Origin of the sequence: Microbacterium sp. MYb72 (genome assembly GCF_002979415.1) — a bacterium.
In the GTDB taxonomy this organism is placed as follows: Bacteria; Actinomycetota; Actinomycetes; order Actinomycetales; family Microbacteriaceae; genus Microbacterium; species Microbacterium natoriense.
Map to the genome: position 1 here is coordinate 1 of NZ_PCOT01000025.1, position 56,947 is coordinate 56,947.

Below are 56,947 nucleotides of genomic sequence, written 5' to 3' on the forward strand. Positions count from 1 at the left end.
CCAGTGCGGGGTGGGGTTGGTGGGGATCGAGTACGGGTCGCCGTAGACCGACCAGTTCAGCGGCGTGTTGAGGTTGAGGTTGCCGGCGTTGAGCCAGACGCGCTGCGCGTTCTCGATGCGGCTGACGTCCTCGTGCGCCTCCTCCTTCTTCATCTCGACCACGCGCGCGTCGAGGAAGGCCTTGAGGTAGGCGGTCTCGGTGCCGCCGGCGGCCGGCGTCTTCGCCTTCTTCTTCGCCTGGGTGCGCACGTCCTCGAGCCCGGAGTAACCGTGCACGACGGCGGCGTCGTAGTACGCGAACTGCCCGAGCGGACCGACGCCGTCGGCGATCGCGAGGTCGACGGCGGGGTCGAAGTACTGCACGGTGACCTCGTCGCGCTGCGCCTGCTGGAACGCGGGCACCGCACCCTCGGCGCGCCAGTCGGCCATGTACGCCTCGCCGAGCGGCGCCGTGTTGTCGGTGCCGTCGACCTGCTCCAACTCGTCGATCCACTTCGCGAGGCGGTTGTTCGGGTACTTCTGGGTGTAGTTCTGCACGAGCACGAGCATGTCGTGGGTGCCGGACGTGAAGCCCACGATGCCGGCGGTGAGGCCGCGGCCGTCGGGGTAGGGCTCGATGTAGCTGTACTGGTCGTACCAGTTCAGCGAGGAGTTCTCAGCCGAGGTGATGATCTCCTGGGCGATCTCCCGCTTCACGGGATCGCGCAGGGTGATGGTCGTCGTCGCCTGGGCCGAGGTGGCGATCAGGCCGGTGAGCGGTAGTGCGACTGCGGCTGCCAGCAGGGCCAGCAGGGGTCGACGGTGACGCATTGTTCCTCCGGTGGGGTGGGGGGTAGAACATTTAGGAAACGTTCTTTACGAAGAGTTATACCCGAGGAACCCGCCCGGAGCAATGGGTCGAGGCGAGAAGGCGCGACGCGTCAGGACGCCGGCGCCGCCCAGCGCGCCGGCGTCGGCAGCGCGTGATAGTCGAGGTCGATGCCCCGGTCCGAGACGGATGCCGTGCAGTACAGCAGCGACTGCGTCGGATACCCGTGGGGCCGGTTGTCGCGGATGATGGCCCTGTCGTCTTCGGGGGAGAGGCGGGCGGATGCCGCCAGCATCCCCACCCACTCCGCTCGCCAGTCGGCGCTCGCGGAGGTCGGTCCGAGAGAGCGGAACTCCGGCAGCCACGCCGCGATGCGCGGCGTCTCTTCGTCATCGAGATCGTCGTGCGCGATCATGTGCGTGCCGGGCTCGATGGGCGTCTCCCGCAGTGTCGCGCCGTCCCAGCTGAGCACGCGGGCGCCCTCCGGACGGACCTCCAGGAGGTTGAAGCCGTGCATCCTCTCGGGGGCGACGGGCGAACGCCCCATGACCGACTCCAGGGCGAGCGACCCCCGAGACAGCGCCTGATCCGCCGGCAGATCGAGCACGTCGGCACGGTTCAGCAGCACCGCGAGACGGCGCTCCGCCGGATTCGCGGCGAGCCAGGCCCCTCCGGCGCGGCGGTCGCGGATGCCGATCACGCCAGGATGGCTCTCCGGCCACCAGGCGCCGGGCTCGTCCCAGTCGCGCTGCGGGTCTTCATCGCGCACAGCGAGCAGACGGACGGATGCCGCGTCTGCCGCATCGACGATGACGGTGCACATCAGTGATCCCCTCCGGAGAGCTGATCGAGCACGTGGTCGAGCACGCCGTCGAGCACGGCGAGACCGTCGCGGACGCCCCCCGAGGACCCGGGCAGGTTCATCACGAGGCATCCGCCGGCGATGCCAGCCACGGCCCTGCTGAGCACGGCGGTCGGCGTCACGGCGGCACCGCGGCGCCGGACCTCCTCGACGATGCCCGGCAGCTCCGCATCGAGCAGAGCGCGGGTCGCCTCCGGAGTGCGGTCGTCGGGCGAGATCCCCGTGCCGCCGGTCGTGAGCAGGACGGACGGATGCTGCGACAGCAGCGCTGCGAGGGCATCGGCGACCCCGGCATCCGCCGTCACCTCGACCCGCACGTCGAAGCCGCGATCACGCAGCCACTGCGCGATCACCGGGCCGGTGCGGTCGTCGTACACGCCGCTCGCGGCCCTGGTCGACACCACGAGCACGTGAGCCGTGCGGGTCACGGGCGCGACCAGTCGCCGCTCTTGCCGCCCGACTTCGCGAGCACGAGCACGTCGGTGATGACGGCGTGCTTGTCGACGGCCTTGATCATGTCGTATAGCGTCAGCGCCGACACGCTCGCCGCCGTGAGGGCCTCCATCTCGACCCCGGTGACGCCGTTCGTCACGGCGGTCGCGACGATGCGCACTCGATCGCCCTGGGGCTCCAGGTCGACCGACAGCTTCGTCAGCGGCAGCGGATGGCACAGCGGGATCAGCGTCGACGTCTGCTTGGCGCCCATGATGCCGGCGAGCCGCGCCGTGCCCAGCGCCTCGCCCTTGGGCAGCGAGCCGTCGGCGATCATCGCCACGACCTCCGGCGTCGTCACGAGCACGGCCTGCGCGGACGCCTCTCGGCGGGTCACCTGCTTCTCGGTGACGTCGACCATGTGCGCCGACCCGTCCGCTCGCAGGTGCGAGAGCTCACTCATCGATCCTCCAGACCTCGACCTCGGCGCCGGCGGGAAGCGCGGCGATGCCCGTCGGCACATGAACCAGAACCGTGGCGCGCGCGTAGTCGTGCAGCAGATGCGACCCCGGCGCCCCCACCGCGACACTGCCGTCGTCGCGCAGCATCCCTCGGCGGATCTGGTGCTTGCCCTGCGGGGACTCGATCGCGTGCGCGAGCGGCAGCCACGACACCTCGCGCCGTTCGCGCAGGCCCGCAGCCCGCCGCAGCAGCGGGCGCAGGAACATCTCGAAGGACAGCAGCGCCGACACCGGGTTGCCGGGGAACGCGATGACCGGAAGATCCGGGAGCCCCTCGCGTCGGAGGAGGCCCGCGCCTTGCGGCCCGCCCGGCTGCATGGCGACGTGCCCGAAGCTCACGCCGCGGGGTTCGAGGGCGTCGCGCACGACCTCGAAGGCGCCGGCGCTCACGCCGCCGGTCGTGACAAGCAGGTCGGCCTCGGGGTGCGCGGCGACGACCGCCAGCAGGGCGGACGCGTCGTCGGGGGCCGCCGCACAGGTGACCTCGGCGCCGACATCGATGAGGGATGCCGCGAGCGAGGCCGTGTTCGCGTCGTGGATCTGACCGGAGTCGAGAGGTTCGCCCGGGGCGCGCAGCTCGTGCCCCGTCGAGACCAGGAGCACCTTGGGGCGCGGACGCACCGGTGCGGACGTGAGCCCGACCGCGGCGAGAGCGGCGAGCTGCGCGGGGCCGAGGCGCGTGCCTGCGGCGAGCAGCGACTGCCCCGCGGTGACATCGCTGCCGACCTCGCGCACGAACGCTCCCGGCGTCGCGGGGGCCGAGAACGCCACCCCGTCGCTCGGATCGCCCTGCGCGCCGCCGATGCCGAGGAAGCGCGGGGGATCCACCGCCTCGATCTGCACGACCGCATCGGCGCCCTCGGGGATGGCGGCTCCCGTCATGACCGGGGTCGCCGTGCCGGGCTCGTGCACGCCCGCGGCATCGCCCGCCGCGCGCACGCGTCCGATCGGGAGCCGCACCGGCCGCGCCTCGGTCGCCGCGGCGAGGTCGGCGGAGCGCACGGCGTAGCCGTCCATCTGCGAGTTGGTGAACGGAGGAACCGGGATCGGGCTGGCGATGTCGGCGGCCAGCACGCGGCCCCTGGCCGGACCTGCGGGAGCGAGCGGCACGGTCTCGGCGTGCGCCGGATCGGCGAGCGCGGAGAGGACGGGAGAGAGCAGAGCGGCGACGGCGGCGGCGTGCTCGTCGAGGGTCACGGCCATCGCGTCACCCGCCCGCGAACGGGGGGAGGATGTCGACGCGCTCGCCGGCGGGCAGCGCCGGGTCGCGGCGCACGACGCCGTCGACGAGGAACGACCCGCTCTTCAACACGCGCGACATGGGGTCGCCGTAGCGGCCGATGAGCGCATCGCGAAGCGCCCCGAGGGTGTGGTCGGCTCCGAGGTCGAGCTCTTCCGCCTCGCGCCCCGCGGCCTCGGCGGCCGCGGCGAAGTACCGCAGCATCACGATCGCCATGCCGCTCATCCTATGACGAGCGGCCGACACCGGGCCCGCCGCCCCGACCTGCGCCGGACGTAGACTGGCGCGCATGACTCCTGGGCTCATCGAACCGGGGCCGGCGCTGGAGCCCGACCGCATCACCCGGTACAGCCGTCAGCTCATGCTGCCCGGCTTCGGCGAGACGGCGCAGCGACGGCTTGCCGCATCCCGCGTCCTGGTGATCGGCGCGGGCGGTTTGGGGAGTGCCCTCGTCCCCGCGCTCGCCGGAGCCGGCGTCGGCACGATCGGCATCGTCGACGACGACCTCGTGGAGCTCTCCAACCTGCACCGCCAACTCAGCCACGGCGTGGCCGACATCGGTCGGGCGAAGGTCGACTCGCTGGCCGAGACCGTGCGGGCGATCGACCCCGCCTGCACCGTGCACCGGCACCGCGAGCGGGCGGTGGCGGCGAACCTCCCCGGACTCCTCGCCGACTACGACCTGCTCGTCGACGGGAGCGACAACTTCGCCACCCGCTACCTCGCGAACGACACCGCGGAGCTCGCGGGTAAGCCCCTGGTGTGGGGGTCGATCCTGCGCTTCCACGGTCAGGTGGGCATCGCGTGGAAGGGGCACGGCCCGACGTTCCGCGATCTGTTCCCCGCGCCGCCCCCGGCCGACGAGGCGCTCTCGTGCGAGCTCGGCGGAGTGCTGCCCAGCCTGTGCACGGCCATCGGATCGCTCATGGCGACCGAGGTCGTCAAGCTGATCACCGGCGTCGGAGAGCCGCTGCTCGGCCGCGTGCTGTTCTACGACGCGCTCACCGCCCGCACCCGGGAGATCGCCTACGCGGTCGACGAGACGCGCGAGGAGCTCACGGGGCTCGACGACTACGAGGTCCTGTGCGGCACGGCGCCCGACCCCGGCGCCTCGATCTCCGCGGCCGAGCTCCTGCGCAGGCGGCGGGCGGGGGAGCGGATGCTGCTGCTCGACGTCCGCGAGGCCGAGGAGGCCGCGCTGCGTCGGATCCCCGGAGGGAGCCTCCTCCCGGTCGGACGGATCGACGCGGGGGAGGGCCCGGAGACCGCCCTGCCCGTCGTGGTCTACTGCGAGAAGGATCCGCGCTCCCGCCGGGCCGCCGCGGCGCTGCGCGAACGCGGATTCGACGCGGTCCACGTCGTGGGCGGCATCCGCTCGTACGTCGAGATCGGCGGAGAGGTCGTCGGCGACGCCGACCGCCAGACAGACACGTCCGCCGCGCGCGGAGAAGGAGTTCCCGCATGACCTTCGCCCTGATCACCGACGAGCCGATCGACGAGGCGACCGTCCGCGGCGCCGTGGGCGGAGACGCCGACGGCGCGGTCGTGATGTTCTGCGGCGTGGTGCGCGACCATGACGGCGGACGGGCGGTGCGCGCGCTGGACTATCGGGCGCACCCCGACGCCGAGCGGTTCCTGCGCGAGATCGTCGAGCGCACGGCAGCCGAGACCGGGATGAGGGTGGCGGCGGCGCACCGCATCGGCGATCTGCACATCGGAGACATCGCGCTGTTCGCGGCGGCATCCGCCGGCCACAGGGCCGCCGCGTTCGAGGCGTGCGAGCGCCTGGTCGAGGAGATCAAGCGCGGCGTGCCCATCTGGAAGCGCCAGCACTACGACGACGGCGTCTCCGAGTGGGTCGGCCTCTGACTGCCGGCGGTTCCCCGTGGTCGTTCGATATGGATCAGAAATGCGGCTGCGCGACGGCGCGGGGAGGCGTTTCTGATCCACGCTGCGCGCCCGCCGCGCTCAGCCGCCGATGTAGCTCATCTCGATGCGCTGGCGTGCGGCGCGCAGCTCGGGGGTGAGGTCGGCGCGGATCTCGGAGTAGCGGTCGTCGCGCGCGGCCCAGATGCCCGCCATCGCCGCGGACAGCTCGTGGTCCGACGCGCCGCCGCGGAGCAGTGCGCGCAGGTCGTGCCCCTCGGTCGCGAACAGGCAGGTGAAGAGCCGTCCCTCGGTCGAGATCCGCGCGCGGTTGCAGGTGCCGCAGAACGTGTTGGTGACGGAGGAGATGATCCCGATCTCACCCGAGCCGTCGGCGTATCGCCAGCGCTTCGCGGTCTCGCCCGTGGCCCTGGCCCCCACCGGCTCGAGCGGGAACAGCGCGCCGATGCGCTCCACGATCTCGGCCGCCGAGACCACCTCGTCCAGCTCCCAGCCGTTCGAGGTCCCGACATCCATGTACTCGATGAACCGCAGCGTGTACGGGGTGTCCTTGAAGCGGGCGGCCATCGCCTCGATCTCGCCGTCGTTGAGCCCTCGCTTGACGACCATGTTGATCTTGATGGGGCCGATGCCCGCCGCCCGCGCGGCCTCGATGCCCTCCAGCACCCGTGACACGGGGAAGCGGACGTCGTTCATGCGCTGGAACAGCTCGTCGTCGAGGGTGTCGACCGAGACGGTGAGCCGGTCGAGCCCCGCGTCCTTGAGCGCCTGCGCCTTCACGGCGAGGGCGGAGCCGTTCGTGGTCAGCGCGATCTCGACCCTGTCGCCGTCCGGCGTCCGCAGCGCCGAGAGGCGGGAGATGAGATCCTCGATGCCGCGGCGCAGCAGGGGCTCACCGCCGGTCAGCCGCAGCTTGCGGACGCCGTGGTCGACGGCGATCCGCGAGAGGCGTTCGATCTCGTCGAAGCTCAGCAGCTCGTCGCGGTCGAGGAAGGCGTAGTCCCGCCCGAACACGGCACGCGGCATGCAGTACACGCAGCGGAAGTTGCAGCGATCGGTCACCGAGATGCGCAGATCGCGCAGCGGACGATCACGGGCGTCGAGGAGGCCGACGGAGGGCAGGCGCAGCGCTCCGGCGGTGCCTGCACCGGTTCCGTGAGACGGCGTGATCCTCATCGTCCACCCTTTCGAGTGGCTACGGTAGCACCGGATGCCGGGAGTGCCTCTCCCGCCCCCGGTCGTTCCGGTGGCGTTCCCCGCCGCCCGAACGGCGGGGCGGAGACGGATGCTCAGGCGGGAGCATCCGCGTCGCGCCGCAGGGAGACATCGGCGGCATCGACGCGGAAAGCGAGGGCCGCACCGGGGCGGATGCCGAGGGCCGCGGCGGTCCCTGACGGGCAGTCCACCGCCAGCTCCGGATGCTCGGCGGTGAACAGGCGCACGCCGCCGGCGACGGCCTCCATGACCGCGACCGTCCCGTGCCAGGAGTTCTCTCCCGGGGGCGGGGCCGTGCCGGCATCCGCCGAGATCCGCACCGACGAGGGGGCGAACACCGCCGATCCCGCCTCGCCGACCGCGAGGGCGTCGCCGTGGCCGATGAGGCGGAGGCCGCTCTCGGCCTGCAGGGCGTTCCCGGTCGCGCCGGATCCCGCGACGAGGTTCACCCCGGCGATGGCCGCGGCGAAGCGCGAACGCGGATGACCGAGCACCTCGGCGGTCGGCCCGTGCTGCACGACGCGCCCGTCGTCGATCACGACGGTGCGCGAGGCCAGCATCACCGCGTCGAGCGGATCGTGCGTCACGATCACGATCGGGATGCCGAGGCGGTCGCGCAACTGCGTGACCAGTCGGCGGGCCTGCGTACCCGTCTCGGCGTCGAGGGAGGCGAAGGGCTCGTCGAGCAGCAGCGCGAGCGGGTCGGCTGCGAGGGCGCGCGCGAGGGCCACGCGCTGCTGCTGGCCCCCGGAGAGCTCCGCAGGGCGGCGCCCCGCGACGTCGTGCAGACCGACCTCGTCGAGGTGCACGAGCGCTCGGCGCCGTGCCTCGGGGGCGGCCACGCCCTGGGCGCGCGGGCCGAAGGCGACGTTCTCCAGGGCCGTGAGGTGGGGGAACAGCAGCGCGCGCTGACCCAGCAGGCCGATCCGTCGCCGCTCCGGGGGAGTCGACGCGGCGATCGGCGAGCCGTTCAACGCGATCGTGCCCTCGGCGTGCGGAGCGTGACCGGCGATGGCCGCGAGCAGCGTGGACTTGCCCGCGCCGTTGGGTCCGAGCAGCGCCAGCGCCTCGCCCGGCGCGACGGCGAACGCCGCAGCCACGCGGAAGGCTCCGGCCCGAGCCGTGATGTCGACGTCGAGGGTCATCGCACGGCATCCGCTCGCCAGCCGCGCATCAGCAGGAGCACGGCCACCGCCACGAGGATCAGCAGCAGCGACAGCGCGATCGCGGTGTCCTCCTGCACGCCCGCTCCGTTGAACGCCGTGTAGATCGCGAGCGGCATGGTCCTGGTCACACCGGGCGCGTTGCCGGCGAACAGGGCGGTGGCCCCGAACTCGCCCATCGCCCGCGCGAAGCAGAGCACGGCGCCCGCGATGAGACCCGGTGCGGCGAGCGGCAGGGTCACCCGGCAGAAGACGGTCAGCGGGCGAGCGCCCAGGCTCGCGGCGACCGCCTCGTGTCCGGTGCCGACGGCGCGCAGCGCCCCCTCGACCGAGATCACGAGGAACGGCAGGGCCACGAAGACCTGGGCGATCACGACCGCGGCGGTCGTGAACGGGATGCGGATGCCGAGCACCGCGAGAGCACCGCCGAGAAGACCGTTGCGGCCGAGGAGCGACAGCAGCGCGATGCCGCCGACGAGGGGCGGCAGCACCAGCGGCAGCGTGGTCAGGGTGCGCAGGACCGCGGCGAGGGCGCCCGAGCTGCGTGCGATCACGAGGGCGAGCGGCACGCCGAGCAGCACGCACACGGCGGTCGCGACCGCCGCGGTGGACAGCGACAGGCCGAGGGCCTGCAGGGCCGCCGGTGCGGTGATCGCCGCGGGCACGGCCGTCCAGTCCAGGCGGATCAGGAGGGCGACGAAGGGCAGCGTCAGCACGAGGGCGCCGAGCGCGGCCGGCACCCAGAGCCAGGGCGGCACCCGTCGATGGATGCCGCCGCGCCGCCCTTCGTCGCCGCCGCTCACGGAGCGCCGAAGCCGAGGGTCGTGAGCACCTTCTGTCCGGCATCCGACAGCACGAAGGCGACGAACGCCTTCGCGGCCTCCGGATTCTTCGTGCCCTTCAGAGCGGCGATCGGGTAGATGTTGGTCGCGGCATCCGCGCCGTCGATCTCGATGCCGGTCACCGCGTCGCCCGCGGCCTTCACATCGGTCGCGTACACGAGCCCGGCGTCGGCCTCGCCCGACTTCACCTTGGACAGCACGGCTGTCACGTTCTGCTCCTCGCTGGCCGGGGTCAGCGTCACGCCCGCGGCGTCGAGCAGAGTGCGCGAGGCGCTGCCGCACGGCACCTCGGCCGCGCACACGACCACGGTGAGGGCGGGGTCGGCGAGATCCGCGAGGGTCTCGACGCGCTTCGGGTCGCCAGGGGCGACGGCGATCTGCAGCACGTTCGTCGCGAACGCCTCACCGGACCCGGCGAGCCCCGCGTCGGTGACCTTGGCGAGGTTCTTCTCATCGGCCGAGGCGAAGACGTCGGCCGTGGCGCCCTCGATCAGCTGGGTGGCGAGCACCGAGGAGCCGTCGTAGCTGATCGGGAGCACGTCGACGTCGGGATGCTGCGCCTCGAACTCGGCGGCGAGCTCGTCGAAGGCCGCGGTGAGCGAGGCGGCCGCGAAGATCGTCAGCTCGCCGCTGAGGGCGTCGGCTTCGGTGGTGGCCGCGGGGGAGGCCGGAGCGGCGTCGGGCGCGGGGGCGCTGCAGCCGACCAGGGCGGCGAGGCCCACGGCGGTAAGCGCGACGAGCGCGGAGGCGCGGATGGTGCGGGTCACGGAGTGTTCTCTCTCTCGGTCTCGACGACCACCATGGTCGCCTTGATGACGGCTGTCGCCTTGCTGCCGACCTCGAGTGCGAGCTCGCGGGCGGCCTCGGCGGACATCAGGGACACGACGCGGTGCGGACCGCTCTGCAGCTCGACCTGCGCCATGAGGCCGTCGATCTGGACGGACGTCACGAGTCCGGTGAAGCGGTTGCGGGCGCTGCGGCGGACGGGGTCGTCGTCGGCCGCTTCTCCGGCGAGTCGCTGAGCCTGCGCGGCGAGGTCGGCCCCCGCCACCACCTGGCGCCCCGAGGCGTCGGGAACGGCGGGCAGGATGCCGTCGCCCACCCAGCGGCGCACGGTGTCGTCGCTGACGCCCAGAAGATGGGCTGCTTCACTGATCCGGAAATGCGTCATGGCGATGACCATAGTTCCGCATCTGCGGAATCACAAGACACGATTTCGCATCGCGGAATGTGAATTTCACAAACTTCTGGACGTTCGGCTCTCACGGGGGTACAGTCGGTGCTGGCTGGACGACCGATGATGGTCGCCCGTCACGAAAGCACAACCTAGCGGTTCGACGTATATCTCGAGGCCGACCCCCACAGGGCCTGCCGGAAGCCGTATCACTGCGACGACAGCAAGGAAGCCTTCATGAGCAGCATCAGCGCGCCCGCCATCGACTCCCAGCCGACTCCGGCCGAGTACCTCTCCCGGGCCGTCGCCCTCGCCACCGAGAACGTCCGCGACGCGGGCGGTCCGTTCGGGGCGATCGTCGTCTCGGCGGACGGGCAGGTCTTCGAGGGCGTCAACCGGGTCACGGCGAACCTCGACCCCTCGGCGCACGCCGAGGTCACGGCGATCCGCAACGCCTGCCAGGGGCTCGGCACGTTCGATCTCACCGGGGCCACGCTCTACACGAGCTGCGAGCCCTGCCCGATGTGCCTCGCCACCTCGCTCTGGGCCCGCATCGACCGGGTCTACTTCGCCGCCGACCGACACGACGCGGCCGACGCCGGCTTCGACGACGCGGTGTTCTACCGCTACTTCGAGGGCGGCCCCGAGGACCGGGCCATCATGCCCGTCGGCCAGGAGGCCCTGGCCCCCGCCGAACGCGTCGCCCCGTTCACCGAGTGGAACGCCAACGTCTCGCGCATCGACTACTGACGCGCACCGCTGACGCGCGCCGAAGGCCGACGCGCACCGACCGCTGACGGGCCCCTGCGCCCGCGGCGACCACCGGGGAGCCGCTCCTTCGGCGAACCCGAGCACCACCTCCGCACAACAACACTGGAGCCGATGATGTCTTCACATGTCTTCAACGACCCCGAGACCGGCGCGATCCCCGCGCCGGAGCTCCCGCCCCTGGCCACCGGAGCGACCGCCACGGTCGACGCCGAGCCCAAGAACGCGTTCGACCGATTCTTCGAGATCACCCGTCGCGGGTCGACGGTGGCCCGCGAGATCCGCGGCGGCATCGTCACCTTCGTGACGATGGCGTACATCGTCATCCTCAACCCGCTCATCCTCGGCGGCGTCGAGGACGTCGCGGGCAACGCCCTGAACGGCGCGCAGATCGGGGCGGCCACCGGCCTCACCGCCGGCGTCATGACGATCCTGTTCGGACTCATCGCACGACTCCCGTTCGCGCTCGCCGCGGGGCTCGGCATCAACTCCTTCCTCGCCGTGTCCGTCGTCGGACAGGTCACCTGGCCCGAGGCCATGGGGCTCGTCGTCATCAACGGCATCCTGATCGTGCTGTTCGGAGCCACCGGCATCCGGACCGCCATCTTCAACGCGGTTCCCGCCCAGCTCAAGGCGGCGATCACGGTCGGCATCGGCCTGTTCATCGCCTTCATCGGCTTCGTCGACTCGGGCTTCGTGAACCGCACGGCCGGCGGCCCGCCCGTGCAGCTCGGCGACGGCGGATCGATCACCTCGATCCCGACGCTCATCTTCCTCATCGGGCTCGTGCTCATCGGCGTGCTCGTCGCGCGCAAGGTGCCCGGCGGCATCCTGATCGGCATCGTCGCCTCGACCGTCCTCGCGATCATCGCGCAGGCGATCTTCAAGCTCGGTCCGAGCTTCGAGAACCCCGGCGGCTGGCACATGACGATCCCGGAGATCCCGACGGCGCTCGTCACGATCCCCGACTTCGGCCTCATCGGCCAGTTCGACCTCCTCGGATCCTTCGGCCGCATCGGCGCCTTGTCGGCCACGATGCTCGTCTTCACCCTCGTGTTCTCCAACTTCTTCGACGCCATGGGCACCATGACGGGGCTCGCGAAGAACGCCGGTCTCGCCTACAAGGACGGCACGTTCCCGCGGCTGCGCTCGGCGTTCGTCGTCGAGGGCCTCGGCGCCGTCGCCGGTGGCGCGACCTCGACCTCCTCGAACACGGTCTACGTCGACAGCGCCTCCGGCATCGGTGAGGGGGCGCGCACGGGTCTGGCCGCGGTCGTCGTCGGCATCCTGTTCCTGCTCTCGATGTTCTTCACCCCGCTCACCCTCGTGGTGCCGATCGAGGTCGGATCCGCCGCGCTCGTCGTGGTCGGCGCGATGATGATGGGGCAGATCAAGGAGATCAAGTTCACGAACTTCGCCGTCGCCCTGCCGGTGTTCCTCACGATCGTCACGATGCCGCTGACCTACTCGATCGCCAACGGCATCGGCGTCGGCTTCATCTCCTGGGCGCTCATCAACGCGCTCTCGGGTCGTGCCCGCAAGGTGCACTGGCTCATGTGGATCGTCGCGGCGGGCTTCGCGCTCTACTTCGTGCGCGGTCCGATCGAGGCGGCGCTCGCAGGCTGAGCCTCCTCTTTCTCTGCTGACTTTCTCCCCCGACGCCCCGTCTGGTCGTCCCGCCCCACCGGGCGGACGTCGCCCAGGTGGGGCGTCGGCGTGCGGGAGGGGCGTCGCGCTCACGAGGGCGTCGCGCTAGGAGGGCGTCGCCTGCCGGAAGAGGAGCCGCAGCGGAACGGGCTCCGGAGCGCGGGAGACGGGACGGCTCAGCTGAGCTCGGGCCAGCCCGCGAGGTCGGCGGGGACGTCGATGTCGGCTCCCGAGCCGAGGTCCCCGCACTCGATGTCGTCGACGAGCTGCGGATGCATCGCCATCCACACCCTCGCCCCGGAGTCGCCGAGCGCGGTGTCGGCCGCGTCGAACAGATCGTCGATGTCGAACACGACGGGGGTGCCCGGCACGCCGTCCCACGCCGCTCTGGTCGCCCGACCAGGCCTGTGCGCGTCGAGGAGCCGGCGGATGACCGGCTCGCCGACCCCTGGCTGATCGACGAGGAGCACGATCACCACGTGGGGCCTCTCGCCCGCCGATCGGAGATGCCGGGCGGCGGCGCGCAGCGAGGCGCTCATGCCGAGCTCGGCATCGTGCACGTACACGGTGACCGCCGAGGACGAGCGCCGACGCAGCCAGCGCCGCACCGTCGCCGCCTCGGGGCCGATCGCGATCGAGACGCTGCAGCCGGCGAGGGCCGCAGCCCTGGCGGCCCTGGTCGCCAGCACCTCGTCGTTCCAGGGCAGCAGCGCCTTGGGGCCGAGGCCGAGACGCGATCCGCGTCCAGCGGCCAGCACGATCGCGTGGCGGTGGTGCAGCGTCATCCGTCCGTCCCCCTCGTCGCATCGCGCTCGAGGATCGCGGCGTGGATCACGTCCCGAGTGAAGGGCGTCGTCGTCAGGCGGATGCCGGTGGCATCGCGGATCGCGGCCGCCAGCGCGGGGGCGACGGGGTTGAACGGCGACTCGCTCATCGACTTCGCCCCCAGGGGGCCCAGCACGTCGCTCGTCGTCGCGAAGGAGATCTCCGACCGTGGCACATCGGCGAACGCGGGCACGTGATACATCCGCAGGATGTCGCTGGTCACGCGGCCGTTCTCGTCGACGCGCACGATCTCGTGCAGCGCGGCGCCGATCGCCTGGGCGATGCCGCCCTCGATCTGCCCGCGGCACTGCTCCGGATTCACGACCACCCCGGCATCGGCCGCGTGGATCGAGCGGAGGATGCGCAGCTCACCCGTGGCCTCGTCGATCGCGACGCGGAACCCCTGCACGTTGAACGCCACCGACCGCGGGGTCCCGCCCCAGTAGCCGGCTGCCTCGAGGGGGCCGTCGGCGGCGAGGTCGATGAGCGAGACCGAGTCGCCTCCGCGCATGACGCGGTCGCCCGCGAGCAGGCACTCGTCGACGGGGGCGCCGAGCAGGGCGGCGGCGCGGGCGCGGAGCTTCTCGGCGAGCGAGGTCGCCGCGGCGTGCGTGGCGCGGCCGGCGACCACGGTGCCGGTCGAGCCGAACGCGCCGGTGTCGTGCTCGACGAGGTCGGAGTCGGCCTGACGCAGCCGCACCCTCCTCGTCGTGGTCTGCAGCACCGTGGCCGCGATCTGCTGGTGCACGGTCGAGGTGCCGTTGCCGAACTCCGCGGTGCCGACGTCGAGCCCGAAAGCCCCGTCCGCTTCCAGGCGGATCGTGACGTGCGAGTGGTGTCCGCGCGGAGGCACCGTCGCGATCATGGCGACGGCGGCGCCCTCGCCGATCGTCCAGCCGGGCGCGAGGGCCGCCGCATCCGCCTCCCTGTTCCTCGCGAGACCCGCCTGCACGTCTCGCACGCACTCGTCGAGACCGTAGCTGCCGATGATGAGGTCGGGCTCCTCGTGCGCGGCGATCATCGCGTCGTCGGCGCCGATGAGGTTGCGGGTGCGCATCTCGAGCGGATCGAGGCCGAGCCTGCGGGCGAGCTCATCGACCGTCGACTCGATCGCGAAGATCATCTGGCTCAGCCCGTAGCCGCGGAACGCGCCGGACGGGATGGAGTTCGTGTAGACGACGGAGGCGTCGATCTTCTTCGCCGCGGCCCGGTAGACGGCGATCGACTCGCCCACGCCGTGGAACATGACCCCCGGGCCGTGGTTGCCGTAGGCGCCGGTGTTCGAGCGCACATCGACGGCGATGCCGGTGATCGTGCCGGAGGAGTCGGCGCCCATGCGCACGCGCATGCGGAACGGATGCCGCACGGTCGTCGCCGTGAGCACCTCCTTGCGCGAGAACTCGATGCGGACGGGGCGGCCCGTGGCCCTCGTCGCGAGCAGCGCGAGGTCTTCGGTGAGCATCTCCTGCTTGCCGCCGAAGCCGCCGCCGACGCGGCCCGTGTACACGCGCACCTCGTCCTTCGACAGTCCGAACACGCGCGCGAGCGCCCGCCGCACGAGGAACGGCACCTGCGTGCTGCTGCGCACGACGTAGCGGCCGTCGGCATCCTGCCAGGCGATCGATCCGTGGGTCTCCAAGGCCGTGTGCGAGACGCGGTGCGTGTGGAAGGTGCGGTCCTCGACGATGGCGGATGCCGCGAGCGCCGCCTCCAGGTCGCCGACCTCGGAGTCCATCCGCATCACGATGTTGCTGTCTCCGTGCAGGACAGGCGTGTCGGGGTGATCGGCGACCTCGGGGTCGAGGTTGAAGGGCAGCACCTCGTACTCGACCTCGACGAGGCGCGCCGCACGGTCGGCGGCCCGCTGGGTCTCGGCGACCACGAGCGCCACGCGCTGGCCGACGAAGCGCATGACGTCGTCGAACACCATCGTGTCGTCGGGGTCGTCTTCGACGAGCTCGTGCTGGGCGGTGGAGAACAGCGCGCGGGGCGCGTCGGCGGCCGTCAGCACCCGCACGACACCGGGGGAGGAGAGGGCGCGCGCCGCGTCGATGCGGACGACGCGGGCGTGCGCGTGCGGACTGCGGACCACGGCCCCGTACAGCAGCGCCCCCGGCAGCTCGTCGGGGTCGACGTCCATCGTGTAGCGGACCGTGCCGGTCACGACGCCGAGCGCCGCGGGGGTGCCCGTCGCGTGACCGACGCCGCCCGCACGGTCGTCGATGTTCTCGACGCCGTGCACCGCGTCCTCGATGCTGCGGTATCCGGTGCAGCGGCAGATGTTGCCCTTGAGGGTGCGGTCGAGGTCGTGCTCGGCGCCCTCCGGCATCCCGGCGACCGTGCACACCATCCCGGCCGTGCAGAACCCGCACTGGAAGCCGGCCGCCCTGCGGAAGCGCTCCTGCACGGGGTGCGGATGCTCGGGGGTGCCGAGTCCCTGCACCGTCACGATGTCGCGGCCCGCCGCGCGGTGCGCCGGATACACGCAGCTGTGCACGGGGTCGCCGTCGACGATCACCGTGCACGCGCCGCAGTCACCGCCGTCGCACCCCTTCTTCACTCCGTACGAGCCCTGGTCGCGCAGCCAGGTGCGCAGGCACTGGCCGGGCTCGGGGGCGACGTCGACCTCGCGTCCGTCGAGCGTCGCGGTGCGCGCGGCTGCGGCGACCGCGGCATCCGCGCCGACCCTGTTCTCGATGATGCTCATGCCGATGTCCTCTCCATGCGCAGATCCCCGGTGACGCGGCCTCTCGCCCCGTCGACCCCGGTCGCGTCGGGGAGCAGTTCGGCGAGGATCTCGTCGCCGAGCCGGTGGGTCATCAGGCGGCGCCAGGCCGGATCACCGTGGATGTCGTCGTACCAGCCGCCCGTGCCCGCCGCGGCCGTGTCGATCGCGGCGCGCCAGGCGCCGGCATCCGCGGGAGTGAGGCGGTCGGCGCGTCGACGCCCCGCCTGCCCGTCGTCGGCGTGGAGGTCGAGCAGGACGGGACGGAAGACGGATGCCGTGACCGAGAGCCGCAGCGAGCGATCGGACGTGCGGCGGCCGATCAGGAGCGCCGCCGAGCGGCCGCGCTCGGTGAGCGAGAGGCGACGGAACGCGTGCCGCTGCCGCAGCGCCTCCGCGGGGACGAGGAAGCTGCGGATGAGCTCGCCGTAGCCGAGACGGGTCCTGGCGGGGCCGACGACGAGGTCGGCGACGGCGGCGCGGCGACGGCGGCCGTCGGGGCGCAGGATCAAGGCGGTGGCGCCCCACGCGGTGAGCAGCGAGATCATGGGGCCGGCGGGCAGGGCGGTGGCGACGTTGCCGCCGACGGTGGAGACGTTCCAGATCTTCCACGAGGCGACGAAGGAGTCGCACGCCGGCGGGATGACGTCGAGCCCCGGCAGTTGGGCACGGGGGATGCCGCCGGGGAGCGGGTCGTCGGAGAGGGCGCGCAGCTCGGCGATGCGGCAGGTGGCGGCGATCTCGAGGTCGCCGTCCGGCGTCCAGGCGAGGGGCACCCAGCCGGCGCCGGTGATGTCGAGCAGGCGGGTCGGGGCGCCGCGGGTGATGTCGGTGCCGTAGGAGTAGATGACCGTGCCGCCGGCGAGCCAGGAGTCGCCGGGGCGCCAGCTGCGCGGATCCGCGCACATCAGGACCTCGTCGACGCTCGTCACATCCATGCGAGCGCCTCCTCCGTGCGCCGGGGTTCTGCGCCGGGCCCTCGTGCACTCTGCGGGTCGGGATGCTGCGTCGCGGGGCGCTGCGGGCCGTCGCCCGGCAGGTCGCCTCGCAGGTCGCCTCCGTGCGGCGCGACGAGCTGCGGCCCTGGCGCGCAGACGCGGCGCGCGTCGTGGACATCGCCTGTGGTGTCGCGCAGCTTGCGCTGCGGCGACGCGGTGATGCCGGTGCGCGCGGCGGTCTCGACGAGGATCAGCTCGGCGAGCACGGACACCGCCACCTCCGCAGGGGTGCGAGCGCCGAGGTCGAGTCCGATCGGGGAGTGCAGCCGATCGAGGTGCGCGTCGGCGAGGCCGCCCGCGCGGAGCTCCTGCACGCGCTTCTCGTGGGTCACGCGCGACCCCATGGCGCCGACGTAGGCGAGGTCGGCCCGGAGGGCGCGGTCCAGCACGGGCAGATCGAAGCGGGGGTCGTGGGTGAGCACGACGATCGCGGTGCGGGAGTCGATGCGACCGGCATCCGTCTCCGCGGCGAAGTGCTGCGCCGGATGCGCGAGCACGACCTCGTGCGCGCCGGGGTGCCGCGCCCGGGTGGCGAAGACGGGACGGGCGTCGCACACCGTGACGTGCCGGCCGAGCACGGCGGCGGCCTGGGCGAGTGCGGCGGAGAAGTCGTTCGCCCCGTAGATGACGAGGCGGGCGGGCGTCGCGCTCGACTCGACGAGCAGTCGGCGCGCGACCGGACACTCCGGAACGGAGCGGTCGGTGATCTCCACGACGTGCGCGCCGCCCAGGTCGAGGCCCGCGTGGACCCGGTCGCCGAGGTCCGCCGCCGTGTCGCCAGGGAGGAGAACGCGCGCTCGGGAGGAGGCATCCGCCGCAATCGTCCTCCCGAACGTGAGAACTCCTCCGTTGCGGGCGGCATCGTCGAGCGGCAGCTCCCGCACGAGCCGCAGGGCGCGGTCCGGGTGGGCGAGGGCGGAGAGGATGCCGGCGGGCAGGGTGCGCAGCGGCTGCACGACCACGCGCACGTCCCCTCCGCACATCAGGCCGACGGAGATCCCGTCGTCGTCGGCGTAGCCGAAGGAGTGCAGCTCGACCTCGCCGGTGTCCAGGCATCCGATCGCCGCGTCGACCACGGCGCCCTCGACGCAGCCGCCCGAGATCGAGCCGATCGTGCGGCCGTCGTTGCGCACGGCCATGGAGGTCCCAGCGGGGCGCGGGACGGAGCCGGACACTTCGACGATCGTGGCGATCGCCCAGCGATCGGGGTCGGCCAGGCAGTCGGCGTAGTCGTGCAGACGGTCGAGCATGGAGCACCTCCGGGTCACAATCCGCGGCGTCTTCGCCGCTGGTTGCCCGGTAGATGGTTGTGAGAACCCGCCTAGGCCTGAGGAGATTCTAGATCAGGCTCGGGGAAGTGTCCATAGTGCGGAGTCAGGATTCCGGATGGTGGAGATCTATCTCTCTGAGTGCAGGATTCAGGCTCGAGCCGCACGCAACAAAGTGCATCTATTGCACCGCTAGTGCGATAGATGTATCGTCAATCGGGAGCACAGTCGCTCACACATCCATCGACACTGCGCCAAAGGAGCCTCATGTCGAACGTCGTCAGTCCTCCATCGACCGCGCTGAGTCGCGCAGTGCGCAAGGCGCGGTGGCGCATCCTTCCCCTCATCTGCGTGCTGTACTTCATCGCCTACCTCGACCGCAACAACGTCGGCTTCGCGCGAGAGGCGATGAGCGCCGACCTCGGCCTCACCGCCTCCGCTTTCGGTCTCGCCGCCGGACTCTTCTTCATCGGGTACACGCTGTGCGAGATCCCCAGCAACGCGGGCATGCACCGGTTCGGCGCCCGGCGATGGATCTCCCGCATCCTGATCCCCTGGGGGCTGCTGGCCATGGGCACGGCGTTCGTCGTCGACGAGACGTCCTTCGCCGTTCTCCGCTTCCTCCTGGGCATCGCCGAGGCGGGGTTCTTCCCCGCCGTCGTCTTCTACTTCACCCTCTGGTTCCCCGTGCGCGAGCGGGCGGCCGCCCTCGGCGTGTTCGTGCTGGCTCAGCCGATCGCGAACATGATCGGAGCGCCCCTGAGCGGTGCGCTCCTCGAACTCGACGGCCTGGCGGGTCTGCACGGCTGGCAGTGGATGTACCTCATCCAGGGGCTCCCGGCGGTGCTGTTCGGCCTCGTGGTGCCCTTCCTCCTCACCGACCGGCCCGCCGCCGCGCGGTGGCTGACCACGGACGAGAAGGACGCCCTGGATGCCGTCATCGCCCATGACGACGCCCGTGTCACCGCCGCGGACCACAGGTTCCTTCCCGCGCTGAAGGATCTTCGGGCCTGGGCCTACGCCCTGCTGAACTTCGGCATGGTCCTCGGCATCTACGGACTCGCGTTCTGGCTGCCGTCGATCGTCGGAGAGCTCGGCGAGTTCCCGCCGTTCCAGCGCAGTCTCGTGGTGGCGATCCCGTACGCGGCGGCCGCGTGCTTCGTGCTGTGGTGGAGCCGACGCGCCGACCGCACGGGCAAGCGCGCCTGGCACGTCGCGGTCAGTCTCGGCGTCGCGGCGATCGGCCTGCTGAGCGCGGGCATGACGCTCTCCGTGTCGCCCTGGCTCGCGATGGTGTCGCTGTCCGTCGCTGCGATCGGCATCTACACGGCGATCGGCCCGATGCTCTCGATGTCCGCCAGCCTCTTCGCCGGTGCCGCTGCAGCCGCCGGCATCGGACTCGTCGGAGCCGTGGGCAACATCGGAGGCTTCGTGTCGCCCCTGGTCGTCGGATGGCTGACCGATGCGACCGGATCGACGAAGGCCGGAGTGCTGCTTCTCGCCGGTGCTCTCGCGCTCACCGCCCTCGGAACGTGGCTGTTCGCCGGTCACCGTCCCGAGGGGGACACGACATTGGCCCTGGGGCCGAACGACGCCCGCACCGAATCGGAGGCATGATCATGACAGACACGCAGGAACACGACCGCGCGCTCGAGCTGAGCGGACGGACGGCACTCGTCACCGGGGGCGGCGTCGGCATCGGCGCCGCCATCGCGGAAGAGCTCGCGCGTCGGGGTGCGCGAGTCATCGTCACCTATCGCTCCCACGAGCCGGACGGAGACGCTCTCGCACGGCTGCGAACTCCGGACGGTCGGGACGCCATCGCTCTCCGCGTCGATCTGACGGTCGAAGACGAGGTGCGGCAGCTGCGCGACAGCGTCGCGGGCAGGGGGATGCTCGACATCCTCGTCCACAACGCCGGCGGGCTCATCGAACGATCGACGATCGCCGAGATGCCGTACTCGCTGTTCCGCCGCGTGCAGGCGCTCAACGTCGACTCCGTGTTCCTCGTGACCCACCACCTGCTCCCGCTCATGCGCGAGGGCGGTCGCATCGTCACGGTGGCCTCGCTCGCCGGGCGCACCGGAGGGCACGCGGGGGCGACCGCCTACGCCACGGCGAAGGCAGCGCTGTTCGGCTTCACGCGCGGGCTCGCGGCGGAGATCGCCGCGCAGGGGATCACGGTGAACGCGGTGGCTCCCGGCTTCATCGAGGCGACACCCTTCCACGACACCTTCACCACGGCCGACTCGAAGGCCGCGACGGTGCAGGGGATCCCCGTCGGTCGCGCCGGCAGCCCCGCCGATGTCGCATCGGCGGTCGCCTGGCTCAGCTCGCCCGGCGCCTCGTTCACGACCGGCGTCGTGCTCGACGTCAACGGCGGACAGCACTTCAGCTGATGCTGCGCACACCGATCACGCACCCGGAGGTGCTGAGGGCGCTCGCCCGGGCGGGACACGGGTCGCTCGTGCTCGTCGCCGACGCGCACTTCGCATCGGCGACGGCCGTGAACCCCAGAGCGGTCGTCGTGCACCTCGCCCTCGCGCCGGGCTCGCCGCTCGTGCCGTCCGTCGTCGCTCTCGTGGCGGCGACGATCGAGATCGAGGCGGTCACCTCGATGGCCGCCCCCGACGAAGAACTCGGAGAGGTCGGACGGGAGGCCGCGTCGGCGGTCGGCGCGGCGCCGCACGGGTCGGTGCCGCGTGCGGAGTTCACCGCGCTCACCCGATCGGACGACCTCGCGCTGTGCATCGTCACCGGCGACACGCGGCGGTTCGCGAACGCCATCCTGCGGGTCGGCGTCACCGCTCAGCGCAACCCCGGGCCGGAAGCGGCATGATCGGTACATGAGCTCGACCGTCTCACGCGCGATAACCATCCTGGAACTGTGCAGCGCCGAGCCCCGGAGCGCCGGGGACATCGCGACGATCCTGGGCGTGCACAGGACCACGGTGCTGCGCACGCTGCTCACCTTGCAGGATGCCGGGCTCGTGCGACAGACGAGCCCCGGGGTGTTCGGGACCGGCTTCCGTCTCGCCGCCCTCGCGAAGTCGGCCATGGCGCACTTCGACCTGCGCGGCATCGCCCACCCGCACCTGAAGGCGCTCAGCGACGAATTGCGTCTCACCGTGCAGTTCGCGGTCCTGGACGGCGATCGCATCCGCTACGTCGACAAGATCGAACCTCAGGACTCGATCGTGCTGAACACGGAGATCGGCGGCGAGGTCGTGGTCAGCACCGCGGGCGTCGCGAAGGCGATTCTCGCTCACGTGCCGAGCGGCACGCGTCGCACCGTCCTGGATCGTGTCGCGTTCCCCGCCTACACCGCACGGTCCCTCACCGATCGGGAGAGCTACGAGCGAGAGCTGACCCGGGTCCAGGAGCGCGGCTGGGCCGTCGACGACGGAGAGTACGACGATCTGTCGAACTGCATCGCCGCCCCCGTGCGCGATCACGCCGGCGAGGTCGCGGGCGCGGTGTCGGTCACTGCCTTCCGGAGCCGTGTCGACCTGGACCAGCTCCGAGGCCACCTCGACACGCTCCTCGCGACCACCGAAGCGATCAGTCACCAGCTCGGCTACCGGCGCGAGGCCTCGGGCGACTGAACGGCGGAAGGCATCCGCAGTGGGGGCCGAAGGGAGTGCCGTTCGCCGGGGAGACTCCGTCGCGCCGACCCGTCGGACTACGCGCGGGCGTCGTGCACCCAGGTGCGCCCGAGTGCGAGGAGGACGTGATCCGCGGTGAGCAGCGGCATCCCGTCGGCGAACGACCGCGCGAGAAGGAAGCGGTCGAAGGGGTCGTGGCGGGCCAGCTCCGGCTCCTCGCGCAGTGCGTTCGCATGGCGGGACGCGAGAGGAAGCTCCACGAGACCAGGGCCAGGGCCGCAGCTATCCGCTCTGCCGCGCCTGCTCGTCGATCAGCTGCAGCATCCGTGCGGCGACGCTGACCGCGATCGCCGCCGGCTGCTTGCCCGCCACCTCGGGGATGCCGATGGGCGTGGTGACGCGCTCCAGATCGGCATCCGTCTGCCCGAGCTCGCCGAGCCTCTTGCGGAATCGCGCCCACTTCGACGCCGAGCCGATCAGGCCGATCGAGCCGAGGTCCGGGGTGCGCAGCGCCATGTCGACCACGGCCAGGTCCTCGACGTGGTCGTGCGTCATGACGAGCACGTGAGCCCCCGCCGGCAGCGCGGCCAGCGCCGACTCCGGCACGGGGGCGTGCGTGATGTGCACCCGGGCCACGGCATCGGCGAGCACCCCGCTGCGGCCGGGGTCGCCCAGCCTTGCGACGTCGAGCATCGCCGGTCGCGAGTCGATCAGGTGCAGGTCGAGCTCGTGCCTGGCGAGGATGCGGGCGAGCTCGATCCCCACATGTCCGATGCCGAAGACGGCGACGGTCGGGACGACCCTGATCGGCTCCAGCATCATGGTGACCTCTCCTCCGCAGCACTGCACGCCGTACTCGGTCACGGCCTTGTCGCTCAGGGTCAGCGTGAGCAGCTCGGGCTCGGCGGAGCCCGCGGCCAGCATCTCCCTGGCGCGATCGATCGCCGTCTCCTCGAGGTTGCCTCCGCCGACCGTGCCGAAGACGGCATCCGGGGAGACCACCATCTTCGCCCCGCCGTTGCGCGGGGCGTGACCTCGCACGACCGCCAGGGTCACGACGACCGCGGGGCTGCGTCGTGCACGCAGCTCCTGCAGGGCGTCGAGCCAGTCCATCCGGATCCTCAGACGGACGCGAGCGCGGACTGCGCCGCCTGCTGCGCCGTGCGTACCGCCCAGAACACCGCTTCCGGTGTCGCGGGTGACGCGAGCTCGACCGAGTGGCCCGCCGGTCCGAACGCGGCCACGGCGTCGCGGAGCGCCTCGCGGGCGCTGAACGCGAGCATGAACGGCGGCTCGCCCACGGCCTTCGACCCGTACACGGCGCCCTCCTCGCGGGCGTTCTCGAACAGGCGCACGTGGAACCGCTCCGGCATCTCCGAGAAGCTGGGCAGCTTGTACGTCGATGCCGACTGCGTCTGCAGGCGTCCGCGGTGCGGGCCGTCGCTGGTGTCCCAGCGCAGCTCCTCCAGGGTCAGCCAGCCGACGCCCTGCACGTACGCGCCCTCGATCTGCCCGATGTCGAGCATGGGGGAGAGCGAGTCGCCCACGTCGTGCACGATGTCGACCCGGCGCACCCGGTACGCGCCGGTGAACGCGTCGACCTCGACCTCTGTCGCCGCCGCCCCGTAGGCGAAGTACTTGAACGGGGAGCCCTGCATGATCTCCGGATTCCAGTGCAGGCCCTCGGTGCGGTAGTACCCTGCGGCGAACAGCTGCACGCGCTGCAGATAGGCGGCCTTGGCGACCTCGGCGAACGACACCTTCTTCACCGGGGCGCCCAGCGCCGTCACGTACCCGCCGCCGAAGCGCACGTCGCGCTCGTCGACGCCGAGCAGGCGTCCGGCGACCGCAGCCATCCGGTCGCGGATCTGCTCGCACGCGTTCTTCACGGCACCGCCGTTGAGGTCGGCGCCGGACGATGCCGCCGTCGCCGAGGTGTTCGGCACCTTGTCGGTGCGCGTGGGGGCGAGCCGCACCGAGTGCAGCTCGACGCCGAGGGCGGTGGCGGCGACCTGCAGCATCTTGGTGTGCAGGCCCTGGCCCATCTCGGTGCCGCCGTGGTTGATCAGGATCGAGCCGTCCTTGTACACGTGCACGAGGGCGCCCGCCTGGTTGAAGGCGGCGAAGTTGAACGAGATGCCGAACTTGATCGGCGTCATCGACAGCGCGCGCTTGGCGTGCGGGCTCGTCGCGTTGAACCGCGCGATCTCGGCTCGGCGCGCGTCCACCTCGGCCTCGGAGGAGAGCTGGTCCCAGATCGTCGACATGCGCTCGGCGTCCTTGACGACCTGCCCGTACGGGGTGGTCTGCCCCTGCCGGTAGAAGTTGCGCCGGCGCAGGTCGAGCGGATCGATGCCGAGCTGCGGCGCGACGCGACCGAGGATGTCCTCGATGAGGAACACGCCCTGAGGTCCGCCGAAGCCGCGGTAGGCGGTGTTCGAGGTCTTGTTGGTCTTCGCGATCTGCCCGTAGGCGTGCACGTTCGGGATCCAGTAGGCGTTGTCGATGTGGCACAGTGCCCGACCGAGCACCGGCTCGGAGAGATCGATCGACCATCCGCCGTCACAGGTGAGCACGGCGTCCAGCGCCTGCAGCATCCCCTCCTCGTCGAAGCCGACCTTCCAGGCGATGTGGAACGGATGCCGTTTGCCGGTCATCGTGATGTCCTGCGTGCGGTTCAGTCGCAGCCGGACGGGGCGCCCGGTGAGCTTCGCGCCGAGGGCCGCGATGGCCGCGAAGCCGTGCGGCTGCATCTCCTTGCCGCCGAAGCCGCCGCCCATGCGCAGGCACTGCACGGTGACCTCGTTGGAGTGGATGCCGAGAACGTGCGAGACGAGCTCCTGGGTCTCGGACGGATGCTGGGTGGAGCACTGGATGAAGTACTGCCCCTCCGAGTCGCGGATCGCGAAGGAGGCGTGCGTCTCGAGGTAGAAGTGCTCCTGGCCGCCGAACTCGGTGACCCCCTCGAACACGTGCGCGGCGTCCGCGAGGCCGGCGGCGGCGTCTCCGCGCTGCACGGTGCGCGGCGTGCCCTGGAACGACTGCGCGTCGAGGGCGTCCTGCACCGTGATGACGGAGGGCAGCGGCTCGTACTCGACCGTCACCCGCTCGGCGCCGAGGCGGGCGGCCTCCTGCGTCTCGCCGAGCACCCACACGAGCGCGTGGCCGTAGAACATGGCCTCGCTGGGGAACAGCGGCTCGTCGTTGCGGATGCCGGCGTCGTTGAGGCCCGGCACGTCGTCGGCGGTGAGCACGCGCACGACGCCTGGCACCTCGTAGGCGCCGGAGACGTCGATCGTGACCTTCGCGTGCGCGTTCGTGGACTGCACCGGCCACGCGGTGAGCACCCCGGCGGTGTGCTCGGCGACGTCGTCGGTGTACATGGCGGCGCCGGTGACGTGCAGTGCGGCGCTCTCGTGGGCGGCGCGCAGGCCGACGACGGGGTTCTCGGGGCGGTCGGCGAGCGTGCTCATGCCGGCACCTCCTTCGATTCGATGACGGTTCGGCTGTACAGCTTCAGCAGCGCGGTGTTGAGCATCAGCGAGCGGTACTCCGAGCTGGCGCGGTGGTCGGACATCGGCGTGCCCTCGGCGCCCAGGACCTCGGAGGCCGCGCGCACGGTCTCCACGTTCCACGGTCGCCCGATCAGCGCGGCCTCCGTGGCCGTGGCGCGCAGCGGCGTCGCGGCGACGCCGCCGAGGCCGATCCTCGCGGCGGTCACGATGCCGGCGTCGATGTCGAGGGCGAAGGCGACGGCGACGCTGGAGATGTCGTCGAAGCGGCGCTTGGCGATCTTGTGGAAGGCGGTGACCCCCGCCAGCGGGAGGGGGATGCGCACGGATTTGATGAGCTCTCCGGGCTGGCGGACGGTCTGCCGGTACCCGGTGAAGTACTCCGACAGCTCGACCTCGCGCTCCACGACATCTCCGTCGGGCCCCGCGCTCGCGAGCACGAGCCGGGCACCCAGGGCGAGCAGCGCAGGGGGAGTGTCGCCGATGGGGGAGCCGGTGCCGAGGTTGCCGCCGAAGGTGCCGCGGTTGCGGATCAGGCGGGAGGCGAACTGGGGGAACAGCTCGGCGAGCAGCGGCACGGCGCCGTCGAGGCCCTTCTCGACCTCCGAGAGGGAGAGGGCGGCGCCGATCTCGACCAGCTCCTCGGTCACGGTGAGGCCGCGCAGCTCGGGGAGGTGCTCGATCGCGACGACGAAGGGGGCGCGGCGGCCGCGGATGTTCACCTCGACGCCCCAGTCGGTCGACCCGGCGACGAGGAGCGCGTCGGGCTCGTCGCGCAGCATCCGCACGGTGTCGCCGAGGGATGCCGGTCGCACGAAGCGCGATCCGCCGACCTCGACGTCGGTGGCGACGGCGGCGGGCGCGGGCTGTGCGAGGCGCTGCTGGAGGGGGTCGTCGCTCTCGGGTGCGCCGAGGGCGTACGCGGCGTCGCGGATGGGGCGGTAGCCGGTGCAGCGGCACAGGTTGCCGCTGAGCGCGTGCAGGTCGAAGCCGTTGGGGCCGTGCTCGGCGTCGTGGACGGGGCACTCCTCTTCCGGCGCGGCGCGATCCGCACGGTAGTACTCGCCGGCCATGCTGCACGCGAAACCGGGGGTGCAGTAGCCGCACTGCGAGCCGCCGGCCTCGGCGAGCTTCTCCTGCACGGGGTGCAGGCGCTCGGGGTCTCCGAGGCCCTCGGCCGTCACGATCTCCTGCCCGTCGAGGGCGTAGACGGGGACGAGGCAGGCGTTCACCGGCGTCCACGCGGTGCCGCCGTCAGGCGCTGGCGTCGCGAGGAGCATGGCGCAGGCGCCGCACTCGCCCTCGGCGCAGCCCTCCTTGCTGCCGGAGAGGCCGCCTCCGCGCAGCCAGTCCAGGGCCGTCGTGTGCGTCGCGGTCTCGGAGAGGGCGCGACGCACCCCGTTCACGGTCACGGCGGGATCGCTCATGGGCGTCTCCTCTTCGTCGAGGGCGGGTCAACATTCCGAGATACGGAACTCTGTTTCTGAGTTCTGAAAGTAGCATTCGGGGTTCTGAAAGCCTATGACCACGGTCGGAGGTGGTCAAGGCGACCCGCGCGCGCGGCTGCTGAGGCAGAATCGAGAGCGTGAACATCGTCGTCGGGGTCACTGGCGGAATCGCCGCGTACAAGTCCGTGCAGCTCGTCAGGCTGCTGATCAAGGCCGGACACGAGGTGACGGTCGTCCCCACGGAGGACGCGCTGCGCTTCGTCGGACTGCCCACCTGGGAGGCGATCAGCCGCAACCCGGTGACCACCAGCGTGCACGACGACGTCGCCAGGGTGCGGCACGTCGCGCTCGGGCAGGGCGCCGATCTCATCGTCGTGGCGCCCGCGACGGCGAACACGATCGCGAAGATGACCGCGGGCATCGCCGACAACCTCCTCGGCACGACGCTGCTCGCCACCGAGGCGCCGGTGCTCATCGCCCCCGCGATGCACGCGGAGATGTGGCGGCATCCCTCGACCCAGGCGAACATCGAGACCCTGCAGCATCGGGGCGTGCACATCCTCGGCCCGGCCGTGGGCGAGCTCGCCGGCGGCGACAGCGGGCCGGGGCGGATGGTCGAGCCCGAGGACATCGCGGATGCCGCGCTCGCGCTGCTCGCCCCGAAGGACCTCGCCGGTCTGCGGATCGCGATCTCGGCCGGCGGCACTCGGGAGCCCATCGACCCCGTGCGCTACCTGGGCAACCGCTCCAGCGGACGGCAGGGCGTCGCGCTCGCCGCAGAGGCCGCGGCCCGCGGCGCGGAGGTGACGCTCATCGCGGCGAACATCGCCGGCGACGTGCTGGCCGGGGCGCGGCATCCGTCGATCCGCATCCGACAGGCGGGCACCGCGTCCGAGCTGGCTCTGGCGATGGCGGATGCCGCGGAGACCGCCGACGCGGTGGTGATGGCGGCGGCCGTCGCCGACTATCGGCCCGTCGAGGTGGCGCATCGCAAGCTGACCAAGGAGTCGGGCGGGATCCCGGTGATCGAGCTCGTGGAGAACGAGGACATCGTGGCCGGGCTGGTGCGCGCGCGTCGGGAGGGGCAGGTGATCGTCGGGTTCGCGGCGGAGACGCCGGAGACCGCCGGCGACGAGGAGGAGCTGCTCGCCCGGGCTCGGCGCAAACGGCAGCGCAAGGGCGTCGATCTGCTGGTCGTGAACGAGGTGGGCTGGGAGCGCGGCTTCGAGGCGGGCGAGAACGAGGTGATGGTGCTCGGGAGTGACGGCCTCGTGACGGCGACGGCATCCGGGTCCAAGCGCGCGGTCGCCGCTGTCGTCCTCGACGCGCTGCGACCCCTCTGGACGGCCGGGCGCACCTCGGTTTAGACTTTTCGGAATGTAGAAAGTGATTTTCACAGAACGGAAAGAATCATGAACGCTCCTCTGGCTCCGCTGGCGCCGGTGACCGCGCGCGAGGTCGCGCCTGAGCTCGCCCGCTCCTGGCTGCTCGTCGCGGCCACCCGTCCGGAGACCTTCGACGAAGCCGCCGCGTCGCACGCCGACGCCGTCGTGCTCGACGTCGAGGATGCCGTCGACGCGAGTCACAAGGACTCCGCGCGTCAGGATGTCGTGGACTGGCTGAGTTCCGGCGGCAGCGCGTGGGTGCGCATCAACGACGCCACGAGCGAGCACTGGGCCGCCGACATCGAGGCGCTGCGCGCCGCCCCCGGCCTGCGCGGCGTGATGCTGGCCAAGACCGAGTTCGGCGGGCAGGTCATGGACACCTACAACCGCCTCGGCGCGAAGGTGCCGGTGGTCGCGCTCGTGGAGTCCGCGATCGGCATCGAGAACGCGACCGAGATCGCCCGCGCCAAGGGCGCGTTCCGTCTCGCCTTCGGCAGTGGAGACTTCCGCCGCGACACCGGGATGTCCGCCGACCGGGAGGCCATGGCGTACCCCCGCGCCCGCCTCGTGATCTCCAGTCGTGCGGCCGGCCTCCCCGGTCCGATCGACGGCCCGACCGTCGGCTCCAGTCATCCGCTCCTGCGGGAGCAGTCGGCGATCACGGTCTCGATGGGGATGACGGGCAAGCTGTGCCTGTCGCCCGATCAGACGCCCGTCGTCAACGAGGTCATCAGCCCGACCCGCACCGACGTCGAGTGGGCGTTCGAGTTCCTCGAGGACTTCGAGGCCAGGGGCAGGATCGTCCGCGACGGCAGCGATCTGCCTCGCCTGGGCAGGGCCCGCAAGATCATGCAGCTCGCCGAGGCGTTCGAGGTCCACATCGTGGTGCGCTGAGGCGCGCCTCCTCTCATCGCGGCGCTCCTCGCTCGACGACCGGATGTGCACCGCATCCTCAACCCAGACCGGACACACAAGGAGAGATCATGACCGACACGCTCGCCCCGGGGGACACCGCCCCCGCGTTCACCCTCGCCGACGCCGATGGCAAGAACACGTCGCTCGCCGACTACGCCGGCCGCAACGTCGTCGTCTACTTCTACCCGAAGGCCGCGACGCCGGGATGCACGACCGAGGCGTGCGACTTCCGCGACAGCCTGTCGTCGCTGAACGCCGCGGGCTACGCCGTGATCGGCGTCTCGCCCGACAGCGTCGACGAGATCCGCGCCTTCGCGGATGCCGAAGCGCTCACCTTCCCGCTGCTGGCCGACTCCGACGCCTCCGTGGCGAAGGCGTGGGGCGTCTGGGGGCAGAAGACCGTGGGCGACCGCACGTTCGACGGCGTCATCCGCTCGACCTTCGTGCTCGACGGCGACGGCGTCGTGCAGCGCGCCGAGTACGGCGTGGATGCCGACGGCCACGTCGCCCGCCTGCGCGCCGAGCTCGGGGTCTGACCGTCTGATCGAAGCGGCGGGGCGCGATGCGTCCCGCCGCTTCGTCGTGTCGCACCGCGCCGAAATCTGGGAAAGTAGGCGGAGAGGGTTGACACCGTCGACCATCCTGCTCATACTGTTTACACATGCTGAAATAACAGTTCCGGCATACGGAAAGAGCAAGACTCCTCGACAGGGGAGATTCCGTATAGTCTTACGCGCCGGATGCCAGTATGTGCTTGAGGATCAAAGATGTTGCTCGAGGAGTTCAACTCCAGCACCCGCGATGACGCTCTGAGCATCGCGAAGCCTGCACTGGACATTCCCCGCTGGTACGACGCGATCGTCGACGGCCGCCCCTACGCCTCGGTCGAGGCGCTCACGGATGCCGCGATGGCGGTCGCCGCGCCCCTCTCCGAGGGAGAGCTCGACGCCGCACTTGCGCACCACCCCCGCATCGGGGAGCGCGCTCAGGGCGACAGCGCCGAAGCGGCGCACGCCCGCAGCGAGCAGGCGGGCGTCGACGCCGGCGCTGCCGACGCCCTCGCCGCAGGCAACAGGGCCTACGAGGCGAAATTCGACCGGGTGTACCTGGTCCGCGCGGCCGGTCGCACGGCCGACGACATCCTCGCCCTGCTGCAGGAGCGCCTGGGCAACACCCCCGCGCAGGAGCTGGTCGTCATCGACCAGCAGCTGCGCGAGATCGCCGCGCTCCGGCTCGCCGGCGCCATCGAGACAGAAGGAGCGCGCGCATGAGCGTCTCTCACGTGACCACCCACATCCTGGACACATCGATCGGGCGCCCCGCGCCCGGCGTCGCCGTCGTACTCGAGGCCCGAGTCGGCGACGGATGGTCGGGGATCGGTACGGGCCTCACCGATGCCGACGGGCGGGTGAAAGCGCTCGGCCCGGAGCGGCTGGAGAGCGGTGCCTACCGCCTCCGGTTCGACACCGCGGCCTACTTCGCCGGCATCGACACGGACACCTTCTTCCCGGAGGTGGTGTTGACCTTCCTGGTCGACTCTGAGCAGGCGCACTACCACGTGCCGCTTCTGCTGAGCCCGTTCGCCTATTCCACTTACCGAGGAAGCTGAGTAGAAAATGACCGAGATCATTCTGGGCAAGAACCAGTACGGCAAGGCCGAGAACCGCGTCGTCCGCATCACGCGCGACACCGCTCGCCACGAGATCGAAGACCTGAACGTCACCTCGCAGCTGCGCGGCGACTTCGAGGCGGTGCACTTCGAGGGCGACAACGCACACTGCGTCGCCACCGACACGCAGAAGAACACGGTGTACGCGTTCGCCAAGGACGGCATCGGCAGTCCCGAGGAGTTCCTGCTCCGTCTGGGCCGCCACTTCACGGGCGAGTTCGACTGGGTCACCGGCGGCCGCTGGGCTGCCGAGCAGTACACCTGGGCCCGCATCGAGGGAGATGACGGCCCCCACGACCATGCCTTCGTGCGCGCGGGCACCGAGACCCGCACCGCCGTCGTGCAGATCGACGGCGACGACACGGTCGTCATCGCCGGTCTGCAGGACCTCACGGTGCTCAAGTCCACCCAGAGCGGCTTCGTCGGCTACCCGCGCGACAGGTACACGACGCTGCCCGAGACCGAGGACCGCATCCTCGCCACCTCGGTCACGGCCAAGTGGCGCTACAACCGCAACGATCTCGACTTCAACGAGACCTTCGCGGACGTCCGCCGGCTGCTCCTCGCAGGCTTCTCGCGCAACTACTCGTACGCGCTGCAGCACACGCTGAAGGAGATGGCGGAGGCCGTTCTCGAGGCGCACCCCGAGATCGACGAGATCCGCTTCTCCACCCCGAACAAGCACCACTTCGTCGTCGACCTGTCGCCGTTCGGCCTGGAGAACCCCAACGAGGTCTTCTTCGCCGCCGACCGTCCCTACGGCCTCATCGAGGCGGCGTTCCTGCGCGACGGAGCGGACACCGACCACTGGTCCTGGAGCGGCATCGCCGGCTTCTGCTGATCGTCAGGGCGGGGAGCCGCTCCGCTCCTCGCCCTGAACACTGCGCCGGATGATCGTCCGGCGCCGAGGGCGGGTCCGTTTCCCGACGCACCGGGCCCGCCCCCGACCCTCGCCATGCCCGCTCCCCCGAGCGAGCATCATTCGTCATGCCCATCACGCCCATCATGCCCACCCCGAAGAGCGGGTCCCGGACAAGGAGGTCCACCAGATGTTCGCTGCACGCAGCACCAGCAAGGCCAAGACCAAGACCAAGACCACGACCGAGTCGGACCGGCCGGAGGACGAGCGCCTCGGTCTCGGCACCGCCTTCACGTTCGGGCTCCAGCACGTCCTCACCATGTACGGCGGCATCATCGCGCCGCCGCTCATCATCGGCGCAGCTGCAGGCCTGACCCCCACCGAGGTCGGTGTGCTCGTCGCGGCCTGCCTCTTCATGGGCGGTCTCGCGACGCTCCTGCAGACCCTCGGCATCCCCTTCTTCGGCTCGCAGCTCCCGCTCGTGCAGGGCGTCTCGTTCGCGGGGGTCGCGACGATGCTCGCGATCGTGAACCAGGGAGGCGGGCTGCCGGCCGTGTTCGGCGCCGTCATCGTCGCCTCGCTGATCGGGCTCGTGATCGCGCCGTTCTTCGCGCAGATCGTGCGGTTCTTCCCGCCGGTCGTCACCGGAACCGTGATCACGATGATCGGCCTCTCGCTGGTCCCCGTGGCGGCGCGCTGGATCACCGGCGCCAATCCCGAGGCCGGCAACTACGCCGATCCGGTGTTCGTCGGCATCGCCGGGTTCACGCTGCTCGTCATCATGCTGCTGAGCAAGCTCGGCAACTCGACGATCTCGCGCCTGTCGATCCTCCTCGCGATGGTGATCGGCACCGTGTTCGCGGCCCTCATCGGCAAGGCCGACTTCTCGAAGGTGTTCGAGGGGCCGATCTTCGCCTTCCCGACCCCGTTCGCGTTCGGCGTCCCGACGTTCGATCTCGCCGCGATCGTCTCCATGACCATCGTCGTCCTGGTGATCCTCACCGAGACCACCGCCGACATCATCGCGGTGGCCGAGATCACCGGCTCGAAGGTCGATCGCAAGCGCATCGCCGCCGGTCTCCGCGCCGATATGGCGTCCAGCGCCATCTCGCCGATCTTCAACTCCTTCACCCAGAGCGCCTTCGCGCAGAACGTCGGCCTGGTCGCGGTCACGAAGATCAAGAGCCGCTATGCGGTGGCCGCCGGCGGCGTCATCCTCATCATCCTCGGCCTGCTGCCGGTGCTCGGACGCATCGTGGCCGCCGTGCCCACCGCCGTCCTCGGCGGCGCCGGCCTGGTGCTCTTCGGCACCGTGACGGCATCCGGCATCCGGACGCTCTCGAAGGTCAAGTACGACGGCAACATGAACCTCATCATCGTGGCGGCGTCGCTGTCGTTCGGTGTGCTGCCCGAGGTCAACCACGACATCTACTCGAACTTCCCGACGTGGTTCCAGGTCATCTTCGGATCGGGCATCAGCTCGGCGGCGATCATGGCGATCCTGCTGAACCTCGTGTTCAACCACTTCTCGAAGGGCACTCCCGACAACCCGTCGGTCTTCGCCGCGAGCCCCGTCAGGGCCGTGAAGACCGACGTCATCCGGGTGCTCCGCGAGGGCGACCGCTACGAGGGCGGCACGCTCATCGACGCGAAGGGCACGCCGATCACGGTCGTCGACGAGGAGCCCGGGGGCTCCGGTCACTGATGCGGCTTCCCTGCGGGGTCCGCTCGGCCCGACGGGGCGAACGGACCCCGCAGAACCTTGACAAGAGCGCCTCTGATCGACACACTAGTTACACATACTGAAAGTATTATTCCATAATACGGAATGTATGTACTCGGGGGTGCACCGGATCCGATGCCGGCGCATCGGGGGTGAGCTCGTTCGATGACGCACCGGGCTCACCCCGAACCCCGCAGCCACCCGATGCCGACACCGGCGAGAGGACGAGGAGGTCCCGAGATGAACAGGACCCCCGCGCTCCTCTCAGCCGCGGCCCCCGTAGGGCATGCCGGATGCCGCGACCGTGAGGCTCGCGACGTTCGCCTCCGCCGGCAGCTGCGCCATGAAGAGCACGGCCCGCGCGGCATCCGCGACGTCGAAGGTCGGCTCCACCCGACGCGAGCCGTCGGCCTGCAGGGCGCCGTCGCCCACGCCGATCTCCGACATGATCGACGTCCGGGCGTTGCCGATGTCGATCTGCCCCGCCGAGATCCCGTGCGGGCGCCCGTCCAGGTCGATCGACCGGGTGAGCCCCGTGATCGCGTGCTTGCTCACCGTGTACGCGACCGACAGGGGCCGCGGCACCTGAGCGGAGATGGAGCCGTTGTTGATGATGCGGCCGCCCGAGGGCTGCTGCGCGATCATCGCCCGCATGGCCGCACCGGCGCACAGCAGCGAGCCCGTCAGGTTGACGTCGAGGGTGCGCCGCCAGTCGGCCGGGGAGATCTCCGCCGCGGATGCCGTCGGCCCGAACGCCCCGGCGTTGTTGAACAGCACGTCGACGCGTCCCCACTCCGCGACCACGCGGTCGAAGAGAGCCTCGACCTCGGACTCCACGGTGACGTCCGTCGGCACGACGAGAGCATCCGCATGCCCGTCCGCGGTCTCCCGCAGCGCCTCCTCCCGTCTCCCGGCCAGCGCCACGCAGAAGCCGTCCTCGAGCATCGCGCGTGCGACCGCCCGTCCGATCCCCGACCCCGCGCCTGTGACCACGGCGATCCGTCCCTTGCTCATCGCTGACTCCTCTCCTGAACTCGACGCATGACCCATCTAACAAGAAAGGCCGAATCGTGACCGACAATCGCGCCTCCGCCGCCCTCCCCGCCGACCTCGACCCCGAGGAGACCGCGGAGTGGCTCGAATCCCTGGACGCCCTGATCGCCGAGCGCGGCACCGACCGCGGCGAGCAGATCGTCCGCACGCTGGTCGATCGCGCCGGCATCCGCTCCGAGCCGATCGCGACCACCGACTACATCAACACGATCTCCGTCGCCGATGAACCCGAGTACCCCGGCGACGAGGAGCTCGAGCGCCGCTACCGTGCCTGGATGCGCTGGAACGCCGCCGTCATGGTGCACCGCGCGCAGCGCCCCGGCATCGGCGTCGGCGGCCACATCTCCACCTACGCGGGCGCCGCCACCCTGTACGAGGTCGGCTTCAACCACTTCTTCCGCGGCAAGGACCACCCCGGCGGCGGCGACCAGATCTACTTCCAGGGCCACGCCTCTCCCGGCATGTACGCCCGCGCCTTCATGGAGGGCCGCCTCAGCGAGGAGGACCTCGACGGATTCCGCCAGGAGAAGTCGCGCGAGGGTCACGCGCTCTCGTCCTACCCGCACCCCCGGCTCATGCCGGAGTTCTGGGAGTTCCCGACGGTGTCGATGGGCATCGGCCCGATGAACGCGATCTACCAGGCGCAGTCGAACCGCTACCTGCACGGGCGCGGCCTCAAGGACACGAGCGACCAGCACGTGTGGGCCTTCCTCGGCGACGGCGAGATGGACGAGCCCGAGTCGCGAGGGCTGCTGCAGCTCGCGGCGAACGACGGCCTCGACAACCTCACCTTCGTCGTCAACTGCAACCTGCAGCGGCTCGACGGCCCCGTGCGCGGCAACGGCAAGATCATCCAGGAGCTCGAGGGCTTCTTCCGCGGCGCCGGATGGAACGTCATCAAGGTCATCTGGGGTCGCGAGTGGGACGGCCTGCTCGAGGCGGATGCCGACGGCGCCCTGGTCGACATCATGAACACCACGGTCGACGGCGACTACCAGACCTACAAGGCCGAGTCGGGCGGGTTCATCCGCGAGAACTTCTTCGGCCGCGACGAGCGCACCCGCGCCCTCGTCGACGGGCTGACCGACGACCAGATCTGGGGCCTCAAGCGCGGCGGCCACGACTACCGCAAGGTCTACGCGGCCTACGAGCAGTCGATGCAGCGCAACGGCAAGCCCACCGTCATCCTCGTGAAGACCGTCAAGGGCTACGGCCTCGGGCAGCGCTTCGAGGCGCGCAACGCGACGCACCAGATGAAGAAGCTCACGCTGCAGGACCTCAAGGACTTCCGCGACCACCTGCGGGTGCCGATCACGGATGCTCAGCTCGAGGCCGACCCGTACCAGCCGCCGTACTACCACCCTGGTGCGGATGCTCCCGAGATCGCGTACCTGCACGAGCGCCGTCGCGCGCTCGGCGGCTTCGTGCCGGAGCGCCGGCCGAACGCTTCGGGTCAGATCACGCTGCCCGATGCCAAGGCGTACGAGGTCGCGGCGCGCGGCTCCGGCAAGCAGCAGGCCGCGACGACGATGGCGTTCGTCCGGGTGCTGAAGGACCTCATGCGCGACCCGGAGTTCGGCAAGAGGATCGTCCCGATCATCCCCGACGAGGCCCGCACCTTCGGCATGGACGCGTTCTTCCCCACCGCGAAGATCTACAACCCGAACGGTCAGAACTACCTCGCCGTCGACCGTGACATCGTGCTGTCGTACAAGGAGTCGACGAGCGGGCAGATCGTGCACGTCGGCATCAACGAGGCCGGGTCCATCGCCGCGTTCACGGCAGCGGGAACCTCGTACGCCACGCACGGCGTGCCGCTGATCCCCGTGTACGTCTTCTACTCGATGTTCGGGTTCCAGCGCACCGGCGACTCGCTGTGGGCGGCGGCCGACCAGATGGCCCGCGGCTTCCTCATCTCGGCCACGGCGGGGCGCACGACCCTGACGGGCGAGGGCCTGCAGCACGCGGACGGGCACTCCCCGCTACTCGCGGCGACGAACCCGGCCGTCGTCACCTACGACCCCGCGTTCGGCTACGAGATCGGGCACATCATGCGCGCCGGCATCGAGCGCATGTACGGACCGGACTCGACCGACCGCAACCGCATCTACAACCTCATGGTCTACAACGAGCCGATCGTGCAGCCGGCGGAGCCCGAGGGTGTCGACGTGGACGGCATCCTCGGCGGCATCCACCGCATCTCCGCCGTCGAGAACCCGCAGACGCACCTGCTCGCCTCCGGCATCGGAGCGACCTGGGCGCTCGAGGCGCAGCAGCTGCTGCGCGACGACTGGGGCGTGCAGGCCGACGTCTGGTCGGTCACCTCGTGGACAGAGCTGCGCCGTGACGCGGTCGCCGCCGAGGAGGACGAGTTCCTCGGACGTGGCGCGCGCACGCCGTTCCTCGTCTCGCAGCTGGCGGGGGCGGAGGGGCCGATCGTCGCCGTGAGCGACTACGCCAAGGACCTGCCAGACCAGGTGCGCCAGTTCGTGAAGAACGACTGGGCGACGCTCGGCGCCGACGGCTTCGGCTTCTCCGACACCAGGGCCGCCGCGCGGCGCTTCTTCAAGATCGACGGTCCGTCGATCGTCGTGCGGACCCTGCAGCTGCTCGCGAAGCGCGGAGAAGTGGATGCCGCGGCCCCGGCCCAGGCGGCGGAGAAGTACCGCCTCCTCGACGTGAACGCCGGCACGAGCGGCTCCGACGCGGAGTAGCCGGCGCGCGCGGGTCGTCGCCGCCTCGGGAGGAGAAAGCACGTTCGGGCTGAGGATCTTCGCGGATTCGTCAGCCCGGGCGTGCGTTCTCAGCCCGGGCCTGCGGGGTTAGTACGGGCGTGCGTTCTCAGCCCGGGCGTGCGGGTCAGTTCGGGCTTGTGTCGGCGCGAGTGGATGCCGGTGCGGAGTGGTTGTCGCCGCTTCGGGAGGAGAAAGCGCGTTCGGGCTGAGGGTCTTCGCGGATTCGTCAGCCCGGGCGTGCGTTCTCAGCCCGAGCGTGCGGGTGAGTCCGGGCGTGCGGGTGAGTCCGGGCGTGCGGGGTGAGTCCGGGCGTGCGGGGCTAGTTTCGGGCGCACGTCGGTGCGAGTGTCCCCGGTGCGGAGTAGCCGGCGCGCGCGTTCGGGAGGAGAAAGCACGTTCGGGCTGAGGATCTTCGCGGATTCGTCAGCCCGAGCGTGCGTTCTCAGCCCGAGCGTGCGTTCTCAGCCCAAGCGTGCGGGGGCAGCCCGAGCGTACGTTCTCAGCCCGAGCGTGCGTTCTCAGCCCGAGCGTGCGAAGGCATCGGAGCTGGTGGATGCCGGTGCGGTGTCGCGCAGGGGAGTGCAGCGCGAGGCCGCGAGTGTCGGTCGGGGCTCAGTCGTTGAGCTCGGCGACGATCGCCTCGGCCGCGCGACGCAGCAGCGGCACGGCGCGTCCGCCGAAGGCCTCGTCGACGCGCGAGATCGGGCCCGAGACCGACACGGCGGTCGGGGTCGGAGCATCCGGCACCGCCATCGAGAAGCAGCGCACGCCGATCTCCTGCTCCTGGTCGTCGATCGCGTAGCCGCGCTCGCGGATCACGTCGAGCTCGGCCAGCAGGTCCTCGACCGTGCCGATGCTGTGCTCCGTGGGGGTCGGCATCCCGGCCCTGCTGACGATGCCGCGCACGGTGTCGTTCGGGAGCTGCGCGAGGATCGCCTTGCCCACGCCGGTGTCGTGCAGGTGCGCGCGGCGGCCGACCTCGGTGAACATGCGCATGGAGTGCAGCGACGGCACCTGCGCCACGTAGACGACCATGTCGCCGTCGAGCACCGCCATGTTGGCGCTCTCGCCGAGCGCGTCGACCAGGCCCTTGAGCTGGGGGCGGGCGAGGGCGCCGAACTGACGCTGCGCTCCCTCGCCGATGCGGATCAGCCTCGGGCCGAGCGCATAGCGTCGGTTCGGCAGCTGCCGCGCGTAGCCCAGCGACACGAGCGTGCGCAGCAGGCGGTGGATCGTCGGGAGGGGGAGATCGGTGGATGCCGCGAGCTCGCTCAGCGTGACATCACCACCGGCATCCGTCACGAGTTCCAGGAGCTCGAAGACGCGCTCGACCGACTGCACTCCGGATCCGGCGCTCTTCGGGGTCTTGCTCTCAGCCATTGAAACCTCCCAGTGTCGCGATCATTCCATCATGCGAGAGCCCCGTGTCGAAAATCTCGTCTCGAATACCTCGACTCTTGCGTCGAACTTCCATAAAGTAGACAATAGACTCCACGATACGAAAATCGTTGAAGATTTCTGAAGAAAAGCATCTCGTGTGCCACGGCGACTCGGCCGGGCTCACCTCGACGAGGAGGAAACATGGCGAATCCCGGACCAGGAAACTCGATCACCCTGCGGATCGACGCGCCGTCCAAGTTCAGCGTCACCAGCGAGCTCGCCGCGGCGGCCGCGGAGGCCGGCGCAGCCGTCACCGCCCTCGACGTCGTGGAGTCGCACCCGACCACGATCGTCGTCGACCTCACCTGCAACACCACGGGCGAGGAGCACGCCGACCGCGTGCGCGCAGCCGTCGACGCCCTCGAGGGCGTCACCGTGCGCCTCGTCAGCGACCGCACGTTCCTCATGCACCTCGGCGGCAAGCTCGAGGTCAACCCGCGGGTTCCGCTGCGCAACCGCGACGACCTCTCCCGCGCCTACACGCCGGGCGTCGCCCGTGTCTGCCTCGCCATCGCCGAGGACAAGAGCCTGGCCCGCAAGCTCACGGTCAAGCGCAACACGATCGCCGTCGTGACCGATGGCACCGCCGTCCTCGGCCTCGGCGACATCGGCCCCGAGGCCGCGCTCCCGGTCATGGAGGGCAAGGCCGCCCTCTTCAAGCAGTTCGCGAACGTCGACGCGTGGCCCGTCTGCCTCGACACCAAGGACACCGAGGAGATCATCCGGATCGTCAAGGCCATCGCCCCCGTCTACGGCGGCGTGAACCTCGAGGACATCGCGGCTCCCCGCTGCTTCGAGATCGAGGCCCGTCTGCGTGAAGAGCTCGACATCCCGGTCTTCCACGACGACCAGCACGGCACAGCGATCGTCACCCTCGCCGCCCTGCGCAACGCGCTCAAGGTCGTCGGCAAGACGATCGGCGAGGTCCGCATCGTCGTCTCCGGCGTCGGCGCCGCCGGCAACGCGATCATCCAGCTGCTCCTCGCCGAAGGCGCGCACGACATCGTCGCCGCCGGCCGCGACGGAGCGATCCACGGCGGCGGTGAGTACACCGACGCGCACCGCACCGAGATCGCCGCGACGACCAACCCGCGCGGGTTCCAGGGCACGCTCAAGGAGGCCGTGGTCGGCGCCGACGTCTTCATCGGCGTGAGCGCACCGAACGTCCTCGACGAGAACGACATCGCCGCGATGGCCGACGACGCGATCGTGTTCGCCATGGCCAACCCGACCCCCGAGGTCGACCCGATCGTCGCGTCCAAGCACGCCGCCGTGGTCGCGACCGGACGCAGCGACTTCCCGAACCAGATCAACAACGTGCTCGCCTTCCCCGGCTTCTTCCGTGGTCTGCTCGACGCGGGCGTGTCCGACATCACGCCGCCTATGCTGGTCGCAGCCGCCGAGGCCATCGCCTCCCGCGTCGGCGAGGACGAGCTCAACGCGAGCTTCATCATCCCGAGCGTGTTCGATCCGCTGGTGGCCGGCGCGGTCGCCGAGGCGATCGTCCGCGTCGTCGAGTCCTCCGCCTCGAACGAGGAGTGAGCACCGTGGCAGCAGGAACCCTGGGTGACGCCGACCTCGTCGACATCGACGCGCAGCTCGCAGGCACCGACGCGCTGCTGACGACCGAGTATCCGGGAGACGACGGCACCCGCCAGCCCGTGCACACCCTGTACGTGCCGGCGGACCGGTTCACCCCGGAGCTCCCCGCGGCGTACGGAGCGAAGGCGGCTGCGGCCGTCGCCGCGGTCGGCGGGACGGTCGCGCTCGCCGAAGCGGTCGGCCTCGGGCGCCTCGCCTCCGAGCTCGCCCCCCTGGTCGACGCGAAGCTCGTCGCCGAGCCGATCGAAGACCTCCGCCTCGACTTCGAAGACGGCTACGGCGCCCGACCGGATGCCGAGGAGGACGCGGATGCCGTGCTCGCCGCCGAGCGCGTGGCGGCAGCCGTGGCCGCCGGCGTCGCTCCGCCGTTCATCGGCATCCGCTTCAAGTGCTTCGAGGCGCCGACCCGGCGCCGCGGCATCCGCACCCTCGATCTGTTCCTGACGAACCTCGCCGGTCTCGGTCCGCTGCCCGCGGGGCTCGTGCTCACGCTGCCCAAGGTGACGACGGTCGCGCAGGTCGAGGCCATGGTCTCGCTGTGCGAGAGGTTCGAGGAGCGCCTCGGCCTGCCCGCAGGGCGCCTCCGCTTCGAGGTGCAGATGGAGACGCCGCAGCTGATCGTCGCGGCCGACGGGTCCGTGCCGGTCGCCACGCTGCTGCACCGTGCGAACGGACGCGTGTCGGCCCTGCACTACGGTACCTACGACTACAGCGCCTCGCTGCAGATCGCCGCGGCGTACCAGTCGATGGAGCATCCGGCCGCCGACTATGCGAAACAGGTCATGCAGGTCGCCGTCGCCGAGACGGGGGTGCGGCTCTCCGACGGATCGACGAACGTGATCCCGATCGGCGAGAACGCCCTCGACGCCTGGAGGCTGCACGCGCGCCTCGTGCGGCGTTCGCTGGAGCGCGGCTACTACCAGGGCTGGGATCTCGCCGCCGAGCAGCTGCCCACCCGGTACCTCGCGACCTATGCGTTCTACCGCGAGGGCTTCCCCGCCGCGGCGAAGCGCCTCGACAACTACCTGCACGGCAGCGACGCCGCCATCATGGACGAGCCGGCGACGGCTCGGGCCCTCGCGCGCTTCGTCGTGCGCGGACTGGAGTGCGGCGCCGTCACCGAGGCGGAGGTGCGGGATGCCGCGGCCGCCACGCGCTCCGAGCTGATCAGGCTCGCCCACCCGAAGCTCGCCGTCTCCGAGGAGGACAACTCATGAGCACCGACACCCGCACGTACTACACGCCCGCCGGCGGACTCCCGCCGCAGAGCGATCTGCTCACCGACCGCGCGGTCGTGAAGCTCGCGTACACCTTCATCCCGAAGGGCGTGCTGCGCGACATCGTCACCAGCAGCCTCCCCGGCTTCACGAACACGCGCGCATGGATCATCGCCCGCCCGACCCCGAGCTCGGCGACCACGTTCTCGCAGCTGATCGTCGAGATCGCTCCGGGCGGGGGGGCGGCGAAGCCCGAACCGGAGGCCGGTGTCGAGGGCGTCGTCTTCGTCACCACGGGACGGCTCACGCTCACGCTGGACGGGGAGCGCCACGTGCTGGAGGAGGGCGGCTACGCGTTCCTCGCACCGGGGGCGAAGTGGTCGCTCGCGAACGAGGGCGACGAGATCACCAGCTTCCACTGGATCCGCAAGGCCTACGAGTGGCTCGACGGCGTCGACGCCCCGGCATCCTTCATCACCAGCGACAAGGACATCGCGCCGGTCTCGATGCCCGACACCGACGACGTCTGGGCCACCACGCGCTTCTCCGACGCCAGCGACATGGCGCACGACATGCAGGTGAACATCGTCACCTTCAAGCCGGGCGGGTCGATCCCGTTCGCGGAGACGCATGTGATGGAGCACGGGCTGTTCGTGCTGCAGGGCAAGGCCGTCTACCGCCTGAACGACGACTGGGTCGAGTGCGAGGCGGGGGACTACATGCTGCTGCGCGCCTTCTGCCCGCAGGCGTGCTACGCCGGAGGCCCCGAGGACTTCCGGTACCTGCTCTACAAGGACATGAACCGCCAGATCACCCTGACCTGACGTCTTCCGTCAGCCTGAAGGCGCCGCCCCGCTGCTGCGGGACGGCGCCTTCGTCGTCGCCGGCCTCTCCATGACCAGGGCCCTACGGCATCCCGCACCACGGGCCGACGCCGAGGACACGGCGCACGGTCGGGAGGAGAAAACGCCCTCGGGCTGAGGAATCCCGCGGAATCCTCAGCCCGAGGGCGCTTTCTCCTCCCGGAGCGTTGACGTGAGGGGAGGTTGACCGTGACCGGAGCGTTGACGTGCCGGGAGACCGACGAGCCGGAGCGCGTCGGCCCGGATGCCGCGGCTGACGTCGTACGCCCCGTGAGGCGTGTCGTCTCGGTCGCCGGCGCGTCCTCGCTCAACGACCGGGGACTGCTCGATGGACGGGGCCGAAAGTGTGAGAGGAGCGGGGCCCGGGGGCCCCGCTCCTCGACTGATCCGACGGGTCAGGCCTTCGCGACAGCGGCGGCGGCGCGCTCCTCGACGGTCGGGATCTGCTCGATCCGGCCGAGCACCACCGTGTAGAAGACGATGCCGATGACCAGCATGATGCCGGCGACGATGAACGCCCAGGCGAAGCTGCCGGTGAACTGCACGATGAATCCGGTGACGATCGGAGCGGTCGTGCCGATGAGGTTGTTCACCGTGTTCATGACGGCGCCGGTCGCGCCCACCGCGCCCTCGGGGGCGATCAGGGCGGGGAGCGAGTTCGTCACGCTGAACGTGATGGTGATGCCCGTGATCCCCAGGGTGATCCAGACGAGCGACCAGACGAGGTCGGTGGTGAACGCCGTCCCGACGATCGTGGTGGCGAGCAGCATCCCGCCGATGATGAACACCCGCCTGACCGCGGTGCTGGACCTGCCGTTGCGGACCATGCGGTCCAGCAGGTAGCCGGGGAGCAGGTACTGCACGACGACGGCGAACAGCCAGGGGACGGCGGTGAACAGGCCCGACTTCGCGACGTCCATGTGCATCTGCGACTGCAGGAAGCCCGGCAGCCAGGTGAGCAGCATCCACTGCACGTAGCCGGCGCAGCCGAGGCCGAGGGACATGCCCCACACCTTGCGCTGGCGCAGGATGTATCCGAGGTTGGCGAGCGGGTTCGGCGTCGGAGCGTCTTCGTGCTGCGCACCGCCGTCGAGGATGTGGTTCAGCTCGGCGTCGCTCAGCCGGCCCTTGCGGTTCATCTCCTTCGGGTCGCGGTAGAAGACGAAGAACACGATGAAGTAGACGAGGCTGAGCACGCCGATGGTGATGAACGCGCCGCGCCAGCCGAACAGGGCGACGGCAGCGCCGACGAGCGGGAAGCCGATCACGTTGGACAGGCGCTGGCCGCTGTCGAAGATCACGGTGGCCATGCCGCGCTCGCTGCGAGGGAACCAGTAGCTGGTGGTCTTCATGGCGCCGGGGAAGATCGGCGCCTCGGCGAGGCCGAGGATCAGCCGGGCGATGAGGAGCAGCCCCATGCCGCTGATCATGGCGGTGAGGAAGCAGGAGACCGCCCACAGCACGGTTGCCGCCCGCATGACCCACTTGATGCCGATCTTGTCCAGCAGCATGCCCATCGGGATCTGCATGAGCGCGTACGACCAGCCGAAGCTGCCCAGGATGATGCCGATCTGGCCCTCGGTGAGGCCGAACTCCATCCGCATGTCGTGTTCCGCGATGGACATCGAGCTGCGGTCGATGTAGTTGATCAGCACCGCGAAGAACAGCAAGAACCCGATGGCCCAGCGGACGCGGCCGACCTTCTTCGCCTTCGGGACGATCAGTCCGGTGCGGGGGATCAGGTCGTTCCGCCCTGAGGGCGGCCCTGCGGGATCGCGAGGATCGGTGGATGACATGTGAGACCTCTCTTGCTCATCGTCGAGTTGAGTCTGGACGCTCCCAGACGGGGCGCCCGGTCACTGTATCCCCGCGGCGATAGTTTTCGAAAGAGGGAATTCAATATCCATATAGCGGAAAGGTTGGTATATCACTCGAGGCTCCGAATCGTTGACACGTCGAGCCTTCGCGCGTAGTCTTTTCATTACTAGGAACTTTTCTTCCACGATTCGAAATCAAGGATGATCTCATGAGCTACACCGTCAACGCCTCGATCCTGCTGACCGAGCTGCCGATCACCGAGCGCCCCGCTGCGGTCAGGGCGGCTGGTTTCGACGCCGTCGAGTTCTGGTGGCCGTTCTCCTCCGCGGTTCCCGCGCAGGACGACGTCGACGCCTTCGTCGCGGCCATCCAGGATGCCGGCGTGCAGCTCACCGGCCTCAACTTCTTCGCGGGCGACATGCCGACGGGCGATCGCGGCCTCGTCTCCTGGATCGGCCGCGAGGACGAGTTCCGCGCCAACGTCGAGGTGGTCGTCGCCATCGGCGAGCGGCTCGGCACGAAGGCCTTCAACGCCCTCTACGGCAACCGCATCGAGGGCGTCGACGCCCAGGCGCAGGACGACCTCGCCGTGCAGAACCTCGCGATCGCGGGTGCCGCAGTCGCGAAGATCGGCGGCATCGTGCTGCTGGAGCCGGTCTCGGGCATGGACGCCTACCCCCTGAAGACCGCGGCCGACGCGCTGGCGATCATCGCCAGGGTCGCGGACGAGCACGGCGTCGACAACGTCAAGCTGCTCGCCGACTTCTACCACCTGGCCGTCAACGGCGACGACGTCGCGGCGGTCGTCGCCGACCACGCCGCCGAGTTCGGTCACATCCAGATCGCCGACGCCCCCGGGCGCGGCGAGCCCGGCACCGGCGACCTGCCGCTCGCGCAGTGGATCGCCGACGCCCAGGCGGGCGGCTATGCCGGACCCATCGGACTCGAGTACAAGGCCACCCAGGCGGACCCCTTCGCCTGGATCCAGAACTGACACCCCCTCGCGAAGGAGCGACGACATGACCAGCATCGCCATCATCGGCCTCGGCATCATGGGTCTCCCCATGGCCAAGAACCTCGTCTCGGCCGGCTACGACGTGACCGGATTCAACCGCAGCCAGCAGGCCATCGACACGCTCGTCGAGGCCGGAGGCACGGGCGCGACTAGCATCGCGGATGCCGTGAAGGACGCCGACGTCGTCATCACGATGGTCCCCGACTCCCCGGACGTCGAGGGCGTCGTGCGCGGCGAGGACGGCGTCTTCGCGAACGCGAAGGCGGGCGCCCTGTGGATCGACAACTCCTCCATCCGCCCCGATGTCGCCAAGACGCTGGCGGAGGAGGCCGTCGCGGCCGGCTTCGGCGCCGTCGACGCCCCGGTCTCCGGCGGCGAGCAGGGCGCGATCGACGGCGTGCTGTCGATCATGGTCGGCGGATCCCCTGAGGACTTCGCGAAGGCCGAGCCCGTGCTGAACGCGATCGGCAAGACCATCGTGCACGTCGGCCCCGCCGGCGCCGGTCAGACCGTCAAGGCGGCCAATCAGCTCATCGTCGCCGTCAACATCCAGGCGCTCGCCGAGGCGGTCACGTTCCTCGAGGCGTTCGGCGTCGACACGGATGCCGCCCTCACGGTCCTCGGCGGCGGCCTCGCCGGCTCCAAGGTCCTCGACCAGAAGGGGCAGAAGATGCTGAACCGCGACTTCGCCCCCGGATTCCGCCTCGCCCTCCACAACAAGGACCTGGGCATCGTCACCGCAGCCGCGCGCTCCGTCGGGGTCACCGTCCCGCTCGGCGCTGCCGTCGCACAGCTCGTGAACGCCCTCGTCGCCCGCGGCGACGGCGGCCTCGACCACTCGGGCCTCTTCAAGCTCACCGCAGAGCTCTCCGGTCGCGACTGAGCGACCCCCATCACTTTCCCCAAGGAGACATCATGACCCGCATGCGCGCAGTTGACGCCATCGTCCAGATCCTCGTGAAGGAGGGCGCCACCGAGGCGTTCGGCCTGCCAGGCGCCGCCATCAACCCCCTCTACTCGGCGATGCGCCAGAACGGCGGCATCCGTCACACCCTCGCCCGCCACGTCGAAGGCGCCTCGCACATGGCCGACGGCTACAGCCGCACCGGCGACGGCCGCATCGGCATCTGCATCGGCACATCGGGCCCCGCGGGTACCGACATGATCACCGGCCTGTACGCCGCGATCGCCGACAGCATCCCGATGCTCTGCATCACCGGACAGGCTCCGGTCGCGAAGCTCGACAAGGAGGACTTCCAGGCCGTCGACATCGCGTCGATCGCGAAGCCGGTGACGAAGTTCGCCAAGACCGTGCTCGAGGCGGGGCAGATCCCCGGCGCCTTCCAGACCGCGTTCCAGGTCATGCGCTCCGGTCGCCCCGGTCCTGCTCTGCTCGATCTGCCGTTCGACGTGCAGATGACCGAGATCGAGTTCGACATCGACACCTACGAGCCGCTGCCCGTGGCGAAGCCCGTCGCGACCCGCGCGCAGGCCGAGAAGGTGCTCGACATGCTCATCGCGGCGACGCACCCCGCGATCATCGCGGGCGGCGGCATCGTGAACTCCGGCGCCTCAGCGAAGCTCGTCGAGCTGGCCGAGACCCTGGGCGTGCCCGTGTTCCCGACCCTGATGGGCTGGGGTGCGATCGGCGACGACCACCCGCTCGCCGGGGGCCTCGTCGGCATCCAGACCTCGCAGCGCTACGGCAACGCGAGCTTCCTCGAGAGCGACTTCGTGCTCGGCATCGGCAACCGCTGGGCCAACCGCCACACCGGCGGCCTCGACACGTACCGCACGGGCCGCACGTTCGTGCACGTCGACATCGAGCCCACCCAGATCGGCCGCGTGTTCGCGCCCGACTACGGGGTGGTGTCCGACGCCGGTGCGTTCATCGACGCGCTGCTCGAGGCCGCGCGCGACCGCGTCGCCGAGCTGCCCGACTACAACGGCTGGGCTCAGGAGTGCCGCGATCGCAAGGCGCGTCTGCAGCGCAAGACGAACTTCGACGACGTGCCCATGAAGCCGCACCGCGTGTACCAGGAGATGCTCGCGGCCTTCGGCCACGACACCACCTACGTCACCACGATCGGCCTGTCGCAGATCGCGGGCGCGCAGCTGCTGCACGTCTACGGCCCCCGCCAGTGGATCAACGCCGGCCAGGCCGGACCCCTCGGCTGGACCCTGCCCGCAGCGCTGGGCGTCGTCCGCGGCAAGCCGGAGCAGCCCGTCGTCGCGCTGAGCGGCGACTACGACTTCCAGTTCATGATCGAGGAGCTCGCCGTGGGCGCGCAGCACAAGCTGCCGTACATCCACGTCGTGGTGAACAACAGCTACCTCGGTCTGATCCGCCAGTCGCAGCGTCCGTTCGAGATGGACTACGAGGTCTCGCTGGCCTTCGACAACATCAACACCCCGCAGGACTCCTCCAGCATCGCCACGGGCTACGGCGTCGACCACGTCAAGGTCGCCGAGGGACTGGGCTGCAAGGCGCTCCGCGTCGAGCGCCCGGAGGACCTCGCCGCGGGCTTCGCCGAGGCCGAGCGCCTGCGGGACGAGTTCCAGGTGCCGGTGGTCGTCGAGGTCATCCTCGAGCGCGTCACCAACATCGCGATGGGCGCCGACCTCGACACCATGAACGAGTTCGAGGACCTCGCGACGTCGCCCGCCGACGCACCCGAGGCCGTCTACGCCCTGCTGGACTGAGACCGGTCCATGCGCATCCTGATCGCCTCCGACAAGTTCAAGGGCTCCGCCACCGGGGCCGAGGTCGCGGCGTCGCTCGCCGACGGCATCCGGACGCTGATCCCGGATGCCGTCGTCGAGGCGGTTCCCGTCGCCGACGGCGGCGAGGGCACGGTCGACGCGGCGATCGCGAGCGGGTTCGACCCCGTGACCGCGACGGTGACGGGCCCCGTCGGGCAGCCCGTCACCGCGGGGTTCGCGGTGCGGGGCTCCGAGGCGATCATCGAGATGGCGGCAGCGAGCGGGCTCGACCTGCTGCCGAACGGCGAGAAGGCCCCGCTGACGGCGACCAGCCGCGGCACGGGCGAGCTGATCGCCGCGGCCCTCGACCGCGGGTGCACGACGATCGTGCTCGGCGTCGGCGGGAGTGCGAACACCGACGGCGGCGCCGGGATGCTGCAGGCGCTGGGCGTCTCCCTCCGGACGGAGGATCGTCCGGTGCGGGCCGGCGGCGCCGCGCTCGTCGAGCTCGTCTCTGCTGATGTGTCGGGGCTCGATCCGCGGCTCGCCGAGGCGGAGATCGTGCTGGCGAGCGACGTCGACAATCCGCTCCTCGGGGACCGGGGTGCGGCTGCCGTGTTCGCGCCGCAGAAGGGGGCGAGCGCCGATGACGTCGCCGCCCTCGAGGCGGGCCTCGCACGATTCGCCGCCCTCCTCGAGCAGCAGCCGGGGGTGCGGCCCTCGGCATCCGCCCCCGGCGCCGGGGCCGCTGGGGGCGTCGGGTATGCGGCTCTGGCGGTGCTCGGCGCGCGCCGTGAACCCGGCATCGACGTCGTGCAGCGGCTCACCGGACTCGCCGATCGCATCGTCGGCGCCGACCTCGTCATCACGGGCGAGGGCAGTCTCGACGATCAGAGCCTCGGAGGCAAGACGCCCCTCGGGGTGGCCGCCGCCGCGCGTGCGGCGGGGGTGCCCGTCGTGGCCGTGTGCGGGCGGTCGACGCTGTCGGCGCAGGAGGCGACGGATGCCGGATTCCGCCGTGTGCACGCGCTGAGCGCGCTCGAACCCGACCCTGCCACGAGCATCGCGAACGCGAAGACGCTGCTCGTCGAGGTCGGCGCCCTCATCGCGCGCGATCTCCTCTGATTCTGGTATCCCAAAGCATTGACACGACATCACCGCGTGTGGTGAAATTTCTTTAGTTGAAAACTAGATTCCATATTACGGAACTACCCTGCAGCATCTCTTACCTGACGGAGCGGTCAAGGAAAGGCAATGATGTCCACCGAAGAGTTCGTCCACATCCCGAGCAGAGCGTCAGAGGGCCTCGACGAGGCGCCCTCCATCACCATCGCCGTGCAGGCCGGCATCAGCCCCCGTCTGTACAACACCGACCTCGCGCCCACGACCCGCGAGGGTCGCCACTGGAGCGCGTACAGCATCTTCACCCTGTGGGCCAACGACGTCCACAGCCTCGGCAACTACGCGTTCGCGATCGGCCTGTTCGCCCTCGGCCTCAGCGGCGGCGCGATCCTCGGAGCACTCGCCTTCGGAGCGCTGTTCCTGTTCCTGCTGCTCACCCTCTCCGGGTTCATGGGTGAGAAGACGGGCGTCCCGTTCCCCGTCATGAGCCGCATCGCCTTCGGCGTCCACGGCGCGCAGATCCCCGGCCTGCTCCGCGGCATCGTCGCGATCGCGTGGTTCGGCATCCAGACCTTCCTCGCCTCGCAGGTGCTCCAGGTCGTCATCCTCGCGATCGCCCCCGGCGCGGCATCCCTCCAGGAGGGGTCCTTCCTCGGGCTCTCCGCCCTCGGCTGGATCACCTTCGTCGTGCTGTGGATCGTGCAGGTCATCATCGTCAGCTACGGCATGGAGATGATCCGCAAGTACGAGGCCTGGGCCGGCCCCATCATCCTCGCCACCTTCGTCGCCCTCGCCGTATGGGTGCTCGTGCAGAGCGGCTTCCAGATCGACTGGGCCCCGCACGGCACCGCAGAGGGCGGGGAGCTGTGGCTCAAGATGCTCGGCGCCGCCTCCCTCTGGGTCTCGATCTACGGCACCTTCGTGCTGAACTTCTGCGACTTCACCCGCGGTGCGAAGTCGCGCAAGGCGATCATCAAGGGCAACTTCTGGGGCATCCCGATCAACATGCTGTTCTTCGGCGTGATCGTCGTCGTCCTCGCCGGCGGCACCTTCCAGATCGACGGCACCGTCATCACCTCCCCGGCCGACGTCGTCGCCGCGATCCCGAACACGTTCCTCCTCGTGCTCGCCTCGCTCGCACTGATCGCACTCACGGTCGCCGTCAACCTCATGGCCAACTTCGTCGCCCCGACCTACGCCTTCACGAACCTGCTGCCCAAGCACCTGAACTTCCGCAAGGCGGCGATCCTCTCCGCGGTGATCGGACTCGTCATCACGCCCTGGAACCTGTACAACTCGCCGATCGTCATCAACGTGTTCCTCGGCGGCCTCGGCGCCCTGCTCGGCCCGCTGTTCGGCATCATCATGGTCGACTACTGGCTGATCAAGAAGCAGCAGATCAACGTGCCGGCGCTGTACTCGACGTCGCCGGTGTCGGAGTACGCGTACTCCCGCGGATTCAACCCCCGCGCGATCATCGCCCTCGTGGTGGCCGGCGGCATCTCGCTGCTGCTCACCTTCCTCCCGGTCTTCGAGTCGGTGCGCGAGTTCTCCTGGTTCTTCGCCGCGGGGCTCGCGGCCATCGTCTACGGTGTGATCGCCGACCGTCGCGGCCCGTTCCACGACGTCGACGCGGGCGACATCGCCGTCACCCCGACCCACTGACCCAGGGAGAACGATCATGCGCATCCTCGTCGCGAACGTGAACACCACCCAGACGATGACCGACGGCATCGCCGAGGCCGCGAGAGCGGTCGCATCCCCCGGCACCGACATCATCGGGCTCACCCCCGACTTCGGCGCCGAATCCTGCGAGGGCAACTTCGAGAGCTACCTCGCCGCGATCGCCGTGATGGACAAGATCGTCCGGTACGACGGCGAGTACGACGCGGTCATCCAGGCGGGCTACGGCGAGCACGGGCGCGAGGGGCTCCAGGAGCTGCTCACGGTCCCGGTCGTCGACATCACCGAGGCCGCGGCATCCACCGCCATGTACCTGGGGCGCTCGTACTCCGTCGTCACGACGCTCGACCGTGCGGTGCCGCTCATCGAGGACCGTCTGATCCTCGCGGGGCTCCACGACCGCTGCGCCTCGGTCCGGTCCTCCGGTCTCGGCGTTCTCGAGCTCGAGTCCGACCCCGAGCGCGCGATCGAGGCCATCGCCGCCGAGGCGCAGAAGGCGGTCGAGATCGACCGTGCCGAGGTGATCGTGCTCGGCTGCGGCGGCATGGCCGAGCTCAAGGACCGCGTCGTCGAGCTGTGCGGCGTGCCCGTCGTCGACGGCGTGCAGGCCGCGGTGGCCGTGGCCGAGGGGCTCGTGCGTCTCGGCCTCACGACCTCGAAGGTGCGCACGTACGCGCCGCCGCGCCCCAAGCGCATCACCGGCTTCGGACCCTCCGCGCGCTGAAGCGCGCACAATCGATACAACGGACATCGTCGGCACCGCAGCCGGCAGAAGGGAAGCGACATGTCGCAGGAGAACGAGCACCAGGATGCCGGAGCGGTGTCGCTCGACCCGACGGGGGAGCACTACGACCTGGTGATCCGCGGGCAGCGGGTGCTCACCTCGGCGGGCGTCCGTCCTCGTGAGGTCGGCATCCGCCACGGCGTGATCGTCGCGATGCAGCCCCTGGGGAACAACCTCGACGGCGCCGAGATCATCGAGCTCGCCGACGATGAGACCCTCATCCCGGGCCTCGTCGACACCCACGTGCACGTGAACGAGCCCGGCAGGACCGAGTGGGAGGGCTTCGCCTCCGCCACGCGCGCCGCCGCCGCCGGCGGGGTCACGACCATCGTCGACATGCCGCTGAACAGCATCCCGCCGACCATCAGCGTCGAGGCGCTGAACATCAAGCGCGAGGCCGCGAAGGGGCAGACCCACGTCGACGTGGGCTTCTGGGGTGGCGCCGTGCCCGGCAACACCGCCGACCTCCGTCCGCTGCACGACGCCGGGGTCTTCGGATTCAAGAGCTTCCTGCTGCACTCCGGTGTGGACGAGTTCCCGCCGCTGGACGCCGACGAGCTCGAGAAGGATATGCGGGAACTCGCGACGTTCGACTCGGTCATGATCGTGCACGCCGAGGACTCCCGCGCGATCGACCGCGCCCCGCAGCCCGAGGGCGACGACTACGCGAAGTTCCTCGCGTCGCGCCCCCGCGGCGCCGAGAACCTCGCGATCGCCGAGGTCATCGAGCGTGCGCGCTGGACGGGTGGACGCGCGCACATCCTGCACCTGTCGTCGTCGGATGCGCTGCCCATGCTGCGCTCCGCCAAGAACGACGGCCTCAAGCTCACGGTCGAGACCTGCCCGCATTACCTCACGCTCACGGCCGAGGAGATCCCGCACGGCGCCACGCAGTTCAAGTGCTGCCCGCCGATCCGCGAGGCGGGCAACCGCGAGCAGCTGTGGCAGGGCCTGGAGGACGGCACGATCGACTTCATCGTGTCGGACCACTCGCCGTCGACCCTCGACCTCAAGGACCTCGAGAACGGCGACTTCGCCGTGGCCTGGGGCGGCGTCGCGTCGCTGCAGCTCGGCCTCTCGCTGATCTGGACCGAGGCCCGTCAGCGCGGCCTCTCGCTCGAGACGGTCGTCGCGTGGATGAGCGAGCGCCCCGCGCAGTTCGCCGGGCTCACGGGCAAGGGGCGCATCGCCCCCGGCTACGACGCCGACTTCTCGATCTTCGCGGCGGATGACGCGTACGTCGTCGACGTGAACAAGCTGCACCACAAGAACCCGCTCACGCCGTACCACGGCAAGGCCCTCGCGGGCGTCGTGCGCAAGACCTGGCTGCACGGCGAGGTCATCGACTTCGAGAGCCCGCGCGGTCGTCTGCTTCGTCGCGGGATGACCGAGTAGCGGCGCTCTTCGGGGCGGGTCCGGGCACTGCGCTCGGGCCCGCCCCTCTTCGTGTGCGGCTGCTCTGTGTGCGGGTATCTCGCGGGACGGCGCCCCTGTTCTGCGTATCTGCGTCTGGAGTTGCGTGTCGGCATCCGAAATTCGGACGGTTGCAGGGAATTCGGATGATTCCGACGCGTGCGTCCGAGGAAGGCGGCGGCATCCGAAATTCGGACGGTTGCAGGGAATTCGGATGATTCCGACGCGTGCGTCCGAGGAAGGTGGCGGCATCCGAAGTTCGGACGGATGCGCGGAATTCGGATGATTCCGACGCGAGCGTCCGAAAATCCTGCGATCGTCCGAAAGGAAGGGAGGGATGGAGAACCGGGGAGAGTGTGGGCGGCCCGGCGGAGGGATGCTGCGGGCGTTGACGGGAGGCAGGGGAGAGGAGTAAAGTTGAGCCAACACCACTCAACTTTGATCCAGAACGGATCCACCAGAAGGAGACTCCCCAGGAGGACGAATGACCACCCCTCAGACCGAAGACCAGCAGTCCGCACTCGAGCAGTTCGGGATCAACCTCACCGACCGCGCCCGCCAGGGCAAGCTCGACCCCGTGATCGGCCGTGACAACGAGATCCGCCGTGTCAGCCAGGTGCTCACCCGCCGCACCAAGAACAACCCGGTGCTGATCGGCGAGCCCGGCGTCGGCAAGACCGCCGTGGTCGAGGGGCTCGCCCAGCGCATCGTCGCGGGCGACGTCGCCGAGTCGCTCAAGGACAAGGAGCTGGTCTCGCTCGACATCTCCGCCCTCGTGGCCGGAGCCATGTACCGCGGCCAGTTCGAAGAGCGTCTGAAGAGCGTCCTCAAGGAGATCACCGAGTCCGACGGGCGCGTCATCACCTTCATCGACGAGCTGCACGTGCTCATGGGCGCCGGCGGCGGTGAGGGATCGGTCGCGGCATCCAACATGCTCAAGCCGATGCTCGCCCGCGGCGAGCTGCGTCTGATCGGCGCGACCACGCTCAACGAGTACCGCGAGTTCATCGAGAAGGATGCCGCGCTCGAACGCCGCTTCCAGCAGGTGTACGTGGGCGAGCCGACCGTCGAGGACACGATCGCGATCCTCCGCGGGCTCAAGGGCCGCTACGAGGCGCACCACGGCGTCACGATCTCCGACAGCGCCCTGGTCGCCGCCGCGGCGCTGTCGAACCGCTATCTGCCCGCGCGACAGCTGCCGGACAAGGCCATCGACCTGATCGACGAATCGATGTCGCGCCTCAAGATGGAGATCGACTCCTCGCCGGTCGAGATCGACCAGCTCAAGCGCCAGGTCGACCGCATGAAGCTCGAAGAGCTCGCCCTCAAGCGCGAGAAGGACGCCGCATCGAAGGAGCGCCTGAGCGCCCTGCGCGAGCAGCTCGTCGGCATGGAGAGGCAGCTCGCAGGACTCGAGGAGCGGTGGGCGCGCGAGCGGCAGGGGCTGAACCGCGTGGGCGAGCTGAAGAAGCAGCTCGACGACGCCATCACGCAGCGCGACCTCGCGATGCGCAACGCCGACTACACGAAGGCGTCGAAGCTCGAGTACGAGACGATCAAGCGCCTCGAACGCGACATCGCGGAGGCCGAGCAGGCCGAGGCCACGACTTCGACCGAGCCCCGCATGGTCAACGAGCAGGTCACCGACGAAGACATCGCCGCCGTGATCGCCGCGTGGACCGGCATCCCCGTCGGCCGCCTCATGCAGGGCGAGAGCGAGCGTCTCCTGCACCTGGAGTCCGAGCTGGGCAAGCGCCTGATCGGGCAGAAGGATGCCGTGAAGGCCGTGTCGGATGCCGTGCGCCGCTCCCGCGCGGGCATCAGCGACCCCGGTCGCCCGACCGGCTCGTTCCTGTTCCTCGGTCCGACCGGTGTCGGCAAGACCGAGCTGGCGAAGGCCCTCGCGGACTTCCTCTTCGACGACGAGCACGCCATGGTGCGTATCGACATGTCGGAGTACGGGGAGAAGCACTCCGTCTCGCGGCTCGTCGGCGCACCTCCCGGCTACGTCGGCTACGAGCAGGGCGGTCAGCTCACCGAGGCCGTGCGGCGTCGCCCGTACAGCGTGATCCTGCTCGACGAGGTCGAGAAGGCGCACCCCGAGGTGTTCGACGTGCTGCTGCAGGTGCTCGACGACGGGCGTCTCACCGACGGCCAGGGTCGCACGGTCGACTTCTCCAACGTCATCCTGATCCTGACCTCGAACCTCGGCTCGCCGATCCTCATCGACCCGACGCTGTCGCCCGACGACAAGCGCGAGCAGGTCATGGCGCTCGTGCGTCAGGCGTTCCGTCCGGAGTTCCTGAACAGGCTCGACGACATCGTGATGTTCTCGGCGCTGAGCGAAGACGACCTCGCCCAGATCGTCGAGCTCACGGTCGACGCGCTGCAGAATCGTCTGCACGATCGCCGTCTCACGCTCGCGGTCACCCCGGATGCGCGGACCTGGCTCGCCGAGCGGGGCTACGACCCGGTGTTCGGTGCGCGTCCGCTTCGTCGCCTCATCCAGAGCGAGGTGCAGAACAGGCTGGCGACCGCGCTGCTGTCGGGCAATGTGCACGACGGTGACACGGTGCGGGTCGACATCGCCGCCGACGGGTCGGGCCTCGTGCTCACCGCCGAGACCCCGGAGCCGCCGGCCCCTGGCGCCCCGGCATCCGACGACGACGTGATCGAGGCCGAGCTCCTCGACGACTGAGTGCCGCCCGCGGTTTGATGCGGGTGAGGGGTCAGAGAATGCCGCTGCGGGGATGCCCGTGGCGGCACTCTCTGACCCCTCACCTTTGCGCGGCGGGGGCGTTTCGTCTCGCTGCGCCCGCTCAACGATCGAGGGCGAAGCGGTCGGCGATCCAGGCGGCGGCCTGCGAGGGGGCGTGCTGCGGATGCATCGTGCCGGAGTGGTGGGTCGGCCACCACGCGGAGGTCAGCGCCACGCCCGTCGCGCGGTACCGGCGCAGCAGGCGCGCGGTCAGGGGCGCGGGGGCGACCTCGTCGAATCGCGCGGCGTCGATCCGCACCGGCGCGCGCAGCCTCGTGAGCGACGCGACCTCGTTCGCACGGAAGCTCGCGGCGAGACGTGCGAACAGCTCGTCGCCCTCGCGTCCTCCGATGCGGCCGGGGGCGATGCCTCCCCATGACGTCCGGGCCGCGAGCTCCGTCAGGCACAGCTCGTCGAGGTCGGGCCAGAGCTCCGCGGCGCGAGGGCCGAGGCCGTCGGAGGCGATCAGCTCCAGCATCCGCTCGTCCGTCGTCGCGGCGCCGCGGAGCATCAGGGCGATCAGCGCCGACACCACGCCCGAGCCCGCGAAGCGCGCGCCGATCCTGCGGGACAGGCCGATGCTGAGGTCCATCCGGGTGACGGGGGCGAACGCCGCCGTGCCGACCAGCCGCGCGCCCGCGACGGGCGCGACCGAGGCGTGCAGCGCGGCCACGGCGCCCTCGGAGTGACCGGCCGCCACCCACGCGTCACCGAGGTCGGCGTCGAACGACGCGCGCGCCCGCACCATCGCGTGCATCGACTCCGCCAGGGACGCGCCGATCAGGTACGGATGGATGCCGGGTCCGCCGATGCCCTCGTAGTCGGGACGCAGCACGGCGATGCCCCGCGCGACGAGCATCCGGCACAGGGCGTCTCCCTGCGACATCCGCCGCCACTCCGGATGCTCGGGGCTTCCGATGCTCGGCGCCGACCGCGGCGAGCCGCCCGTCGTCATGTGCCCGAAGACGACGACGGGTCGGCCCCCGGCGGGCGCAGGCCCGTCCGGAACGTGCAGCAGCCCGGTCTGCTCCTGCACCGAGCCGTCGATCCCCGCAGCGGGGAAGGTGACGACGCGACCAGGGATCACCAGCGACCCCGCGGCAGTCTCCGCCGCAGCGCCGCGGGCATGGTGCCCAGCATCCGTCCGTTCCGCCGGTCGGCGTCGTCGACGAGGTCGGCGAAGAAGCGGGCGACCGGCACCAGCTGCGCGCGATCGATGCGCTCGATCGTGTCGGCGTCGTCGTAGAGGT

Annotated in this window: 51 protein-coding genes (1 of these 51 cut by a window edge); 27 read left to right on the forward strand and 24 right to left on the reverse strand. The window is 70.5% G+C overall.

Translation table 11 applies throughout. The features are described 5' to 3' along the window. The 6 genes from CQ047_RS13705 to CQ047_RS13730 form a co-directional block, all read right to left on the reverse strand. The coding region (locus tag CQ047_RS13705) for a chitosanase (RefSeq protein ID WP_146114355.1) at window positions 1-810 on the reverse strand (810 nt) is incomplete at its 3' end. Window positions 811-920: 110 nt separating this feature from the next. Then, window positions 921-1,631 (reverse strand): NRDE family protein, encoded by a 711-nt coding sequence (locus CQ047_RS13710; protein ID WP_105676192.1) that lies wholly within the window; start codon window positions 1,629-1,631, stop codon window positions 921-923. Then, the gene (locus CQ047_RS13715) at window positions 1,631-2,098 is read right to left on the reverse strand and encodes a molybdenum cofactor biosynthesis protein B (RefSeq protein ID WP_105676194.1); all 468 of its coding nucleotides are present in this window, start codon (window positions 2,096-2,098) and stop codon (window positions 1,631-1,633) included. Before CQ047_RS13715 ends, CQ047_RS13710 begins: the two co-directional genes overlap by 1 nt. Next, window positions 2,095-2,565: a cyclic pyranopterin monophosphate synthase MoaC gene (gene moaC, locus CQ047_RS13720; RefSeq protein WP_105676196.1), complete on the reverse strand. Its 471-nt coding sequence runs from the start codon at window positions 2,563-2,565 to the stop codon at window positions 2,095-2,097. Before moaC ends, CQ047_RS13715 begins: the two co-directional genes overlap by 4 nt. After that, window positions 2,558-3,826: a gephyrin-like molybdotransferase Glp gene (gene glp / locus CQ047_RS13725; RefSeq protein ID WP_105676198.1), complete on the reverse strand. Its 1,269-nt coding sequence runs from the start codon at window positions 3,824-3,826 to the stop codon at window positions 2,558-2,560. Before glp ends, moaC begins: the two co-directional genes overlap by 8 nt. Window positions 3,827-3,830: 4 nt before the next feature. Continuing rightward, window positions 3,831-4,079 carry a MoaD/ThiS family protein gene (locus tag CQ047_RS13730; protein WP_105676200.1) on the reverse strand — a complete coding sequence of 83 codons (249 nt, stop codon included), beginning with the start codon at window positions 4,077-4,079 and terminating at the stop codon, window positions 3,831-3,833. A gap of 73 nt (window positions 4,080-4,152) precedes the next feature. On the opposite strand from CQ047_RS13730, the gene CQ047_RS13735 reads away from it, so the two are divergent. Then, window positions 4,153-5,328, forward strand: a complete 1,176-nt coding sequence (locus CQ047_RS13735) for a ThiF family adenylyltransferase (protein WP_105676202.1) — start codon at window positions 4,153-4,155, stop codon at window positions 5,326-5,328. Then, on the forward strand, window positions 5,325-5,732 hold the full coding sequence (locus CQ047_RS13740) for a molybdenum cofactor biosynthesis protein MoaE (protein ID WP_105676204.1): 408 nt from the start codon (window positions 5,325-5,327) through the stop codon (window positions 5,730-5,732). Before CQ047_RS13735 ends, CQ047_RS13740 begins: the two co-directional genes overlap by 4 nt. Before the next feature lie 99 nt (window positions 5,733-5,831). Here the strand turns inward: CQ047_RS13740 and moaA are convergent, their stop codons facing one another. The 5 genes from moaA to CQ047_RS13765 all read right to left on the reverse strand — a co-directional run bounded on the left by moaA (window position 5,832) and on the right by CQ047_RS13765 (window position 10,141). Then, window positions 5,832-6,926, reverse strand: coding sequence for a GTP 3',8-cyclase MoaA (moaA, locus tag CQ047_RS13745; RefSeq protein ID WP_105676206.1), 1,095 nt, complete (start codon window positions 6,924-6,926; stop codon window positions 5,832-5,834). Window positions 6,927-7,039: 113 nt separating this feature from the next. Next, a complete protein-coding gene (locus tag CQ047_RS13750; RefSeq protein WP_105676208.1) occupies window positions 7,040-8,110 on the reverse strand; it encodes a sulfate/molybdate ABC transporter ATP-binding protein in 1,071 nt (356 codons plus the stop codon). Continuing rightward, window positions 8,107-8,931, reverse strand: a complete 825-nt coding sequence (locus CQ047_RS13755; protein WP_181155945.1) for an ABC transporter permease — start codon at window positions 8,929-8,931, stop codon at window positions 8,107-8,109. The genes CQ047_RS13750 and CQ047_RS13755 overlap by 4 nt, the downstream gene beginning before the upstream one ends. Further along, window positions 8,928-9,737 carry a molybdate ABC transporter substrate-binding protein gene (modA, locus tag CQ047_RS13760; RefSeq protein WP_258132664.1) on the reverse strand — a complete coding sequence of 270 codons (810 nt, stop codon included), beginning with the start codon at window positions 9,735-9,737 and terminating at the stop codon, window positions 8,928-8,930. The genes CQ047_RS13755 and modA overlap by 4 nt, the downstream gene beginning before the upstream one ends. Next, on the reverse strand, window positions 9,734-10,141 hold the full coding sequence (locus CQ047_RS13765; RefSeq protein WP_105676275.1) for a molybdopterin-binding protein: 408 nt from the start codon (window positions 10,139-10,141) through the stop codon (window positions 9,734-9,736). The genes modA and CQ047_RS13765 overlap by 4 nt, the downstream gene beginning before the upstream one ends. Before the next feature lie 240 nt (window positions 10,142-10,381). Here CQ047_RS13765 and CQ047_RS13770 point away from each other — a divergent pair, with 240 nt between their 5' ends. Both CQ047_RS13770 and CQ047_RS13775 read left to right on the forward strand, forming a co-directional pair. Further along, window positions 10,382-10,894, forward strand: a complete 513-nt coding sequence (locus CQ047_RS13770; RefSeq protein ID WP_105676210.1) for a nucleoside deaminase — start codon at window positions 10,382-10,384, stop codon at window positions 10,892-10,894. A 132-nt stretch (window positions 10,895-11,026) separates the two neighbouring features. Further along, a complete protein-coding gene (locus CQ047_RS13775; RefSeq protein ID WP_105676212.1) occupies window positions 11,027-12,538 on the forward strand; it encodes an NCS2 family permease in 1,512 nt (503 codons plus the stop codon). Between the two features lie 197 nt (window positions 12,539-12,735). Here the strand turns inward: CQ047_RS13775 and CQ047_RS13780 are convergent, their stop codons facing one another. Genes CQ047_RS13780 through CQ047_RS13795 form a run of 4 tightly spaced genes read right to left on the reverse strand, consistent with a single transcriptional unit; the run spans window position 12,736 to window position 18,357 of the window. Further along, a complete protein-coding gene (locus CQ047_RS13780) occupies window positions 12,736-13,344 on the reverse strand; it encodes an NTP transferase domain-containing protein (protein ID WP_105676214.1) in 609 nt (202 codons plus the stop codon). Continuing rightward, entirely contained in the window at window positions 13,341-16,091 is a 2,751-nt protein-coding gene (locus tag CQ047_RS13785) for a molybdopterin cofactor-binding domain-containing protein (RefSeq protein ID WP_105676216.1), read from the reverse strand. Before CQ047_RS13785 ends, CQ047_RS13780 begins: the two co-directional genes overlap by 4 nt. Further along, window positions 16,088-17,047 carry an FAD binding domain-containing protein gene (locus CQ047_RS13790; protein WP_105676218.1) on the reverse strand — a complete coding sequence of 320 codons (960 nt, stop codon included), beginning with the start codon at window positions 17,045-17,047 and terminating at the stop codon, window positions 16,088-16,090. Before CQ047_RS13790 ends, CQ047_RS13785 begins: the two co-directional genes overlap by 4 nt. Next, window positions 17,038-18,357, reverse strand: a complete 1,320-nt coding sequence (locus CQ047_RS13795; RefSeq protein WP_105676220.1) for an XdhC family protein — start codon at window positions 18,355-18,357, stop codon at window positions 17,038-17,040. Before CQ047_RS13795 ends, CQ047_RS13790 begins: the two co-directional genes overlap by 10 nt. Window positions 18,358-18,642: 285 nt before the next feature. On the opposite strand from CQ047_RS13795, the gene CQ047_RS13800 reads away from it, so the two are divergent. Genes CQ047_RS13800 through CQ047_RS13815 form a run of 4 tightly spaced genes read left to right on the forward strand, consistent with a single transcriptional unit; the run spans window position 18,643 to window position 21,980 of the window. Further along, window positions 18,643-19,992 (forward strand): MFS transporter, encoded by a 1,350-nt coding sequence (locus tag CQ047_RS13800; protein ID WP_105676222.1) that lies wholly within the window; start codon window positions 18,643-18,645, stop codon window positions 19,990-19,992. A 2-nt stretch (window positions 19,993-19,994) separates the two neighbouring features. After that, window positions 19,995-20,774, forward strand: a complete 780-nt coding sequence (locus tag CQ047_RS13805; RefSeq protein WP_105676276.1) for an SDR family NAD(P)-dependent oxidoreductase — start codon at window positions 19,995-19,997, stop codon at window positions 20,772-20,774. Beyond that, a complete protein-coding gene (locus tag CQ047_RS13810) occupies window positions 20,774-21,214 on the forward strand; it encodes an RbsD/FucU domain-containing protein (RefSeq protein ID WP_105676224.1) in 441 nt (146 codons plus the stop codon). Before CQ047_RS13805 ends, CQ047_RS13810 begins: the two co-directional genes overlap by 1 nt. A 7-nt stretch (window positions 21,215-21,221) precedes the next feature. After that, window positions 21,222-21,980 carry an IclR family transcriptional regulator gene (locus tag CQ047_RS13815; RefSeq protein ID WP_105676226.1) on the forward strand — a complete coding sequence of 253 codons (759 nt, stop codon included), beginning with the start codon at window positions 21,222-21,224 and terminating at the stop codon, window positions 21,978-21,980. A 77-nt stretch (window positions 21,981-22,057) separates the two neighbouring features. Here the strand turns inward: CQ047_RS13815 and CQ047_RS13820 are convergent, their stop codons facing one another. The 4 genes from CQ047_RS13820 to CQ047_RS13835 are packed head-to-tail and all read right to left on the reverse strand — an operon-like array spanning window position 22,058 to window position 26,919. Further along, window positions 22,058-22,240 (reverse strand): hypothetical protein, encoded by a 183-nt coding sequence (locus CQ047_RS13820; protein WP_105676228.1) that lies wholly within the window; start codon window positions 22,238-22,240, stop codon window positions 22,058-22,060. A gap of 22 nt (window positions 22,241-22,262) precedes the next feature. Continuing rightward, a complete protein-coding gene (gene xdhC / locus CQ047_RS13825; RefSeq protein WP_105676230.1) occupies window positions 22,263-23,093 on the reverse strand; it encodes a xanthine dehydrogenase accessory protein XdhC in 831 nt (276 codons plus the stop codon). Between the two features lie 8 nt (window positions 23,094-23,101). Continuing rightward, a complete protein-coding gene (gene xdhB, locus CQ047_RS13830; RefSeq protein ID WP_105676231.1) occupies window positions 23,102-25,453 on the reverse strand; it encodes a xanthine dehydrogenase molybdopterin binding subunit in 2,352 nt (783 codons plus the stop codon). After that, on the reverse strand, window positions 25,450-26,919 hold the full coding sequence (locus CQ047_RS13835) for a xanthine dehydrogenase small subunit (protein ID WP_105676233.1): 1,470 nt from the start codon (window positions 26,917-26,919) through the stop codon (window positions 25,450-25,452). The genes xdhB and CQ047_RS13835 overlap by 4 nt, the downstream gene beginning before the upstream one ends. Window positions 26,920-27,077: 158 nt before the next feature. Here CQ047_RS13835 and coaBC point away from each other — a divergent pair, with 158 nt between their 5' ends. The 7 genes from coaBC to CQ047_RS13870 all read left to right on the forward strand — a co-directional run bounded on the left by coaBC (window position 27,078) and on the right by CQ047_RS13870 (window position 33,473). Next, window positions 27,078-28,307, forward strand: a complete 1,230-nt coding sequence (gene coaBC / locus CQ047_RS13840) for a bifunctional phosphopantothenoylcysteine decarboxylase/phosphopantothenate--cysteine ligase CoaBC (RefSeq protein ID WP_105676235.1) — start codon at window positions 27,078-27,080, stop codon at window positions 28,305-28,307. Window positions 28,308-28,352: 45 nt separating this feature from the next. Further along, the gene (locus CQ047_RS13845; protein ID WP_105676237.1) at window positions 28,353-29,219 is read left to right on the forward strand and encodes a CoA ester lyase; all 867 of its coding nucleotides are present in this window, start codon (window positions 28,353-28,355) and stop codon (window positions 29,217-29,219) included. A gap of 89 nt (window positions 29,220-29,308) precedes the next feature. Then, on the forward strand, window positions 29,309-29,776 hold the full coding sequence (gene bcp, locus CQ047_RS13850; RefSeq protein WP_105676239.1) for a thioredoxin-dependent thiol peroxidase: 468 nt from the start codon (window positions 29,309-29,311) through the stop codon (window positions 29,774-29,776). A gap of 231 nt (window positions 29,777-30,007) precedes the next feature. Next, entirely contained in the window at window positions 30,008-30,511 is a 504-nt protein-coding gene (uraD, locus tag CQ047_RS13855) for a 2-oxo-4-hydroxy-4-carboxy-5-ureidoimidazoline decarboxylase (RefSeq protein ID WP_105676241.1), read from the forward strand. Continuing rightward, the gene (gene uraH, locus CQ047_RS13860) at window positions 30,508-30,849 is read left to right on the forward strand and encodes a hydroxyisourate hydrolase (protein WP_105676242.1); all 342 of its coding nucleotides are present in this window, start codon (window positions 30,508-30,510) and stop codon (window positions 30,847-30,849) included. Before uraD ends, uraH begins: the two co-directional genes overlap by 4 nt. Window positions 30,850-30,856: 7 nt before the next feature. Beyond that, window positions 30,857-31,750, forward strand: a complete 894-nt coding sequence (gene pucL, locus CQ047_RS13865) for a factor-independent urate hydroxylase (protein WP_105676244.1) — start codon at window positions 30,857-30,859, stop codon at window positions 31,748-31,750. A 208-nt stretch (window positions 31,751-31,958) separates the two neighbouring features. Next, the gene (locus CQ047_RS13870; RefSeq protein WP_105676246.1) at window positions 31,959-33,473 is read left to right on the forward strand and encodes a nucleobase:cation symporter-2 family protein; all 1,515 of its coding nucleotides are present in this window, start codon (window positions 31,959-31,961) and stop codon (window positions 33,471-33,473) included. 282 nt (window positions 33,474-33,755) lie between these two features. Here CQ047_RS13870 and CQ047_RS13875 read toward each other — a convergent pair whose 3' ends face one another. After that, entirely contained in the window at window positions 33,756-34,505 is a 750-nt protein-coding gene (locus CQ047_RS13875) for an SDR family oxidoreductase (RefSeq protein WP_105676247.1), read from the reverse strand. 56 nt (window positions 34,506-34,561) lie between these two features. Between CQ047_RS13875 and aceE the strand changes: the two genes are divergently transcribed. Next, window positions 34,562-37,258, forward strand: coding sequence for a pyruvate dehydrogenase (acetyl-transferring), homodimeric type (aceE, locus tag CQ047_RS13880; protein ID WP_223585686.1), 2,697 nt, complete (start codon window positions 34,562-34,564; stop codon window positions 37,256-37,258). Window positions 37,259-37,891: 633 nt separating this feature from the next. Here the strand turns inward: aceE and CQ047_RS13885 are convergent. Further along, window positions 37,892-38,659, reverse strand: coding sequence for an IclR family transcriptional regulator (locus CQ047_RS13885; protein ID WP_105676250.1), 768 nt, complete (start codon window positions 38,657-38,659; stop codon window positions 37,892-37,894). Window positions 38,660-38,860: 201 nt separating this feature from the next. On the opposite strand from CQ047_RS13885, the gene CQ047_RS13890 reads away from it, so the two are divergent. Genes CQ047_RS13890 through CQ047_RS13900 form a run of 3 tightly spaced genes read left to right on the forward strand, consistent with a single transcriptional unit; the run spans window position 38,861 to window position 42,362 of the window. Beyond that, complete coding sequence (locus CQ047_RS13890; protein ID WP_105676251.1) at window positions 38,861-40,261, forward strand: NAD-dependent malic enzyme; 1,401 nt, start codon at window positions 38,861-38,863, stop codon at window positions 40,259-40,261. Between the two features lie 5 nt (window positions 40,262-40,266). Then, entirely contained in the window at window positions 40,267-41,538 is a 1,272-nt protein-coding gene (locus CQ047_RS13895; RefSeq protein ID WP_105676278.1) for a DUF6986 family protein, read from the forward strand. Beyond that, window positions 41,535-42,362: a bifunctional allantoicase/(S)-ureidoglycine aminohydrolase gene (locus CQ047_RS13900; protein WP_105676252.1), complete on the forward strand. Its 828-nt coding sequence runs from the start codon at window positions 41,535-41,537 to the stop codon at window positions 42,360-42,362. Before CQ047_RS13895 ends, CQ047_RS13900 begins: the two co-directional genes overlap by 4 nt. Before the next feature lie 434 nt (window positions 42,363-42,796). Here the strand turns inward: CQ047_RS13900 and CQ047_RS13905 are convergent, their stop codons facing one another. Further along, window positions 42,797-44,197 carry an MFS transporter gene (locus CQ047_RS13905; protein ID WP_105676254.1) on the reverse strand — a complete coding sequence of 467 codons (1,401 nt, stop codon included), beginning with the start codon at window positions 44,195-44,197 and terminating at the stop codon, window positions 42,797-42,799. A gap of 230 nt (window positions 44,198-44,427) precedes the next feature. Between CQ047_RS13905 and CQ047_RS13910 the strand changes: the two genes are divergently transcribed. From CQ047_RS13910 to CQ047_RS13945, 8 genes are all read left to right on the forward strand, one after another. Continuing rightward, window positions 44,428-45,213: a hydroxypyruvate isomerase family protein gene (locus CQ047_RS13910; protein ID WP_105676256.1), complete on the forward strand. Its 786-nt coding sequence runs from the start codon at window positions 44,428-44,430 to the stop codon at window positions 45,211-45,213. A 25-nt stretch (window positions 45,214-45,238) separates the two neighbouring features. Beyond that, the gene (locus CQ047_RS13915; protein WP_105676257.1) at window positions 45,239-46,117 is read left to right on the forward strand and encodes a 2-hydroxy-3-oxopropionate reductase; all 879 of its coding nucleotides are present in this window, start codon (window positions 45,239-45,241) and stop codon (window positions 46,115-46,117) included. Window positions 46,118-46,149: 32 nt separating this feature from the next. Continuing rightward, entirely contained in the window at window positions 46,150-47,937 is a 1,788-nt protein-coding gene (gcl, locus tag CQ047_RS13920) for a glyoxylate carboligase (RefSeq protein ID WP_105676259.1), read from the forward strand. 9 nt (window positions 47,938-47,946) lie between these two features. Further along, the gene (locus tag CQ047_RS13925; RefSeq protein WP_181155946.1) at window positions 47,947-49,062 is read left to right on the forward strand and encodes a glycerate kinase; all 1,116 of its coding nucleotides are present in this window, start codon (window positions 47,947-47,949) and stop codon (window positions 49,060-49,062) included. Window positions 49,063-49,191: 129 nt separating this feature from the next. After that, window positions 49,192-50,724, forward strand: coding sequence for an NCS1 family nucleobase:cation symporter-1 (locus CQ047_RS13930; protein WP_105676261.1), 1,533 nt, complete (start codon window positions 49,192-49,194; stop codon window positions 50,722-50,724). Between the two features lie 16 nt (window positions 50,725-50,740). Continuing rightward, window positions 50,741-51,466: an aspartate/glutamate racemase family protein gene (locus CQ047_RS13935; protein ID WP_105676263.1), complete on the forward strand. Its 726-nt coding sequence runs from the start codon at window positions 50,741-50,743 to the stop codon at window positions 51,464-51,466. Between the two features lie 60 nt (window positions 51,467-51,526). Beyond that, window positions 51,527-52,921 carry an allantoinase AllB gene (gene allB, locus CQ047_RS13940; protein WP_105676264.1) on the forward strand — a complete coding sequence of 465 codons (1,395 nt, stop codon included), beginning with the start codon at window positions 51,527-51,529 and terminating at the stop codon, window positions 52,919-52,921. Window positions 52,922-53,423: 502 nt separating this feature from the next. Further along, window positions 53,424-55,637: an ATP-dependent Clp protease ATP-binding subunit gene (locus CQ047_RS13945; RefSeq protein ID WP_105676265.1), complete on the forward strand. Its 2,214-nt coding sequence runs from the start codon at window positions 53,424-53,426 to the stop codon at window positions 55,635-55,637. Between the two features lie 121 nt (window positions 55,638-55,758). On the opposite strand, the gene CQ047_RS13950 is transcribed toward CQ047_RS13945, so the two are convergent. After that, window positions 55,759-56,784: a S9 family peptidase gene (locus CQ047_RS13950; protein WP_105676267.1), complete on the reverse strand. Its 1,026-nt coding sequence runs from the start codon at window positions 56,782-56,784 to the stop codon at window positions 55,759-55,761. Further along, window positions 56,781-56,947, reverse strand: the final stretch of a protein-coding gene (locus CQ047_RS13955) for a M28 family peptidase (protein WP_146114356.1). It continues 1,255 nt past the right edge of the window; the window shows 167 of its 1,422 coding nt (coding positions 1,256-1,422); the start codon falls outside the window, past its right edge; its stop codon occupies window positions 56,781-56,783. Before CQ047_RS13955 ends, CQ047_RS13950 begins: the two co-directional genes overlap by 4 nt.

Coding starts and splice junctions, on each gene's coding strand:
- CQ047_RS13710 (WP_105676192.1), bottom strand. CDS start 1,631: ATGTGCACCGTCATCGTCGATGCGGCAGACGCGGCATCCGTCCGTCTG.
- moaC (WP_105676196.1), bottom strand. CDS start 2,565: ATGAGTGAGCTCTCGCACCTGCGAGCGGACGGGTCGGCGCACATGGTC.
- glp (WP_105676198.1), bottom strand. CDS start 3,826: ATGGCCGTGACCCTCGACGAGCACGCCGCCGCCGTCGCCGCTCTGCTC.
- CQ047_RS13730 (WP_105676200.1), bottom strand. CDS start 4,079: ATGGCGATCGTGATGCTGCGGTACTTCGCCGCGGCCGCCGAGGCCGCG.
- CQ047_RS13735 (WP_105676202.1), top strand. CDS start 4,153: ATGACTCCTGGGCTCATCGAACCGGGGCCGGCGCTGGAGCCCGACCGC.
- CQ047_RS13740 (WP_105676204.1), top strand. CDS start 5,325: ATGACCTTCGCCCTGATCACCGACGAGCCGATCGACGAGGCGACCGTC.
- moaA (WP_105676206.1), bottom strand. CDS start 6,926: ATGAGGATCACGCCGTCTCACGGAACCGGTGCAGGCACCGCCGGAGCG.
- CQ047_RS13750 (WP_105676208.1), bottom strand. CDS start 8,110: ATGACCCTCGACGTCGACATCACGGCTCGGGCCGGAGCCTTCCGCGTG.
- CQ047_RS13765 (WP_105676275.1), bottom strand. CDS start 10,141: ATGACGCATTTCCGGATCAGTGAAGCAGCCCATCTTCTGGGCGTCAGC.
- CQ047_RS13770 (WP_105676210.1), top strand. CDS start 10,382: ATGAGCAGCATCAGCGCGCCCGCCATCGACTCCCAGCCGACTCCGGCC.
- CQ047_RS13775 (WP_105676212.1), top strand. CDS start 11,027: ATGATGTCTTCACATGTCTTCAACGACCCCGAGACCGGCGCGATCCCC.
- CQ047_RS13780 (WP_105676214.1), bottom strand. CDS start 13,344: ATGACGCTGCACCACCGCCACGCGATCGTGCTGGCCGCTGGACGCGGA.
- CQ047_RS13785 (WP_105676216.1), bottom strand. CDS start 16,091: ATGAGCATCATCGAGAACAGGGTCGGCGCGGATGCCGCGGTCGCCGCA.
- CQ047_RS13790 (WP_105676218.1), bottom strand. CDS start 17,047: ATGGATGTGACGAGCGTCGACGAGGTCCTGATGTGCGCGGATCCGCGC.
- CQ047_RS13795 (WP_105676220.1), bottom strand. CDS start 18,357: ATGCTCGACCGTCTGCACGACTACGCCGACTGCCTGGCCGACCCCGAT.
- CQ047_RS13800 (WP_105676222.1), top strand. CDS start 18,643: ATGTCGAACGTCGTCAGTCCTCCATCGACCGCGCTGAGTCGCGCAGTG.
- CQ047_RS13805 (WP_105676276.1), top strand. CDS start 19,995: ATGACAGACACGCAGGAACACGACCGCGCGCTCGAGCTGAGCGGACGG.
- CQ047_RS13810 (WP_105676224.1), top strand. CDS start 20,774: ATGCTGCGCACACCGATCACGCACCCGGAGGTGCTGAGGGCGCTCGCC.
- CQ047_RS13815 (WP_105676226.1), top strand. CDS start 21,222: ATGAGCTCGACCGTCTCACGCGCGATAACCATCCTGGAACTGTGCAGC.
- xdhC (WP_105676230.1), bottom strand. CDS start 23,093: ATGGACTGGCTCGACGCCCTGCAGGAGCTGCGTGCACGACGCAGCCCC.
- xdhB (WP_105676231.1), bottom strand. CDS start 25,453: ATGAGCACGCTCGCCGACCGCCCCGAGAACCCCGTCGTCGGCCTGCGC.
- CQ047_RS13835 (WP_105676233.1), bottom strand. CDS start 26,919: ATGAGCGATCCCGCCGTGACCGTGAACGGGGTGCGTCGCGCCCTCTCC.
- CQ047_RS13845 (WP_105676237.1), top strand. CDS start 28,353: ATGAACGCTCCTCTGGCTCCGCTGGCGCCGGTGACCGCGCGCGAGGTC.
- bcp (WP_105676239.1), top strand. CDS start 29,309: ATGACCGACACGCTCGCCCCGGGGGACACCGCCCCCGCGTTCACCCTC.
- uraD (WP_105676241.1), top strand. CDS start 30,008: ATGTTGCTCGAGGAGTTCAACTCCAGCACCCGCGATGACGCTCTGAGC.
- uraH (WP_105676242.1), top strand. CDS start 30,508: ATGAGCGTCTCTCACGTGACCACCCACATCCTGGACACATCGATCGGG.
- pucL (WP_105676244.1), top strand. CDS start 30,857: ATGACCGAGATCATTCTGGGCAAGAACCAGTACGGCAAGGCCGAGAAC.
- CQ047_RS13870 (WP_105676246.1), top strand. CDS start 31,959: ATGTTCGCTGCACGCAGCACCAGCAAGGCCAAGACCAAGACCAAGACC.
- CQ047_RS13875 (WP_105676247.1), bottom strand. CDS start 34,505: ATGAGCAAGGGACGGATCGCCGTGGTCACAGGCGCGGGGTCGGGGATC.
- CQ047_RS13885 (WP_105676250.1), bottom strand. CDS start 38,659: ATGGCTGAGAGCAAGACCCCGAAGAGCGCCGGATCCGGAGTGCAGTCG.
- CQ047_RS13890 (WP_105676251.1), top strand. CDS start 38,861: ATGGCGAATCCCGGACCAGGAAACTCGATCACCCTGCGGATCGACGCG.
- CQ047_RS13900 (WP_105676252.1), top strand. CDS start 41,535: ATGAGCACCGACACCCGCACGTACTACACGCCCGCCGGCGGACTCCCG.
- CQ047_RS13905 (WP_105676254.1), bottom strand. CDS start 44,197: ATGTCATCCACCGATCCTCGCGATCCCGCAGGGCCGCCCTCAGGGCGG.
- CQ047_RS13910 (WP_105676256.1), top strand. CDS start 44,428: ATGAGCTACACCGTCAACGCCTCGATCCTGCTGACCGAGCTGCCGATC.
- CQ047_RS13915 (WP_105676257.1), top strand. CDS start 45,239: ATGACCAGCATCGCCATCATCGGCCTCGGCATCATGGGTCTCCCCATG.
- gcl (WP_105676259.1), top strand. CDS start 46,150: ATGACCCGCATGCGCGCAGTTGACGCCATCGTCCAGATCCTCGTGAAG.
- CQ047_RS13925 (WP_181155946.1), top strand. CDS start 47,947: ATGCGCATCCTGATCGCCTCCGACAAGTTCAAGGGCTCCGCCACCGGG.
- CQ047_RS13930 (WP_105676261.1), top strand. CDS start 49,192: ATGATGTCCACCGAAGAGTTCGTCCACATCCCGAGCAGAGCGTCAGAG.
- CQ047_RS13935 (WP_105676263.1), top strand. CDS start 50,741: ATGCGCATCCTCGTCGCGAACGTGAACACCACCCAGACGATGACCGAC.
- allB (WP_105676264.1), top strand. CDS start 51,527: ATGTCGCAGGAGAACGAGCACCAGGATGCCGGAGCGGTGTCGCTCGAC.
- CQ047_RS13945 (WP_105676265.1), top strand. CDS start 53,424: ATGACCACCCCTCAGACCGAAGACCAGCAGTCCGCACTCGAGCAGTTC.